This window comes from Massilia haematophila (genome assembly GCF_042647645.1).
In the GTDB taxonomy this organism is placed as follows: Bacteria; Pseudomonadota; Gammaproteobacteria; order Burkholderiales; family Burkholderiaceae_D; genus Telluria; species Telluria haematophila.
On the sequence record NZ_JBHRVV010000001.1, the window covers coordinates 1,759,681 to 1,814,508 of the forward strand.

At 66.8% G+C, this 54,828-nt stretch carries 54 protein-coding genes (1 of these 54 only partly in view); 14 read left to right on the forward strand and 40 right to left on the reverse strand.

Translation table 11 applies throughout. The annotated features are described in order from the left end of the window. From ACFOPH_RS07850 to ACFOPH_RS07910, 13 genes are all read right to left on the reverse strand, one after another. Positions 1–1,837: the 5' portion of an OsmC domain/YcaO domain-containing protein gene (locus ACFOPH_RS07850; protein ID WP_379734595.1), read on the reverse strand. It extends 365 nt beyond the left edge of the window; the window shows 1,837 of its 2,202 coding nt (coding positions 1–1,837); the start codon lies at positions 1,835–1,837; its stop codon lies beyond the left edge, outside the window. A gap of 148 nt (positions 1,838–1,985) precedes the next feature. After that, positions 1,986–2,636: a CoA transferase subunit B gene (locus tag ACFOPH_RS07855; RefSeq protein WP_379734597.1), complete on the reverse strand. Its 651-nt coding sequence runs from the start codon at positions 2,634–2,636 to the stop codon at positions 1,986–1,988. Further along, positions 2,633–3,298: a 3-oxoacid CoA-transferase subunit A gene (locus ACFOPH_RS07860; RefSeq protein WP_379734599.1), complete on the reverse strand. Its 666-nt coding sequence runs from the start codon at positions 3,296–3,298 to the stop codon at positions 2,633–2,635. The genes ACFOPH_RS07855 and ACFOPH_RS07860 overlap by 4 nt, the downstream gene beginning before the upstream one ends. A 65-nt stretch (positions 3,299–3,363) precedes the next feature. After that, the gene (locus ACFOPH_RS07865) at positions 3,364–4,719 is read right to left on the reverse strand and encodes an MFS transporter (RefSeq protein ID WP_379734601.1); all 1,356 of its coding nucleotides are present in this window, start codon (positions 4,717–4,719) and stop codon (positions 3,364–3,366) included. A 57-nt stretch (positions 4,720–4,776) separates the two neighbouring features. Then, complete coding sequence (locus tag ACFOPH_RS07870) at positions 4,777–6,030, reverse strand: benzoate/H(+) symporter BenE family transporter (RefSeq protein WP_379734603.1); 1,254 nt, start codon at positions 6,028–6,030, stop codon at positions 4,777–4,779. Positions 6,031–6,064: 34 nt separating this feature from the next. Next, positions 6,065–6,844, reverse strand: coding sequence for a 3-oxoadipate enol-lactonase (pcaD, locus tag ACFOPH_RS07875; RefSeq protein WP_379734605.1), 780 nt, complete (start codon positions 6,842–6,844; stop codon positions 6,065–6,067). Between the two features lie 2 nt (positions 6,845–6,846). Further along, positions 6,847–7,644: a 1,6-dihydroxycyclohexa-2,4-diene-1-carboxylate dehydrogenase gene (locus ACFOPH_RS07880; RefSeq protein ID WP_379734607.1), complete on the reverse strand. Its 798-nt coding sequence runs from the start codon at positions 7,642–7,644 to the stop codon at positions 6,847–6,849. Between the two features lies 1 nt (position 7,645). After that, a complete protein-coding gene (gene benC / locus ACFOPH_RS07885) occupies positions 7,646–8,665 on the reverse strand; it encodes a benzoate 1,2-dioxygenase electron transfer component BenC (protein ID WP_379734609.1) in 1,020 nt (339 codons plus the stop codon). A 129-nt stretch (positions 8,666–8,794) separates the two neighbouring features. After that, a complete protein-coding gene (benB, locus tag ACFOPH_RS07890; protein WP_312553016.1) occupies positions 8,795–9,298 on the reverse strand; it encodes a benzoate 1,2-dioxygenase small subunit in 504 nt (167 codons plus the stop codon). Then, positions 9,295–10,686 carry a benzoate 1,2-dioxygenase large subunit gene (gene benA / locus ACFOPH_RS07895; protein WP_379734611.1) on the reverse strand — a complete coding sequence of 464 codons (1,392 nt, stop codon included), beginning with the start codon at positions 10,684–10,686 and terminating at the stop codon, positions 9,295–9,297. The genes benB and benA overlap by 4 nt, the downstream gene beginning before the upstream one ends. 22 nt (positions 10,687–10,708) lie before the next feature. After that, a complete protein-coding gene (catA, locus tag ACFOPH_RS07900) occupies positions 10,709–11,629 on the reverse strand; it encodes a catechol 1,2-dioxygenase (RefSeq protein WP_312553010.1) in 921 nt (306 codons plus the stop codon). Positions 11,630–11,670: 41 nt separating this feature from the next. Then, a complete protein-coding gene (gene catC, locus ACFOPH_RS07905) occupies positions 11,671–11,961 on the reverse strand; it encodes a muconolactone Delta-isomerase (protein WP_312553007.1) in 291 nt (96 codons plus the stop codon). 19 nt (positions 11,962–11,980) lie between these two features. Then, the gene (locus tag ACFOPH_RS07910; RefSeq protein ID WP_379734614.1) at positions 11,981–13,090 is read right to left on the reverse strand and encodes a muconate/chloromuconate family cycloisomerase; all 1,110 of its coding nucleotides are present in this window, start codon (positions 13,088–13,090) and stop codon (positions 11,981–11,983) included. 101 nt (positions 13,091–13,191) lie between these two features. Between ACFOPH_RS07910 and ACFOPH_RS07915 the strand changes: the two genes are divergently transcribed. Next, the gene (locus ACFOPH_RS07915) at positions 13,192–14,106 is read left to right on the forward strand and encodes a LysR family transcriptional regulator (RefSeq protein WP_379734616.1); all 915 of its coding nucleotides are present in this window, start codon (positions 13,192–13,194) and stop codon (positions 14,104–14,106) included. Positions 14,107–14,123: 17 nt separating this feature from the next. On the opposite strand, the gene ACFOPH_RS07920 is transcribed toward ACFOPH_RS07915, so the two are convergent. Both ACFOPH_RS07920 and ACFOPH_RS07925 read right to left on the reverse strand, forming a co-directional pair. After that, positions 14,124–15,176: a helix-turn-helix transcriptional regulator gene (locus ACFOPH_RS07920; protein WP_379734618.1), complete on the reverse strand. Its 1,053-nt coding sequence runs from the start codon at positions 15,174–15,176 to the stop codon at positions 14,124–14,126. Positions 15,177–15,271: 95 nt separating this feature from the next. Then, a complete protein-coding gene (locus tag ACFOPH_RS07925) occupies positions 15,272–15,760 on the reverse strand; it encodes a putative molybdenum carrier protein (protein ID WP_379734620.1) in 489 nt (162 codons plus the stop codon). A 222-nt stretch (positions 15,761–15,982) separates the two neighbouring features. Here ACFOPH_RS07925 and ACFOPH_RS07930 point away from each other — a divergent pair, with 222 nt between their 5' ends. The 5 genes from ACFOPH_RS07930 (at position 15,983) to ACFOPH_RS07950 (ending at position 21,572) form a co-directional block, all read left to right on the forward strand. Then, entirely contained in the window at positions 15,983–18,076 is a 2,094-nt protein-coding gene (locus ACFOPH_RS07930) for an AAA family ATPase (RefSeq protein WP_379734622.1), read from the forward strand. 87 nt (positions 18,077–18,163) lie between these two features. Further along, on the forward strand, positions 18,164–19,672 hold the full coding sequence (locus tag ACFOPH_RS07935; RefSeq protein WP_379734624.1) for a DUF2779 domain-containing protein: 1,509 nt from the start codon (positions 18,164–18,166) through the stop codon (positions 19,670–19,672). Positions 19,673–19,762: 90 nt separating this feature from the next. Further along, positions 19,763–20,023, forward strand: coding sequence for a hypothetical protein (locus tag ACFOPH_RS07940; protein ID WP_312554265.1), 261 nt, complete (start codon positions 19,763–19,765; stop codon positions 20,021–20,023). Then, positions 20,020–20,898, forward strand: coding sequence for an SIR2 family NAD-dependent protein deacylase (locus tag ACFOPH_RS07945; RefSeq protein ID WP_379734626.1), 879 nt, complete (start codon positions 20,020–20,022; stop codon positions 20,896–20,898). Before ACFOPH_RS07940 ends, ACFOPH_RS07945 begins: the two co-directional genes overlap by 4 nt. A gap of 77 nt (positions 20,899–20,975) precedes the next feature. Then, entirely contained in the window at positions 20,976–21,572 is a 597-nt protein-coding gene (locus ACFOPH_RS07950; RefSeq protein WP_379734628.1) for a hypothetical protein, read from the forward strand. Between the two features lie 16 nt (positions 21,573–21,588). Here the strand turns inward: ACFOPH_RS07950 and ACFOPH_RS07955 are convergent, their stop codons facing one another. From ACFOPH_RS07955 to proV, 6 genes are all read right to left on the reverse strand, one after another. After that, positions 21,589–22,917 (reverse strand): 5-methylcytosine restriction system specificity protein McrC, encoded by a 1,329-nt coding sequence (locus ACFOPH_RS07955; protein WP_312553877.1) that lies wholly within the window; start codon positions 22,915–22,917, stop codon positions 21,589–21,591. Between the two features lie 15 nt (positions 22,918–22,932). Beyond that, positions 22,933–24,762 carry an McrB family protein gene (locus tag ACFOPH_RS07960; protein ID WP_379734630.1) on the reverse strand — a complete coding sequence of 610 codons (1,830 nt, stop codon included), beginning with the start codon at positions 24,760–24,762 and terminating at the stop codon, positions 22,933–22,935. Between the two features lie 79 nt (positions 24,763–24,841). Then, complete coding sequence (locus ACFOPH_RS07965; RefSeq protein ID WP_379734632.1) at positions 24,842–25,816, reverse strand: IS1595 family transposase; 975 nt, start codon at positions 25,814–25,816, stop codon at positions 24,842–24,844. Between the two features lie 124 nt (positions 25,817–25,940). Further along, positions 25,941–27,026, reverse strand: a complete 1,086-nt coding sequence (gene proX, locus ACFOPH_RS07970; RefSeq protein WP_379734634.1) for a glycine betaine/L-proline ABC transporter substrate-binding protein ProX — start codon at positions 27,024–27,026, stop codon at positions 25,941–25,943. A 29-nt stretch (positions 27,027–27,055) separates the two neighbouring features. Continuing rightward, the gene (gene proW, locus ACFOPH_RS07975) at positions 27,056–28,213 is read right to left on the reverse strand and encodes a glycine betaine/L-proline ABC transporter permease ProW (RefSeq protein ID WP_379734636.1); all 1,158 of its coding nucleotides are present in this window, start codon (positions 28,211–28,213) and stop codon (positions 27,056–27,058) included. Then, positions 28,210–29,445: a glycine betaine/L-proline ABC transporter ATP-binding protein ProV gene (gene proV / locus ACFOPH_RS07980; RefSeq protein WP_312550332.1), complete on the reverse strand. Its 1,236-nt coding sequence runs from the start codon at positions 29,443–29,445 to the stop codon at positions 28,210–28,212. Before proV ends, proW begins: the two co-directional genes overlap by 4 nt. An 822-nt stretch (positions 29,446–30,267) precedes the next feature. On the opposite strand from proV, the gene ftsZ reads away from it, so the two are divergent. Next, positions 30,268–31,395, forward strand: a complete 1,128-nt coding sequence (ftsZ, locus tag ACFOPH_RS07985; RefSeq protein ID WP_312550331.1) for a cell division protein FtsZ — start codon at positions 30,268–30,270, stop codon at positions 31,393–31,395. A 44-nt stretch (positions 31,396–31,439) separates the two neighbouring features. Here ftsZ and ACFOPH_RS07990 read toward each other — a convergent pair whose 3' ends face one another. Then, positions 31,440–31,973 (reverse strand): 2,4'-dihydroxyacetophenone dioxygenase family protein, encoded by a 534-nt coding sequence (locus ACFOPH_RS07990; protein WP_312550330.1) that lies wholly within the window; start codon positions 31,971–31,973, stop codon positions 31,440–31,442. Between the two features lie 197 nt (positions 31,974–32,170). On the opposite strand from ACFOPH_RS07990, the gene ACFOPH_RS07995 reads away from it, so the two are divergent. Together ACFOPH_RS07995 and ACFOPH_RS08000 are read left to right on the forward strand one after the other, a co-directional pair. Next, entirely contained in the window at positions 32,171–33,160 is a 990-nt protein-coding gene (locus tag ACFOPH_RS07995) for a helix-turn-helix domain-containing protein (RefSeq protein WP_379734639.1), read from the forward strand. 28 nt (positions 33,161–33,188) lie between these two features. Further along, positions 33,189–33,947, forward strand: coding sequence for a class II aldolase/adducin family protein (locus ACFOPH_RS08000; RefSeq protein ID WP_379734641.1), 759 nt, complete (start codon positions 33,189–33,191; stop codon positions 33,945–33,947). A gap of 66 nt (positions 33,948–34,013) precedes the next feature. Here the strand turns inward: ACFOPH_RS08000 and ACFOPH_RS08005 are convergent, their stop codons facing one another. The 3 genes from ACFOPH_RS08005 to ACFOPH_RS08015 all read right to left on the reverse strand — a co-directional run bounded on the left by ACFOPH_RS08005 (position 34,014) and on the right by ACFOPH_RS08015 (position 35,791). Continuing rightward, positions 34,014–34,649 (reverse strand): flavin reductase family protein, encoded by a 636-nt coding sequence (locus ACFOPH_RS08005; RefSeq protein ID WP_312550327.1) that lies wholly within the window; start codon positions 34,647–34,649, stop codon positions 34,014–34,016. Positions 34,650–34,781: 132 nt separating this feature from the next. Further along, positions 34,782–34,910, reverse strand: coding sequence for a hypothetical protein (locus tag ACFOPH_RS08010; RefSeq protein WP_312550326.1), 129 nt, complete (start codon positions 34,908–34,910; stop codon positions 34,782–34,784). Then, positions 34,907–35,791: a LysR family transcriptional regulator gene (locus ACFOPH_RS08015; protein WP_379734643.1), complete on the reverse strand. Its 885-nt coding sequence runs from the start codon at positions 35,789–35,791 to the stop codon at positions 34,907–34,909. The genes ACFOPH_RS08010 and ACFOPH_RS08015 overlap by 4 nt, the downstream gene beginning before the upstream one ends. A 97-nt stretch (positions 35,792–35,888) precedes the next feature. Between ACFOPH_RS08015 and ACFOPH_RS08020 the strand changes: the two genes are divergently transcribed. Next, positions 35,889–36,743, forward strand: coding sequence for an alpha/beta fold hydrolase (locus ACFOPH_RS08020; protein ID WP_379734645.1), 855 nt, complete (start codon positions 35,889–35,891; stop codon positions 36,741–36,743). Between the two features lie 94 nt (positions 36,744–36,837). On the opposite strand, the gene ACFOPH_RS08025 is transcribed toward ACFOPH_RS08020, so the two are convergent. The 3 genes from ACFOPH_RS08025 to ACFOPH_RS08035 form a co-directional block, all read right to left on the reverse strand. Beyond that, entirely contained in the window at positions 36,838–37,005 is a 168-nt protein-coding gene (locus tag ACFOPH_RS08025) for a hypothetical protein (RefSeq protein WP_379734647.1), read from the reverse strand. 132 nt (positions 37,006–37,137) lie between these two features. Continuing rightward, entirely contained in the window at positions 37,138–37,551 is a 414-nt protein-coding gene (locus ACFOPH_RS08030) for a hypothetical protein (RefSeq protein WP_312550322.1), read from the reverse strand. Positions 37,552–37,620: 69 nt separating this feature from the next. Then, positions 37,621–38,295 (reverse strand): SGNH/GDSL hydrolase family protein, encoded by a 675-nt coding sequence (locus tag ACFOPH_RS08035; protein WP_379734649.1) that lies wholly within the window; start codon positions 38,293–38,295, stop codon positions 37,621–37,623. 210 nt (positions 38,296–38,505) lie between these two features. Between ACFOPH_RS08035 and ACFOPH_RS08040 the strand changes: the two genes are divergently transcribed. Together ACFOPH_RS08040 and ACFOPH_RS08045 are read left to right on the forward strand one after the other, a co-directional pair. Further along, positions 38,506–38,706 carry a hypothetical protein gene (locus ACFOPH_RS08040; protein ID WP_312550320.1) on the forward strand — a complete coding sequence of 67 codons (201 nt, stop codon included), beginning with the start codon at positions 38,506–38,508 and terminating at the stop codon, positions 38,704–38,706. 13 nt (positions 38,707–38,719) lie between these two features. Then, on the forward strand, positions 38,720–39,232 hold the full coding sequence (locus tag ACFOPH_RS08045; protein ID WP_312550319.1) for an alpha/beta hydrolase: 513 nt from the start codon (positions 38,720–38,722) through the stop codon (positions 39,230–39,232). Between the two features lie 205 nt (positions 39,233–39,437). Here ACFOPH_RS08045 and guaA read toward each other — a convergent pair whose 3' ends face one another. Together guaA and guaB are read right to left on the reverse strand one after the other, a co-directional pair. Further along, complete coding sequence (guaA, locus tag ACFOPH_RS08050; protein ID WP_379734652.1) at positions 39,438–41,048, reverse strand: glutamine-hydrolyzing GMP synthase; 1,611 nt, start codon at positions 41,046–41,048, stop codon at positions 39,438–39,440. A gap of 160 nt (positions 41,049–41,208) precedes the next feature. Further along, positions 41,209–42,669, reverse strand: a complete 1,461-nt coding sequence (gene guaB / locus ACFOPH_RS08055; RefSeq protein WP_379734654.1) for an IMP dehydrogenase — start codon at positions 42,667–42,669, stop codon at positions 41,209–41,211. Between the two features lie 152 nt (positions 42,670–42,821). Between guaB and ACFOPH_RS08060 the strand changes: the two genes are divergently transcribed. Then, complete coding sequence (locus ACFOPH_RS08060; protein WP_379734656.1) at positions 42,822–43,388, forward strand: DUF4124 domain-containing protein; 567 nt, start codon at positions 42,822–42,824, stop codon at positions 43,386–43,388. A gap of 21 nt (positions 43,389–43,409) precedes the next feature. Here ACFOPH_RS08060 and ACFOPH_RS08065 read toward each other — a convergent pair whose 3' ends face one another. The 4 genes from ACFOPH_RS08065 to ACFOPH_RS08080 form a co-directional block, all read right to left on the reverse strand. Then, entirely contained in the window at positions 43,410–44,588 is a 1,179-nt protein-coding gene (locus ACFOPH_RS08065; protein WP_379734658.1) for a GGDEF domain-containing protein, read from the reverse strand. A 429-nt stretch (positions 44,589–45,017) separates the two neighbouring features. Further along, entirely contained in the window at positions 45,018–46,217 is a 1,200-nt protein-coding gene (locus tag ACFOPH_RS08070) for a GGDEF domain-containing protein (RefSeq protein WP_379734660.1), read from the reverse strand. A gap of 258 nt (positions 46,218–46,475) precedes the next feature. Further along, positions 46,476–46,793 carry an RnfH family protein gene (locus tag ACFOPH_RS08075; protein WP_312552752.1) on the reverse strand — a complete coding sequence of 106 codons (318 nt, stop codon included), beginning with the start codon at positions 46,791–46,793 and terminating at the stop codon, positions 46,476–46,478. Then, positions 46,786–47,217, reverse strand: coding sequence for a type II toxin-antitoxin system RatA family toxin (locus ACFOPH_RS08080; RefSeq protein ID WP_312552750.1), 432 nt, complete (start codon positions 47,215–47,217; stop codon positions 46,786–46,788). Before ACFOPH_RS08080 ends, ACFOPH_RS08075 begins: the two co-directional genes overlap by 8 nt. Positions 47,218–47,324: 107 nt before the next feature. Here ACFOPH_RS08080 and smpB point away from each other — a divergent pair, with 107 nt between their 5' ends. Then, on the forward strand, positions 47,325–47,774 hold the full coding sequence (smpB, locus tag ACFOPH_RS08085; protein WP_312552748.1) for an SsrA-binding protein SmpB: 450 nt from the start codon (positions 47,325–47,327) through the stop codon (positions 47,772–47,774). A gap of 185 nt (positions 47,775–47,959) precedes the next feature. Here the strand turns inward: smpB and ACFOPH_RS08090 are convergent, their stop codons facing one another. The 6 genes from ACFOPH_RS08090 to ACFOPH_RS08115 all read right to left on the reverse strand — a co-directional run bounded on the left by ACFOPH_RS08090 (position 47,960) and on the right by ACFOPH_RS08115 (position 54,619). Further along, a complete protein-coding gene (locus ACFOPH_RS08090; protein ID WP_379734663.1) occupies positions 47,960–49,126 on the reverse strand; it encodes a multidrug effflux MFS transporter in 1,167 nt (388 codons plus the stop codon). A gap of 94 nt (positions 49,127–49,220) precedes the next feature. After that, positions 49,221–50,429, reverse strand: coding sequence for a GGDEF domain-containing protein (locus tag ACFOPH_RS08095; protein ID WP_379734665.1), 1,209 nt, complete (start codon positions 50,427–50,429; stop codon positions 49,221–49,223). A gap of 257 nt (positions 50,430–50,686) precedes the next feature. Beyond that, a complete protein-coding gene (gene lepB, locus ACFOPH_RS08100) occupies positions 50,687–51,358 on the reverse strand; it encodes a signal peptidase I (RefSeq protein ID WP_312552742.1) in 672 nt (223 codons plus the stop codon). Between the two features lie 124 nt (positions 51,359–51,482). Continuing rightward, positions 51,483–52,745 carry an FAD-dependent oxidoreductase gene (locus ACFOPH_RS08105; protein WP_379734667.1) on the reverse strand — a complete coding sequence of 421 codons (1,263 nt, stop codon included), beginning with the start codon at positions 52,743–52,745 and terminating at the stop codon, positions 51,483–51,485. Positions 52,746–52,774: 29 nt separating this feature from the next. Continuing rightward, a complete protein-coding gene (locus tag ACFOPH_RS08110) occupies positions 52,775–53,728 on the reverse strand; it encodes a quinoprotein relay system zinc metallohydrolase 2 (RefSeq protein ID WP_379734669.1) in 954 nt (317 codons plus the stop codon). Between the two features lie 15 nt (positions 53,729–53,743). Next, positions 53,744–54,619 carry a quinoprotein dehydrogenase-associated SoxYZ-like carrier gene (locus ACFOPH_RS08115; protein ID WP_312549625.1) on the reverse strand — a complete coding sequence of 292 codons (876 nt, stop codon included), beginning with the start codon at positions 54,617–54,619 and terminating at the stop codon, positions 53,744–53,746. Between the last annotated feature and the right edge of the window lie 209 nt (positions 54,620–54,828).

Sequence of the window (54,828 nt, forward strand, 5' to 3'; positions counted from 1 at the left end):
GCACGGTGAGCTGGCCCCAGTCGGTGTTCGCGTCGAATTCGATGCCGATCAGGCTGGCGATGTCGGAATATTCGTCCAGCTCGTTGTTCTCCAGGCGATCGAGCAGGTCCGCCAGGCTGTCGTCATCCAGGCGATGCAGGTTCAGGATGTCTTCGCGGAACAGCAGCGCCTTGTTGGTGTTGTCCCAGACCAGGTCCTCGACCGGGTAGATTTCCGAGTAGCCGGGCACGATGATGCGGCAGGCGGTCGCGCCGAGCTGGTCGTAGACCGCCGTGTAGACTTCCTTGCCCATCTCTTCCAGGATGCCGAACAGGGTCGCGGCTTCCTGGACGTTCGAATCCTCGCCCTGGCCCGAGAAATCCCACTCGACGAAATCGTAGTCGGATTTCGCGCTGAAGAAGCGCCAGGACACCACGCCGCTGGAATCGATGAAGTGCTCGACGAAGTTATAAGGCTCGGTCACGGCTTCGCTGGCGAAGGTCGGCTGCGGCAGGTCGTTCAGGCCCTCGAAGCTGCGCCCCTGCAGCAATTCGGTCAGGCTGCGCTCCAGCGCCACCTCGAAGCTCGGGTGGGCGCCGAAGGAAGCGAACACGCCGCCGGTCTTCGGGTTCATCAGGGTCACGCAGGCTACCGGATACTGGCCGCCCAGCGAGGCATCCTTGACCAGCACCGGGAAGCCCTGCTCTTCCAGCCCCTTGATGCCGGCGAGGATGCCCGGGTATTTGTCCAGCACGTGTTGCGGCACGTCGGGCAGCGCCAGCTCGCCTTCCAGGATCTCGCGCTTGACGGCGCGTTCGAAGATCTCGGACAGGCACTGCACCTGGGCTTCGGCCAGGGTGTTCCCGGCGCTCATGCCGTTGCTGGCGTACAGGTTCTCGATCAGGTTGGACGGGAAGTACACGGTCTCGCCGTCCGAATGGCGCACATAGGGGAAGGACACGATGCCGCGCTCGACGTTGCCCGAGTTGGTGTCGACCAGGTGCGAGCCGCGCAGCTCGCCGTCGGGGTCGTAGACCTCGAGGCAGTAGGCGTCGAGGATCTCGCTCGGGAGTGCATCGTCGGGGCCGGGCTGGAACCATCGCTCGTTCGGGTAGTGCACGAAGTCGGCGTTGGCGATCTCTTCGCCCCAGTAGGAGCCGGCATAGAAATGGTTGTTGCTCAGGCGCTCGATGTACTCGCCCAGGGCCGAGGCCAGGGCGCTTTCCTTGGTCGCGCCCTTGCCGTTGGTGAAGCACATCGGCGAATGCGCGTCGCGGATGTGCAGCGACCACACGTTCGGCACGATATTGCGCCAGGAAGCGATCTCGATCTTGATGCCCCAGGACGCCAGCTTGCCCGCCATGTTGGCGATGGTTTCCTCGAGCGGCAGGTCCTTGCCCGGGATATAGGTGCGCGCTGCGGCGTCCGGCTGCAGGGTCAGCAGGGCCTGGGCGTCGGCGTCCAGGCTTTCGACTTCCTCGATCACGAATTCCGGCCCCTGCTGCACCACCTTCTTGACGGTGCAGCGGTCGATCGAACGCAGGATGCCCTGGCGGTCCTTGTCGGAGATGTCTGCCGGGAGCTCGACCTGGATCTTGAAGATCTGGGCGTAGCGGTTTTCCGGGTCGACGATGTTGTTCTGCGAGAGGCGGATGTTCTCGGTCGGGATGTTGCGGGTGTCGCAGTACAGCTTCACGAAGTATGCCGCGCACAGGGCCGACGAGGCCAGGAAGTAGTCGAAAGGACCGGGGGCCGAGCCGTCGCCCTTGTAGCGGATCGGCTGGTCGGCGATGACGGTGAAGTCGTCGAACTTGGCTTCCAGGCGCAGCTTGTCGAGGAAGTTGACTTTGATTTCCATGGGAATTCCAGATGAATGCACAAACGAGATCGGGCATTATCCCCGGTTTCGCCGCGCCAGCATAGGCAAAAATGAAAAAGCCCTGTAAAAACAGGGCTTTATGCTTCGAATAACTGCGCTTATGGCTTGGTATCCGCTGCCTGGCTGCTCATCCGCCAGCGCTAGGTGCCAGCAGCGGCGCGTTTGTTACCGCCTGCAATTCGTCGAACGTGAGCCCCGGCGCCATCTCGCGCACGCGCAGGCCGTCAAGCGTGACGTCGATCACCGCCAGGTCGGTATAGATGCGGTTCACGCAGGCCACGCCGGTCAGCGGATAGCTGCACGCGCGCACGATCTTGCTCTCGCCCGTCTTGGTCTGGTGGTCCATCATCACGAACACCTGCTTGGCGCCGATGGCGAGATCCATGGCGCCGCCGACGGCCGGAATCGCGTCCGGGGCGCCGGTGTGCCAGTTCGCCAGGTCCCCTTTTTCGGAGACCTGGAACGCGCCCAGCACGCAGATGTCGAGGTGGCCGCCGCGCATCATGGCAAACGAGTCGCCGTGATGGAAATAGCTGCCGCCGGTCAGCAGGGTCACAGGCTGCTTGCCGGCGTTGATCAGGTCCTCGTCTTCCTCGCCGGGCGCGGGGGCCGGACCCATGCCGAGCAGGCCGTTCTCGCTGTGCAGGAAGACTTCGCGGTCGCTCGGCAGGTAGTTGGCGACCTTGGTCGGCAGGCCGATGCCGAGATTCACGTAGGCGCCCTCGTGGATATCCTGGGCCACGCGCGCGGCGATCTGGTCTCTGGTAAAGCGGTTCATGTTGCCTCCTTCACGACGCGCTGGACGAAGATGCCCGGGGTGACGATCACCTCGGGGTCGAGTTCGCCCAGCGGGACAATTTCGGATACCTGGGCGATCGTCACCTTGGCGGCCATCGCCATGATCGGGCCGAAGTTGCGCGCGGTCTTGCGGTACACCAGGTTGCCCCAGCGGTCGCCCTTGTTTGCCTTGATGAGGGCGAAGTCGGCGTGGATCGGGGACTCGAGAACGTAATGGCGGCCGTCGATCAGGCGGGTTTCCTTGCCTTCGGCCAGCAGGGTGCCGTAGCCGGTCGGGGTGAAGAAGCCGCCGATGCCGGCGCCGGCGGCGCGGATGCGTTCGGCCAGGTTGCCCTGCGGGGTCAGTTCGAGTTCGATCTCGCCGGCGCGATACAGCGCGTCGAAGTGGTGCGAGTCGGCCTGGCGCGGAAACGAGCAGACGATCTTGCGTACGCGCTTGGCCGCGAGCAGCGCGGCCAGGCCGGTGTCGCCGTTGCCGGCGTTGTTGTTGACGATCGTGAGCTCGCGCGCGCCTTGCGCGATGAGGGCATCGATCAGTCTTGATGACATGCCCGCGTTGCCGAAGCCTCCGATCATGACGGTCGCGCCGTCGTGCACGTCGGCGACGGCACGCTCCAGCGATGCATAGGTTTTGTCGATCATGGTTGTGTATGAAAATGCGCGGCGGGCCGGTTTGCCGCACCGCGCGGATTGAACGAAAAAGCCGCTCAGGCAGCCTTGCTGGTCTGACTGGCCGGACTGGCCAGCGGCGCCGATGCGGCGGCGGAGCGTTCGTGGCGGATCAGCGATACCGCGACCGTGGCCACGACGGCGGGGATCGCGATCGCCAGGAAGTTCTGCTGCAGCGGCAGCGCCATGCCCACCAGGGTGCCGATCACGATCGGCGCCAGGATCGCGCCGCTGCGGCCGACGCCGGATGCCCAGCCGATGCCGGTCGAGCGGATCGCGCTCGGGTAGAACTGGCCGGCATAGGCATAGGTCACGATCTGGGTGCCGATGGTCGACGCCCCCGCCAGGCCCACCAGCAGGAACAGGACCGGGGTCGGCACCGGGTAGCCGAGCAAGGTGATCGACACCGCCGCCAGCGCATACATGGCGACCAGCACGTACTTGATATGGAAGCGGTCCGCCAGCCAGCCGCCGCCGACCGCGCCGATCACGGCGCCGAAGTTCAGCACCAGGACGAAGGTCAGCGCCGAACCGAGGCTGTAGCCGGCGCCGGCCATCAGCTTGGTCAGCCAGGAGCTCAGCGCATACACCATGAACAGGCACATGAAGAAGGCGACCCAGAACATCAGGGTGCTGAAGGCGCGGCCGTCCTGGAACAGCTTGCCGACCGGCGCGCCCGAGGCGCGATCGACGACCGGAAGCGCGAAGCTGTCGCCGGGCTGGGCGCGGAAGTCCGGGGCGAGGCGCAGCAGGACCGCCTTCAGTTCCTCGAAGCGCCCCTGCTTGACCAGGAAAGGCATCGATTCCGGCATCGATTTCAGGACGAAGGGGATCAGGAGGACCGGCAAGCCGGCCGCCAGGAACACCGACTGCCAGCCGTACTGCTCGATCAGTCCCTTGCCGAGGACGGCGGCCAGCATGCCGCCGACGGCATAGCCGCTGAACATCAGGGTCACCATCGTCGCCCGGATCTTGCGCGGCGAGTATTCGGTCATCTGCGCGACCACGTTCGGCATCACGCCGCCGATGCCCAGGCCGGCGAGGAAGCGCATCACGCTGAACACGTAGGGGTCCTTGGTCAGGCCGGCGGCGGCCGTGAACACGCTGAACAGCGCCAGGCAGATCACGATGGCCCAGCGCCGGCCGATGCGGTCGGCCAGCGTGCCGAGGAAGATGGCGCCGAACATCATGCCGAACAGCGCCGAACTGACCATGAAGCCGGCGTCCTGCGCCGTCACGCCCATGTCCTGCATGATCGACGGCAGCGCGATGCCGGCCACCGCCAGGTCGTAGCCGTCGCAAATGATGATGATGGCGCACCACAGCAGCAGCCTGGCGTGGAAGCCGTTGAATGCCGCCGCGTCGGCGATCTTGTGTATGTCGATGTGTCGCATGAACCTGTCTCCGTTATCGTTGATGTCGTTTGAACTGCGAACCTGCCTGCTGCTTTTTTATTTGCTCTCCTTGTGCGAACGCCTTGCGTGAAGAATCCAGTACGCGAGCATGCCGATCACGATGCCCCAGAAGGCCGAGCCGAGGCCGAGGAAGCGCATGTCCGAGGCGGTCGCCAGGAAGGTGACGACCGCGGCTTCGCGGTGATCCTCGGCGGCGACGATGCCGCCCAGGTTGGCGGCGATCGGCGCCAGCAGGGCCAGGCCGGCCAGCGTGATCACGAGCTCCTTCGGCAGGGCGGCGAACAGCATCACGATCGAGCCGCCGCACAGGCCCGCCAGCAGGTAGAACACGCCGTTGGCGATGCCGGCGACGTAGCGCCGGCGCGGGTCCTGGTGGGCGTCCGTCCCGGTGCACATGGCGGCGGTAATGGCGGCGATCGCGATCGTGATCCCGCCGGTCACCGCCACCGCCAGCGACACCAGGCTGTTGATGCCCATGATCGGGCGCACCGGGGTGTCGTAGCCCGAGGTCTTGAGGACGGCCATGCCGGGCAGGTACTGGCCGGCGAGCGTGACCAGCACTAGCGGCAAGGCCAGGCTGAAGGTACTGGCCCAGGACCAGGCCGGCCGGATGAACTGCGGCGCCACCAGCTGCAGCGCGACGCCCGAGAAATGCGTGGCGCCCTGGGCCAGCGCCAGCAGCACGCCGGCCACCAGCAGCAGCAAGACGCTGTAGCGCGCGGCCCAGCGCCGGAACACCAGATAGGCCAGGATCATGCCGCAGGCCAGCAGCGGCAGCGTGGCGGTCGCGCGAAAGGCGTTCAGGCCGAAGGGCAGCAGAATCCCCGCCATCATGCCGCTGGCCACGCCCTTCGGCACCAGCGCCATCAGGCGGTCGAAACTGCCGGACAGGCCGATGACGAGCAGGATCGCGGCGGCCGTCAGGTAGGCGCCGACCGCCTCGTTCAGCGACAGGCCGGGAAACAGCGCGATCAGCAAGGCGGTGCCGGGCGCCGACCAGGCGGTGATGATGGGCGCGCGCAGCATCCAGCTCAGGACGATGCCCGAGACGGCGGCGCCGATCAAGATGCCCCAGACCCAGGAGGCGAAGGTGGCGCTGTCGGCGTTCGCGGCCTGGGCCGCCTGGTAGAAGATCGCGAGCGGTCCAGTGAACGAGACCAGCACGGCGAGGAAGCCCGCCGTCACGCTCGACACCGACCAGTCGGACCAGCTGCGGCCAGCATGGACCGTCTCTGGCCGCCCGGTTTCCGGCACGGCCTGCGCCGCACTGCGTTGATCCGTCTGCAGCATGCGTGTCTCCTCTGGAGGTATGCCGCTGGCCGCTTCAGGCCAGCAGGAAGGATGCGACGGCGTCGCTGAAGCGGTCCGGCGCCTCCACGTTCGACAGGTGCGATGCCGGCAGGCTCACCAGCGCCGCGCCCTTGACCGCGCCGGCCAGCGCCTGGGCGTCGGCCACCGTCGTCACGGGATCGTCGGCGCCGGCGATGACCAGCGTGGGCGCCGCGATCCGCTGCAGGTCCGGCGTCAGGTCGGCCGTGGCCAGGGCCTCGCAACAGGCCGCGTAGCCTTCCGGGTCGAGGCCGCGCACGGTTTTCTGCATCGCCCCCACGATCACGGGCTGGCGCGCGAGGAAGGCCGGGGTGAACCAGCGCGCGGGCGAGCCGGCGGCGATCTCGTTCATGCCGTTCGCCCGCACCGCCGCCGCCCGCGCCTGCCAGGCTTCGGCGCTGCCGATCTTCGAGGCCGTATTCGCCAGCACCAGCTTGCCGATGCGCCCGGGTGCGTGCACGCCCAGCCATTGGGCGGTGACGCCACCCATCGACAGGCCGACGACGTGCGCGCGTTCGATGTCGAAATGGTCCAGCAACGCAATCACGTCGGCGCCCAGCTGCGCGATCGTGTAGGGGCCGCGCGGGGCGCTGGAGGCGCCATGGCCGCGCGTGTCGTAGCGCAGGACGTGGAAGCGCGTCGCCAGCACGGCGGCCTGCGCGTCCCACATCGAGAAATCGGTGCCGAGCGAATTCGACAGCACGACGGCCGGACGCTTGCGGTCGCCGTCGCAGCGGACGTGGAGCGTCACGCCATTCACGGATATGCTGGTCATGTTCACCCCTGGTCGCCGCCGGCCACCGGCAGCACGCTGCCGGTGATGTAGGACGCCTCGCTCGAGGCCAGGAACAGGATCGCGGCGACCTGCTCGTCTATGCTGCCGTAGCGGCCCATCAGGCTCGACGAGACGGTCTGGTCGACGATGCCCTGGTACCAGACCTGCTCCTGCGCGCTCAGCGGCTTGGGGTTGCGCGGCACCACGCGCGGCGGCGCCTCGGTGCCGCCGGTGGCCACGGCATTCACGCGGATGCCGTCGCCGGCATGCTCGAAAGCCAGGCTGGCGGTCAAGGCGTTCACGCCGCCCTTGGCGGCCGAGTACGGAATCCGGTGGATGCCGCGGGTCGCCACCGACGAGACGTTGACGATGGCGCCGCCGCGCTGGGCGATCATGCTTGGGAGCACGGCCCGGCAGCACCACAGGGTCGGGAACAGCGAGCGCCGGATCTCGGCCTCGATCTCTTCCTCCGCGTATTCCTGGTAGGGCTTGGCCCAGATCGTGCCGCCGACGTTATTCACCAGCACGTCGATGCGACCGAACTCGCGCAGCGCGGTTTCCACCAGCGCGGTGGCGCCGGCATAGGTCTCGAGGTCGACCTGCGCCAGGGTGACCAGAGCGCCCAGGGCCTGGGCTTCGGCGCCGACTTCTTCCAGGATGGGGGCGCGGTCGGCCAGCACCAGCTGGGCGCCCTCGCGCGCCGCCGCCAGCGCCACGCCGCGGCCGATGCCCTGGGCCGCGCCGGTGACCACCACCACCTTGTCCTTGAAGCGCGCGCGCGCGTTTGCGTGATCGTTCATGTCATGCTCCTGCGTTCGGCGAGAACTTCTCGTAATGGAAACTGGCCGGCTCGACCCCGATATCGCCCAGCCAGCCGCGCACCGCGTCCACCATCGGCGGCGGGCCGCACAGGTAGACGTCGACCTCGCCGTCGTTCATCCATGCCGGCTCGACGTGGGCGGTGGCGTAGCCCTTGCGCGGATGCGCGCTCTCGGGCGCCGCGACGCAGGTCACGTAGCGGAAGTTCGGGTGCGCTTGCGCGATGCGGTCGAGCTCGTCGATGCCGATCAGGTCGCAGTCGTTGGTGACGGCGTAGACCAGGCGCACCGGATGCGCGAAGCCGCCCTGCTCCAGGCTGCGCAGCATCGACAGGAAAGGCGCGATGCCGGTGCCGCCGGCCAGGAACAGCACCGGGCGCGTCACCGGGCGCAGATAGAAGCTGCCGAAGGGGCCGACGAAAGTGATGGCGTCGCCTTCGCCCGCCTGGCCTGCCAGGTAGCCACTCATGCGCCCGTCCGGCACGTTACGCACCACGAATTCGACGTGGCCGGCGCCGGGCGCCGAACTGAAGGAATACGAGCGCGTCAGCGCGGTGCCGGGCACCTGGACGTTCACGTACTGGCCGGGCAGGAAGCCGGGCGCCGATCCTTCCTCGACGTCGACCGCGAAGCGGATGGTCGAGGGCGAGAACTGTTCGACGCTGGCGATCTTGCCCTGGTAGCTGTGGGCGCCGGACTTGCAGGCCTGCGAGGTGGCCAGGATCTTGACCACGCAATCGGAGGTCGGACGCATCTGGCAGGCCAGCACGAAGCCCTTGGCGGCATCGGCGGCTTCCAGCGCATCCTCGATATAGCTGGACTCGGGCATGTCGTAGCTGCCCGACTCGCAGTGGGCGCGGCAGGTGCCGCAGGCGCCGTCGCGGCAGTCGAGCGGAATGTTGACGCGCTGGCGGTAGGCGGCGTCGGACAGGGTTTCCTTGTCGTTGCACGCAATGAAGCGGGTGATTCCGTCTTCGAACTGCAGGGCGATGTGATGGCTCATCGTCGGTCTCCTAGGCCGCAGGCCGCCCTGCCGGGCTGCGTTGCGGCGATGTTGTGAAGCTGAACTGAAGCTGAACTGAAGCTGAACTGAAGCTGAACTGAAGCTGGCTTGAAGCTGATCTGAAGCTGTCTAGATGTGATAGACGTCGATCACCTGGTGGATGTAGTCGTTCTTCAGCACGACGTACTTGTCCAGGATGCGCGGCTGGCCGCCGCCGGATTCGTGGCCGAAATCGATGACATAGCGCGACATGCCGAAGTACGAGAAGTCGGTCTTGTAGCGGTGGCTCAGCGTGTGCCAGTTGAAGCGCACCGTGACCACGCCGCCGTCCTGCTTCTCGATCTCGATGTTGGCGATGTTGTGGCTGGTGCGGGTATCGGGCACCGTGGCGCTGGAGCGCTCGGTCTTGATCCGGAACACGCGGTCCTCCAGGCCCTGGCGGGTCGGGTAGTAGATCAGCGAGATCTCGCGCTGCGGGTCGCTCACCAGCTGGCCGTCGTCGTCCCAGGACGGCATCCAGAAGCGCGCGTCCGGGTGGTAGCATTCGAGCCAGTCGTCCCAGGCTTCGTCGTCGAGCAGGCGCGCCTCGCGGTACAGGAAGGCGGCCACGTCGTGGATGGCGATGGTGCTCATGCCTGTTCTCCCTTGTCGGATGCCATTTGCCCGGCCTGGGCCTTGCGCATGACCTCGAGCCAGTAGCGGTGCTGCACCGTGTACAGGCCTTCGTCCTCGGTGCGTACGCCGCTCATCACGGGCGCCAGGCCGATTTCCTTGGCCGCCTCGTCCGGACCCTGGATCCAGTGCGAGGCGCCGCGGCACATGTCGTTCCAGGGCATGGCGCTGCCGGCGTAGCCGGCCTGGCAGGCGCGGAATTCCTCCAGGTCGTCGGGCGTGGCCATGCCGCTGACGTTGAAGAAGTCCTCGTACTGGCGGATGCGGCGGGCGCGCGCCTCGTCGGACTCGCCCTTCGGCGCGATGCAGTAGATCGTCACTTCGGTCTTGTCGACCGAGATCGGGCGCAGCAGGCGGATCTGCGACCCGAACTGGTCCATCAGGTAGACGTTCGGGTACAGGCAGAGGTTGCGCGAGCGCTCGACCATCCAGTCGGCGGTCGGCTTGCCGTACTGCGCCGCGTACTCGGCATGGCGCGGGTAGTTCGGCCGGTCCTCGGGATTGGCCCATTGGGTCCAGAGCAGCATGTGGCCGTGGTCGAAGGCGTAGAAGCCGCCGCCCTGGCGTCCCCACTTGCCGGCGTCCATGGCGCGGATCTTGTCCTCGCGCTCGGCCGCTTCCTTGCGCCGGTTGGTGGTCGCCGCATAGTTCCAGTGCACCGCCGAGACGTGGTAACCGTCGGCGCCGTTCTCGGCCTGCAGCTTCCAGTTGCCCTCGAAGGTATAGGTCGAGGCGCCGCGCAGCACTTCCAGGCCATCGGGCGACTGGTTGACGATCATGTCGATGATCTTGGCCGCCTCGCCCAGGAATTCCTCGAGCGGCGGCACGTCCGGGTTCAGGCTGCCGAACAGGAAGCCCTTGTAGTTGGCGAAGCGCGCCAGCTTCTTCAGGTCGTGCGAGCCTTCCTTGTTGAAGCAGTCGGGATAGCCCGCGTCTTCCGGGGCCTTCACCTTCAGGAGCTTGCCGCTGTTGTTGAAGGTCCAGCCGTGGAAGGGACAGGTGTAGGTCGCCTTGTTGCCGCGCTTCAGGCGGCACAGCTGGGCGCCGCGGTGGCTGCAGGCGTTGATGAAGGCATTCAGCTCGCCCTGGCGGTTGCGGGCGATGAACACCGGCTGGCGGCCCATGTGCAGCGTGTAGTAGTCGTTGTTGTTCGGGATCTGGCTCTCGTGGGCCATGTAGATCCAGTTGCCCTCGAAGATGTGCTTCATCTCGAGTTCGAACAGCGCCGGATCGGTGAACGCGCTGCGGTGCAGGCGGTGGTCGCCGGTGTCGTGGTTTTCCACCAGCAGCGCATCGAGGTCGACCTCGCTGCCCACGGGACGCACGGGTACGGGATGGATGGGGATCATGGCATGCTCCTGTCAGGCTGGCTCACGCTGCGGCGCGCTGGCGTTCGACTTGCGCGCTGGGCGCGGCGTCGACCTCGCGGTGCAGGTGGAAATCGAAATCGATCGACGAGAACGGCTTGTCCTGGCCGCGCGCGGCGATCGCGGCCGGGTCCTCGACACGGGTCACCGGCGGCACCAGGCCTTCGCGGCTGGCAAAGGCGAAGTCGTCCCACAGGTATTCGTCGCCGTCGATGTTGATCTGGGTGGTCAGCTTGCGCTGGCCCGGGGCGCTGACGAAAAAGTGGATGTGGGCCGGGCGCTGGCCGTGGCGTCCCAGCAGGCCGAGCAGCGTGGCGGTGCTGCCGCCCGGCGGGCAGCCGTAACCTTTCGGCATGATCGACTGGAAGCCGTAGCGGCCCTGGGCGTCGGTGACGATGGTGCGGCGCAGGTTGAAGTGCGACTGGGTCGCATCGAAGAAGGAGTAGTTGCCCAGCAGGTTGGCGTGCCAGACTTCGACCTTGGCGCCCGGCAGCGGCTTGCCGTCGGCGTCGAATACGGTGCCCTGCATGAAGAGCGTCTCGGCCTGCTCGCTCTCGCTGCCGTCGTCGAGGCGGGCGAAGCCCTGGGCTTCCGGCGCGCCGGCCACGTACAGCGGGCCTTCGATGGTGCGCGGGGTGCCGCCCTCGATGCCGGCGCGGGCCTCGGCTTCGTCGGCGCGGATGTCCATGAAGCGCTCCAGGCCCAGGCCCGGGGTCAGCAGACCCAGCTCGTTGTTCTTGCCGGCGTTGGTGAGGAATTCGACGCCCTTCCAGAATTCGCTCGGCTGGATGTCGAGGTCTTCCATCGCCTTGCACAGGTCGGCGACCAGGCGCAGCACGATGGCCTGCACGCGCGGGTTGGCCGGGCCGTCGGCGGCGTCGACGATCCATTGCTTGGCGAGTAAGTCGATTTGTTGGTGGTTCATGCTTGTCTCCTGATAGATCTGGTAGGTGTAGGGTTCGACGCTTACAGGTCGCCGGTGCGGACCGAGGACGGATGCCGGCACAGCGGGGTGACCTCGATGCGCATGTAGGGGAACAGCGGCAGCGACATCAGCAAGGCGTGCAGTTCCTCGTTGCCCGGCACGTCGAAGATGCTGACGTTGGCGTACTGGCCGGCCACGCGCCACAGGTGGCGCCAGCTGCCCTCTTCCTGCAGGCGCGCGGCGAGCGCCTTTTCTTCCGCCTTCAGCGCGTCGGCCTGGTCCTTGGGCATGGACGGCGGCAGTTGGACTTCCATCGTTACGTGAAATAGCATGGGGTTCTCCGTTTGAATATCACTGGCGCCGCATGCGGCGCAGCTTGTCGGCGTCGACGCGTACGCCCAAGCCCGGCGTGGACGGCACCTGCAGCGCGAAGTCGGCGTACACCAGCGGCTCCTCGAGCACTTCCTCGGTCAGCAGCAGCGGTCCGAACAGCTCGGTGTCCCAGGACAGGTCGGTGAAGGTGGCGCACAGGTGCGCGGTGGCGGCCGTGCCGATGCCGCCTTCCAGCATCGTGCCGCCATACAGGCCGATGCCGGCCAGCTGGGCAACGGTGGCGACCTGCTGCGCCGGCACCAGCCCGCCGGACTGGGCGATCTTCACGGCGAACACGTCGGCGCCCTCGATGCGGGCGATCTCGAAGGCGTCGAGCGGGCCATGCAGGGCCTCGTCGGCCATCAGCGCGACATCGAAGCGCGCCGCCAGGCGCCGCATCGCGGCGCGATTGGAGGCAGCCACCGGCTGCTCGACCAGGTCGATGCCGCCGGCTTCGAGCCGGGCAATGCCGCGCACCGCATCGAGTTCGCTCCACGCCTGGTTGACGTCGACGCGGACGCTGGCGCGGTCGCCCAGCGCGCGCTTGATCGCGAGGACGTGCTCGACGTCCTCCCGCAGGCTGCGCGCGCCGATCTTCAGCTTGAAGATGCGGTGGCGGCGCGCCTCGAGCATGCGCTCGGCTTCGGCGATGTCCTTCGCGGTATCGCCGCTGGCCAGGGTCCAGGCCACCGGCACGCTGTCGCGCACCCGGCCGCCGAGCAGCTCGGAGAGCGGCACGCCGAGCCGCTGCGCCTGGGCGTCGAGCAGCGCGGTCTCGATCGCGCACTTGGCGAAGCGGTTGCCCTGGATCGTCTTGCGCAGCTTCTTCATGACCGGCGCCACGCCGCTCGCGTCCATGCCCAGCACCAGCGGGGCGATGTGGGCGTCGATGTTGGCCTTGATGCTCTCCGGGCTTTCCTCGCCGTAGTTCAGGCCGCCGATGGTGGTGGCCTCGCCCCAGCCTTCGATGCCGTCCTCGCACAGGATGCGCACCAGCACCAGGGTCTGGGTGTTCATGGTCGCCACCGACAGCTTGTGCGGGCGGATCGTCGGGACGTCGACCAGCGTGGTTTCGATTTCGCGAATCATATTCGGTTCGTATAATATGTAAGGTGAATACACGATATTCCCGAAACTGATGGCCGTCCAACACTGATTTAGTATGGTTTCAATACCCTGGAGGTATGGAGATGGAATTGCGTCACTTGCGTTACTTCGTCGCCGTGGCGGACGAGAAGAACTTCACGCGCGCCGCCGAGCGCCTGAACATCGCGCAGCCGCCGCTGAGCCGGCAGATCCAGCAGCTCGAGGAAGAGCTGGGCGTGGTCCTGATCGAAAAGGGTTCGCGGCCGCTGCGCCTGACCGACGCCGGCAAGTTCTTCCACGCCCACGCGGCCGAGCTGCTGGCCAAGGCCGCGGACCTGAAGGCGATGACCCAGCGCGTGGGCAAGATCGACCGCAAGTTCGCGATCGGCTTCGTCGCGTCCACCCTGTACGGCCTGCTGCCGGAGATCGTGCGGCGCTTCCGCAACCGCTACCAGTCGCTCGAGATCAGCTTCCATGAACTGACCACGATGGAGCAGCTGCAGGCGCTCAAGGAGGGCAGGATCGATGTCGGGTTTGGACGGCTCAAGAGCGAGGATCCGGCCATCCGGCGCATCGTGCTGCGCGAGGAGGCCTTGATGGTGGCCCTGCCCGCGGGCCATCGCCTGAGCATGGCCGAGGGGCCGGTGAAGCTATCCCAGGTGGTGCAGGAACCCTTGCTGGTCTATCCGAAGAGTCCGCGCCCGAGCTTTGCCGACCAGGTGCTGGCGACCTTCAAGGAGCGCAACCTGGTGCCGCAGACGGTGCTCGAGGTGCGCGAGCTGCAGATCGCCGTCGGCCTGGTGGGCGCCGGCCAGGGCGTGGCGGTCGTCCCCCAGAGCCTGCAGGGCATGATCCGCACCGACGTGGTGTACCGCCCGCTCGACGACTTGAGCGCGGTGTCGCCGATCATCTTCAGCGCGCGCCACATGGACCGCTCGCCCGAGCTGGCGAACATGCTGGAGGTGATCTACGAGATCTACGACGAACTGGGCATCCCGCACACCAGGCACACGCTGTAGGCAGGCGCGCCGCGCTGTCAGGCGGCGGCTGCCGGCGCGGCCGGGGCGCCCGGGGTGCCCGGGGCACCATATGCCGCAGCCATCCGCCGCGCGATGCCGGCCAGTTCCTCGCGCAGGCTGGCCGGCTCCTGGATCACGACGCCGTCGCCGAATCCGAGCAGCCACCACACGAGCGCGCGCGTGTTCGGCACCGTGGCGGCCAGGTGCAGCCGGCCGTCGGCGCCGGCGCTGAGAACCTGGTCGGCGCTAAGCGGGGTCTCGTGCAGGTGCTCGCCGGCCGCCCGCGTGAACACGGCGCGCAGCGTGACCGGGGCGCCGGCGATCACGCCGAACTCGCCCGAGGCGATATAGGCGTCGATGTCGAACCCGTCCTTGCGGCGCGCCGGCTCGTACAGCGCCTCGGCATGCTGGACCCGGTGCAGCGCCAGCGTGCGCACGTCGTCGTAGCCGGCGAACATGCAGACCAGGTAGACCAGGCCGCCGCGCTGCACCACGGCGAGCGGATGGACCGAGGCGTACACGGTCGGCGCGCCGGCATCGCGCTTGCGGTAGTGGAGCCTGAGCTGGCGGTCCTGCATCAGCGCCAGGTAGACGATGCGCTGGCAGTCCTCGTCCATGCGGGGCGCCAGCAGCGGCTGCTGGGGCGGCACGCTGCGCACCTTGTCCAGCCAGGTGCGCGACGGCGCCGTGTCCTCGACCGTCGACAGGGTGCGCGCCGCGGAGCGGAAATGCGGCCGCAAGGCGTCGACCGTGACTGGCGGCAGGTGGTGCTGCAGGTGCTGCTCGACCAGGGTCAGCGTCAGGGCTTCCGGCACGGTCAGGCCAGGCAGGTCGAAGCTCGACGCCTCGCGCAGCCAGCTCCAGCCATAGGGTTTATCGCGGTTGTCGACCGCGACCGGAAACACGTTCGAGAGTTCCTTGAGGTCGCGCTGGACCGTCCGTTCGGTCACCTGGAAGTCGGCCGCGGCCAGGCGCTCGCACAATTCCTGCGCCGTTATTCTGGCCGGTGCGCGCGGCACCATGCGCAACATGTGCCACTGCCGCAGCAGCGATTGCTGGTTGGTTGCCATCAGACATTCTCCACTGCGCCGCGCTGCGCCGGTCGGCCGGCCAGCTCCTGGTTCAAAATTCAATGTTACCAAAAATATTGCAAGTAGGAAATATCCTACTTGGGGAGACCGCTGCGCCCGATCGCCTGGGACAGCACCTGCCGCACCAGTTCGCCGATGCCGGGCGCCGACGATTCCCGCTTGCCGGCCACGTTCAGGACCTGCACGGCGTGCCGCGCCAGGAAGCGCGCCACGTACTTCGGATGGACGCCGGGGCGCACGTGCAGCCAGGGCTTGCCCAGGCTGTCGGCGAACGCGGCGGTGCGTTTCGAGCCGCCGTCGAGCCTGTCGTCGAGCGTGAAGACCAGGGTCGCGTCGCTGTCGCGCACATTCCATTCGGTACGCTGCAGATAGGCCGCGGCCGGGGTCTCCTGCAACCGGTAGCGTTCCGGCAGCACCCCGTCCTCGGTCTTGCGCCCCTTCGGGCACCAGCCGCCATGGCGCACGCCATGTTCGATCGCCCAGTCGAGCGCGGCGCGGTCGGCGCCGGTCTGGCCGCCGGACACCAGCATGAAGCCGTCGCCGGCCAGGAATACGTCTTCCATTCGTTCTCCATATTCGCTTGTACAAGGCGCCAGCTTAGCCGGGGCCTGCGACAGCGGGCGTCGGGTCGCTCGTGGCGACACTGTCGCGCCCGCGATGGACGACGGAAAACGCCCGGCCCGGCCGCGCAGCCATGCGAACGCCGTGGCGCATTCCCTGCGACACAGGCTGTCGGATACTCTCCGAGAATGGCGGCATTCCAAGAGCAACCGGAGAAACACGCCATGACTTCCTACCGCCGCCGCACCGTCAACGCCACCCACCGCGGCATCGCGCCCCTCACCCGCACCTGGATCCTGCGCATCCTGGTCCCGCTCGCCGGGCACCGCGAGCTGGTCGGCTCGCGCGCCGTCATGTGCGACGCCCTGGCGCAGGTGCTGGGCCTGGACGAGTGGGTCGACCCGCAGGACCGCGCCTTCGACCCGGCGGCGGTGCGCGCCCGGCTGCGCGAACTGCACCGCGAGGCCGAGCGCAACACGGAGCGGGCGCTGCCCGCGGTCCTCGAGGCCAACATTGCCCGGCTGGCCGAGCTGGTCGGCCTCGACGCCACCGAGTGCGCCATCCTGGCCTTCGCCACCATGCTGCACCACGAACCCAGTCTCGACAGGGCGGCCGACATGCTCAACAGCCTGTCTCCGCTGGCGGTGGTCGACGTGCTGGCGCTGGTGCTCGACCTGCCGCTCGACGAGGTGCGCCGCGCGCTGTCGAGCCAGGGCGTGCTGGCGCGCTCCGGCCTGCTCAGCCTCGACCGCAACGGCAGCGGCACGCTGACCTCCAGGCTCGACCTGCTGTCGAAGCAGTTCGCCGCATCGGTGGTCGGCTCCGAGACCGATCCCCTGGCGCTGCTGCGCGATACGGTGGCGCCGAGCGCGCCGGCACGGCTGGCGCTGGCGGACTTTCCCCACCTGGGCGAGGCGCTGGCCATCCTGCGGCCCTACCTGGCGCAGGCCGTGGCCGGCAACCGCGAGGGCGTCAACATCTTCGTGCACGGCATGCCCGGCACGGGAAAAAGCGAACTGGCGCGCGCGCTCGCCGCCGAGCTCGGGTGCGAGCTGTTCGAGGTCGCCAGCGAAGACGAGGACGGCGACCCGGTCAACGGCGAACGCCGCCTGCGCGCCTACCGCGCCGCGCAAAGCTTCTTCGACCGCCGCCGCGCGATGCTGGTATTCGACGAGGTCGAGGACGTCTTCCGCGACGGCGACGCCCCCTTCGGCAGCCGCGGCACCGCGCAGCGGCGCAAGGCCTGGCTGAACCGCGCGCTGGAACAGAACCGCGTGCCCACGCTCTGGCTGTCGAACGGAATCGGCGGCATCGATCCGGCCTTCATGCGCCGCTTCGACATGCTGGTCGAGGTGCCGGTGCCGCCGCGCGCGCAGCGCGAACGGATCCTGCACGCCGCCTGCGGCGACCTGGTCGACGCGCCGACCCTGGCGCGCCTGGCCCGCATCGAGACGCTGGCCCCGGCCGTGGTCGACCGCGCGGCCTCGGTGGTGCGTGCGATCCGCGGCGAACTCGATGCCGCCGGCAGCGGACGCGCCCTTGCATGGCTGGCGAGCCGCACCCTGGAAGCCCAGGGCCATCCGGGACTGGAGGCCGGAGCCGCCGCGGCGCTGCCGCCCCACTACGACCCGGCGATCCTGCATGCCGACACCGACCTGGCCGCGCTGGCGGAGGGCATCGCGGCCAGCGGCAGCGCGCGCCTGTGCCTGTACGGCCCGCCCGGCACCGGCAAGAGCGCGTTCGGGCGCTGGCTGGCCGAGCGCCTGGACATGCCGCTGCTGCTCAAGGGCGCCTCCGAACTGATGTCGAAATGGGTGGGCGACAGCGAAAAGGCGATCGCCGCGGCATTCCGGCAGGCGCATCGCGAGGGCGCCCTCCTGATGATCGACGAGGTCGACAGCTTCCTGCGCGACCGCGACGGCGCGCGCCAATCGTGGGAAGTCACGCGGGTCAACGAAATGCTGACGCGCATGGAAAGCTTCGGCGGGGTCTTCGTCGCCTCGACCAACCTGATGGGCGACATCGACCCGGCCGCGCTGCGGCGCTTCGACATCAAGATCCGCTTCGACTACCTCGGCCCGGACCAGGGCGCGCTGATGCTGGCGCGGCAGTGCGCGGCGCTGGGCCTGGCGAGCCCGCAAGCGGCCGAGCAGGCCCGCGTGCGGCGCCTCGAGCGGCTGACGCCCGGCGACTTCGCCGCCCTCGCGCGGCGCCACCGCTTCGCGCCGTTCGCGCACGCCGCCGCGCTGGTGACAGCCCTCGAACAGGAGTGCGCGCTGAAAGGGTGCACGCCAGGCGCGATCGGCTTCCTGGCCTGAACGGAGCCAGGAACCGGGCCATGAAATATTATTTCATTTTGACAACAAAAATGACATAATCGTTCATCCCTTTTCCCCTGCCCGACCATGCCGAAACGCCTGTCCAAGTCCAAGCTGCTGGCCTTCCGCCAGTGCGAACGCCGCCTCTGGCTCGAACTGCACCGCCCCGAACTGCGCCAGGACGACGGCGCCAGCCTGGCCGCATTCGCGGCCGGCCACCAGGTCGGCGACCTGGCGCGCAGCCTGTACGATCCCGAGCGGCGCGGCGTGCTGCTCGATCCCGAGTCGGACGGCATCGACGCCGCGCTGGCGCGCACCCAGGCCCTGCTCGGCAGCGCCCAGCCGGTCTTCGAAGCCGGCTTCGACGCCGGCGGCGCCCTCGCCTTCGCCGACATCCTGCTGCCGCTCGACCCCGAGGCGCGGCGCTGGCGCATGGTCGAGGTGAAGTCGTCGACCTCGGTCAAGGACTACCAGCGCGAGGATGCGGCGATCCAGGCCTTCGTGGCGCGCGCCGCCGGCGTGCGGCTCGAGCGCATCGCGCTGGCCCGCATCGACAGCAGCTGGGTCTATCCGGGCCGGGGCGACTACCGCGGCCTGCTGGTCGAGGAAGACCTGAGCGCCGACGCCTTTGCCCGCAACGACGAAGTGGCGGACTGGGTCGCGCGCGCCCATGCTGTCGCGGCGCAGGCCGGGGAACCCGCGATCGGCCCCGGCGCGCATTGCGACAGCCCCTACGCCTGCGGCTTTGCCGGCCATTGCGGCGGCGACGGCCCGCAGGTGCGGTATCCGGTGCAGTGGCTGCCCAGGATCGCCAGCCGCGCCCTGAAACAGCACATCGCGGACGGCGCGGCCGACATGCGCGAGGTGCCGGATGCGCTCCTGAACGACAAGCAGCTGCGGGTCAAGACCCACACGCTGTCGAACGCGGTGTACTTCGACGCCGCGGGCGCCGCCGCCGACCTCGCGCCGCATCGCTTGCCGGCCTGCTTCATTGACTTCGAGACCATCGCCTTCGCCGTGCCGATCTGGGCAGGCACCCGGCCCTTCCAGATGATTCCCTTCCAGTTCAGCGTGCACCGGCTCGACGCGAACGGCGCCCTGGAACACAGCGCATTCCTCGACCTGTCCGGCGCCGATCCTTCGCGTGACTTCGCCGAAGCGCTGCTCGCTGCCTGCGGCGCAACAGGCCCGGTGTTCGTCTACAACGCCGGCTTCGAGACCGCCCGCATCGCCGAACTGGCCGCGCGCTTCCCCGACCTGGGCCCGGCGCTGCTGGCGATCAATGCACGCGTGGTCGACCTGCTGCCGATCGCGCGCGAGCGCTACTACCACCCCAGCCAGCAGGGCAGCTGGAGCATCAAGCAGGTGCTGCCGGCGGTGGCGCCCGACCTGCGCTACGACCAGCTCGACGGCGTGCGGGATGGCGGCGCCGCGATGCAGGCCTTCCTCGAAGCGATCGCGCCCGACGCCGATCCGGCGCGCAAGCGGCAGGTCGAAAGGCAGCTGCTCGACTACTGCCGCCTCGATACCCTGGCCATGGTGCGCCTGTGGGCATTCTTCGCGGGGCGCCAGGAGGCGGACGCACCGCTCGCCTGAGCCGGCGCTGCGACACCGGCTGTCGCCGCATCGCTTACCATGGTCGCATCCGCGCAAGGCCGCGCGGAGACTTGCCGTGAAAGGAATACCATGCATACCGAATCGTTCCGCGCCGCCCATGGCGCGGCGGACCCGCTGCTGCCGCAGGCCTGCGCCTGGATCGGGGCACTGCGCGAATCCGGCGACACCGTCCTCCCCTACCCCATCTCGCGCCTGCAGCGCCAGTTCAGGATCGGCTACGGCCGCAGCTGCGCGCTGGTGCACGCACTGGCGCAACGCGGCGAATGGCGCATCGTCTTCGACGAGGATGGGACCCGGTTTGCGCACCTGAACCCGGAGCTGCCGGCATGAGCGGGCCGTCGCAGCACATGAAAGGGGCGCCGCTGCCGCAGCGCGCCGCCATCGAGCACGCCGCCGCGCTGATCGCGCAGGCCGACGCCCTGGTCGTCGCCGCCGGCGCCGGCATGGGCGTCGATTCGGGCCTGCCGGATTTCCGCGGCAATGCCGGCTTCTGGCGCGCCTACCCGGCGCTCGCAAGGGCCGGCACCGCCTTCATCGACATCGCCACGCCGGCAGCGTTCCTGCGCGACCCGCGCCGGGCCTGGGGCTTCTACGGCCACCGGCTCGACCTGTACCGCCGCACCACGCCGCACGACGGCTATCGCCTGCTGCGCACCTGGGGCGAAGCACGCAGCCGCGGCTATTTCGTCTTCACCAGCAACGTCGACGGCCATTTCCAGAAAGCGGGCTTCGATCCGCTGCGGATCGACGAATGCCACGGCTCGATCCACCACCTGCAATGCCTGGCGCCGTGTTCGCCCGCGCTGTGGCCCGCGGCCGGCTTCGAACCGGCGGTCGACGGCGGCCGCTGCGAGCTGCTCGGCGCCCTGCCCGCCTGCCCGCGCTGCGGCGGCCTGGCCCGCCCGAACATTGCCATGTTCGACGACCACGGCTGGCTCGCCGAGCGGCGCGACGCCCAGGCGCTGCGCTGCCAGGGCTGGCTCGAGCAGGTGCGCCGCCCGGTGGTGATCGAGATCGGCGCCGGCCTGAGCATCCCGACGGTGCGCCACTTCGCCCACCGGGTGGTGCTGCGCCACGGCGGATCGCTCATCCGGATCAACCCGCGCGAAGCGCAGATCGGCAAGCTGCCGGGCGTGGCGCTCGCGGGCGGCGCGCTGGCGACGCTGGCGGCGATCGACGCCGTGCTCGGCGCGAGGGAGGCCTGAAGCGGCTTTGGTCACAAAAGCCCGGTACTTTCAGGTATTATTTCTTTATAACAACAATCTCCATCCGCACACCAGCCATGCCAGCAACCAACATTACCGTCATCAGCGTCGCGCTTGCCCGACTTTACTTCGCCGTGCTTCTCTCCCACCTGAAAGCGGAGCTGGAAAAACCGGCCGACGAACGCGACATCACGCTCCAGTACAAGCACATCGTCGCGCGCACCCGGGCGACCTATCCGGACGCGGCGTATATCGAGGCGGCGATTCCGACGAATATCGGTACCCGCCTGCTGGTCGTGCAGCTGATCTGTGAAAAGCTGGGCTTGCCCAACCTCGCCTGCCTCGGCGTCAATGCCGGCGGCGAGCCGGGCATCGGTTACACCGAGAGCAGGGATTGGGAGATGGACAAGGCGGCGGTGCTGGCCTACGATTGGGGCCAGGTCAGCGCCGGGATCGTCAATGCATTCGACCTCGAGGCAAAAGAGGCCGCCCAGCGCGCCGAAAAGAAGCCGGCCAGGAAGGTGTCCGATCCCGCAGCACGCGACATGCTGTACCGGGCGGACAAGGCGAATCCGGGCACCTACCAGGTCGACAATTACCAGAAAGAGGCCATGATCAAGCTGATCATGAAAGGCCTGTCGATCGACGATGCCTTTGCCGCGGTGAGCGAATAGGCGCGCTGTCCGGGCCTCAGGCGCCGACCATCTGCGCCACCAGCTGCGCGCAGCGTGCCTGGGCCGCGCCGCGTTCCAGGGGCAGCGCGACGAACCAGAAGCGCTTGCCGGCGTCGACGCGCCATGGACTGCGTCGCTCGACATCGGCGCGCTCCGGGCGTTCCGGGTCCTCGGGGTAGACCAGCGCCCCGACCGCATTCCCATCCCGGCCGGCAAAGCGTGCCAGGTAGGCCGCCAGCTGGTACAGGTCGTCGCGCTGCGGCTTGCCATGGATGCGCTTGTATTTCGCATCGACGATCGCCCGCACTTCCTCGCCCTCGCACAGCAAGGCGTCGGGCATGAGCGTGCCCATCCGGGTCCCATCGATCTCGCTCGTCAGCAGCCTGGCATGGCCGCTTTCGTCCCGCGTTCCATGGCGCACCACCAGCGGCCGGCAGGCCGTGCGCAGCACGTGGAGAACGTGCAGCTCCCACAATTCCGCGACATCGAGCAGCACGCCGTGCGTTTCGCCGCTGTCCGTGGCCGACGTCGTCATGCCGCGCCGCGTCGCGATCTGGCGCGACAACTCGGCAAAGCGGGCGAATCCGGCGGTGATCGGCGTGTACCGGATCCTGGCCAGCTCGGCCTTGCTGGGCACCGGCGGGTGGGCGCCGGCGGCGGCCACGAGATGCGGCAGCAGCTCGGCGGCGCGCTCGGGCAGCCACTGCAGCGGCGCGCCCTTCAGCTCGCGCCGCAGCGTGGCGTAGGCCGCGACGATCACGTTGCTCACCGCATGGTCGAGCGTCCGCTCGCGACGCACCGACACCACCTTCGGGCTGCCGGCGGCGCGCAGGCGGATCGACTCGCGCACGCTGAGCGCTCCGCGCAGCATCGTGCCGGCGGTCCTGGTTTCATGGCGCAGCGCCGGCAGGCCATGGCGCGCCGCTTCGACGAAGGCCCGGCCCCAGATCACGGCGAGCAGCGCCGCGATGAAGTTCTCGTGCCGCTCCAGCACGCCCGGCATTTTCGCCAGGACGATGGACTGGATCTCGGACAGCCACTCGAGAATCCTGGGCCGCCCGAAACGCGGCTCGATGACCAGGGTATGCCCTTCGAACACCACGGTGCCGATGTAGCGGCCGGCACGCCAGGTGCCGTCGCGCTCGCAATACACGATTTCCTCGTCCTCGACCTGGCCGTCATCCGACAGCGCGACCACGAAATCGCCGGCCCTGACGCCGCGCGCCAGCCGGCGCAGCCATTTGTCGGCTTCATCCGACGGCGCTTCGAACGACGACGAATCCGTCACGCAGAGCCTGATTGCCTGGGCCTTGACGGCCTCGGCCGCCCCCTTTTTCCTGGCCATGCCGCCCCCCGCCGCTTACTTGACCGGGGCGCGCGGCCGCAGGAACGCAGCGCGCAACGCCGCAAGCTCGAGCTCGCGCGCCTGGCTGTCGAGCCCACCCAGGTACTGTTCGAGCAGGGGCGAAATCGACAGGCGCCACAGCCGGTGGATCGGATCCGTGGGCTCGTTCTTGCTGTTCCAGAGTTTCGGCGCACCCTTCGACGGCAGCGACGCGTGCAGGAATTCGACGATATCGAGGAAGTAGGTATGCCCGATCTCGTACTGCGCACCGAGGACGGCGCTGTCGCGGATGCGCGCGTTCAGGTCGGCGGCGGCGGCGGCGAGGTCGGCGAAATCCTGGCTCACGTCGTTCCAGGAAACGCCCCTCCCGCCTGCCTGCACGCTGCGCTGTTGCACCTCGTTCCAGCGCGCCTCGGCCGCCACCAGCAGCGCGGCGGTGCTGAACGGGCACAGGAACCAGAAGAAGCGCCTGCGCAAGGCAAAGTCGAGCTGCTCGACCGACTGGTCGATCAGGTTCATCGTGCCCACGATGTAGAGGTCGTCGGGAATCCTGAGCGTCATCGGCTTGCCGTCGACGCCATGCCCGGGCAGGTCGACCGTTTCGTTACGGTTCTCGAGCAGCGAAAAACACTCGCCCAGCATCCGGCTCAGATCGGTCCGGTTCATCTCGTCGAGGATCAGCACATGCGGCAGGTGCGGGCCCGCGCCCTTGCGCTGCTCCTCGATCTCGGCGATCAGCGTCAACAGGCGGCCGGGCTTGTACTCGGTGGCGCCACCGGGAACGATGTGCAGGCCGCGCACGAAGTCCTCGTAGCTGTATGCCGGATGGAGCTGCAGCCGGTGCACGTTGTCCACGCAGCGCTGTTCGATCGCGGCCTGGGACTCGAAATACCCGGTCGGTCCCAGTTGCGCGAGCGCGCACGCGTGGATCAGCTTGCGCGCCAGCTGCTTGGCCTGGAAGGTCTTGCCGGTGCCCGGCGGGCCGTAGAGCACCACCTGGCGCTTGTGCTGGACCAGCTCGACCGACGGACCGGCGTCGTCCTCGTCCTCGTCGGAGCCGTCGTACCAGGCCGATACCAAGGGCTTTTCGTAGAAGTCGAGCGTTTCCGGCGGCCGGCCCAGGAGCGTTCCCAGCTGCTGCCGGATCGACAGCAGTTGCTGGTCCTCGTTGTCGGCCGGGGAGCGGGCAAGCGGCTTGAAGACCGCCAGCACCTGGGCCTTCTGGCGGGCGCTGCCGATCCGTTCGAATTCTTCGGGGAACAGGAGATGCAGCAGGATATGGCGCAACTGCTTCGACTTGCCGTCCTCGACGTCGACGGCAAATTCGCGGAACGTCCAGGGATCGGCCAGCAGGTCGGCGCGGCGCTCGGCGCCCAGCATCTTGAGCTTGAGCGCCAGTTCGATCAGGTAGCCGAGTTCGTAGGGCCGGCGCGTGTTGTAGCCCAGCCCCGCGCCGCCCAGGCCGCCCTGGAAAGCACGCACGATCTCGCTATCGTCCGCGATCTGCTCGCCTACCCACTCGAGCACCTCGTTGACCGCCGCACGCTTGCGCGCCGGGCCTATCTTCGACGGAAACAGGAGATAGACGCACAATGCTTCCGCACCGAGGCGCTTGACGTCGGGCGAGGCGTCCTGGAGCTGGTCGCGAAATTTTTCGATGAACGAACGTTTGCCCTCTTCCGGATTGTCGTTGAAGCGTCGCTTCAAGTCCTGCAGGTTCGCCAGGGTCCATACCGCTGCGCCTTGCGACAGCAGTGAACCGTCCGCGGCGAGGCAGCGGTCCCGGAACGTCTCCGCCGCCTGGTAGACCTGCTTGCTGTTGTGCGCGCCCGAAAACCTTGCCATTCCGTTCCCCACTGATAGTTGCATTATAGAAATTGCATCCATCATAGGGGATAGCGGCAGGTCTTACAAGGCGGCGCTGTCACCGTTCGCTGTGGATGAGCCCGATCGCAAGGCGAAACAACTGATCGGCAGAAGTGATCTTCCCGCCATCGAGCATCCGGCGCCATCCCAGGTAGTTCGGCAGGTAGCGCGATGCGACCCCATGGAAAGGCGCCAGCCATGCGCGCAAGCGCTGGTGATAGGCGTTCACGTTCTGTACGTGGATGGCGCCGTTCGGGCCCGGCCGGATCCGCTGGCCGGCGCTGACATTGACGGCCTGGTGCGCAATACCGTGGGCACGGGCGAAAACACGATAGGCCGCGTTCGCGTCCGTCACAAGCAAGACGTCCCTGTCCAGGAAGGGCAGCAGGTGGCGCTCGAGCTGGATCTTGCTGACCGGGCCGCGGCCGGTGACGGCATCGATAGTCTGCTTGTTGCGGTCACGCGCCACGAGAATGCAGTCGAGTTCGCGTGAAATGCCGCGCCTGCTGGCCGCGCCACCCCGCTTGCGCGCCGGCCGATCGAGCGTGCGCGAACCTTTCTGGGATTCCAGGATGAACATTTCGTCGGCCTCGGCGATACCGTTTAGTCGGGCTGGCCGGTCCGCCTTCACCCGATCCAGGAAGCGATGACGCCAGCGGAAAGCGGTGTTACGGTGTACCTCGACGCCGTCGGCCGCCGCCCGCACCGGGCGCGATGCCCGCAGCGCATCGAGATAAGCCAGCCATTTTCCACGCAGCCGCAGGCCCGCCAACGGGGTACCGGTCAAGTCGTTGAAGGTGCGCCGGCACGCGCGGCAACGGTAGCGCTGCAGGTCGTTGGCATGGCCATGCCGGTGCCAGCGTTCACACCGGCAATGGGGGCAGCAGCGTCTGGCCGACCTGACTTGTGCGATCAGCGCGAGCACCTGGTGCAGCCCGGCAGCCGGTTGCAAGGCGTCGAGGACGCGCAGCCGCTGGGGCCCGTTCAGTGCGGGCAAGGCCGCAAACCACTTCGTGAAGCGAGGCGCTTTCATGACGGACCCGTATCGATGGCGATGCGGGTTGGACCGTGAATGAGCTCGACAGTTCACTGCTCATCCATAGTGAACGGTGACAGCGCCTACAAGGCGGCGCGGGCACGCGCCACTGCCGGCGACATCAAGGCTTCGCCGCCGCCCGCGCCTGCGCGATCCAGCCATCGAACACCTGCTGGTGATACTTGATCCAGCCTTCCGTATGGCGCGCGATATCCTCCTGCCCGTTTTCCCCGGTGCGCATGCGCTCGTTCTGGGCATTGATGTCGGCAATCGGCAGGCGCATGACTTCGAACAGCTTGGCCGCCGCCGGGTTCTTCTCGGCCCAGGCGCGGTTCACGACGATGCGCGTGGTATTCACGGAGAAGCCGTAGTCGCTGCCGTCGTTCAGCTTGGTGTTGGCGTTGCGCGGATTGGCCGAGAACGGCACCTGCAGCCAGACCACGTCCTTGCCCGGCACCAGCACCCCGCTCACCCAGTACGGCGTCCAGGTGTAGTACAGGATCGGTTCGCCGCGCTGGTAGCGGCCGATGGTGTCGGCGATCAGCGCGGCATAGCTGCCCTGCACGTGCTGCACCGTGTCGCGCAGCTTGTAGGCGTCCATGTGGTGCTCGACCATCGCTTCGCAGCCCCAGCCGGGAGTGCAGCCGGTCAGGTCGGCCTTGCCGTCGCCGTCGTGGTCGAACAGCTTGGCCAGGTTCGGGTCGCGCAGCTGGTCGATGTTGGTGATCTTGTACTTCTCGGCCGTCGCCTTGTCGATCAGGTAGCCTTGCGCCGCCGGACCGGCATACTGGCCAGTGCGCAGCAGCTTGGCGTCGCCGCCGGCATTGTCGTAATAGTCCTGGTGCAGCGGGTCCCAGTGCACGGCGAGGAAGGTGGCGTCGCCGTTCGCGATCGCGATGTGGGCGGCCGGATAGTCGACTTCCTTGATCGGCTGCGTCTCGTAGCCCAGCTTTTGCAGGGCGCGGTCGACCAGCATGGTCTGGAAGGTTTCTTCCGCGACCGAGCTTTGCAGCGCCTGCACCTTGATGCCCTTGCCGGGCAGTTCGTTATTCGGCGCGGTAGCCGGCGCGGTAGCCGGCGCGCCAGCCGGCGTTTGCGCCATGGCCAGCCCGGTGCTCAGGGCGAGCGCGGCCAGCCCCAGGGCCGAGAACCAGCGGAACTTGCGCTGCGTGTTGTAGGTTACCTTGAAATGTTCAGTCTGATGCATCTGGATCCTTTCGTATTCTTTAACTTCGCTTATCGCGCCGTGGCCGGGGCGCCCGGCGCCGCGGCATCGGCGCGCTGCGGGCGGCCGCGCAGCAGGCGCAGGACGAAGCCGGCCGGGCCGGTCTCGTACCAGTGACGCACGCCACGGCGCGGCTGGCCCATCGCCTGCGTCAGGCGGTCCAGCATGATGGCCAGCACCACGATGCCGAGGCCGCCGACGGTTGCCAGGCCCATGTCCAGGCGGCCGATACCGCGCAACACCATCTGGCCCAGGCCGCCGACCGCGATCATCGAGGCGATCACCACCATCGACAGCGACAGCATCAGCGACTGGTTGATGCCGGCCATGATCGAGGGCATCGCCAGCGGGAACTGCACCCGGGTCAGCAACTGCCAGGGCGAAGCACCGTACGCGCGCGCCGCTTCGATCAGGTCGGGCCGCACCTGGCGGATGCCGAGATTGGTCAGGCGCACCAGCGGCGGCAGCGCGAACACGATGGTCACGATCACGCCGGGCGCATTACCGATACCAAACAGCATGACCACCGGCACCAGGTAGACGAAGGCGGGCGTGGTCTGCATCGCATCGAGCAGCGGGCGCAGGATGTTCTGTGCACGGTCGTTGCTGGCCAGCAGGATCCCCAGGGGCAGGCCGATCACCAGGCAAAAGGCGAGCGAGGTCAGCACCAGCGACAGGGTGATCATCGCTTCCGGCCAGACGCCCAGCACGGAGAGCCCCAGCAGCGCCAGCACGGTGCCGACGGCCAGGGTGCGGGTGGTGAACTGCCAGGCCAGCAGGCCAATGATGGCGATCACGACCAGTGCCGGTGCGGCCAGCAGCACCTGGCTGGCGCCGTTCAGGGTCGCGTCGATCGGCGCGCGCACGGCCTGGAACAGCGGACGGAAATGCTCGACTACCCAGCCCAGGCCATCGTTGATCCAGGATTGCAGCGGCAGCGAGCCGTCGACAAGTTGGGACAGGTGGAAGCCGCCGGCATGCTCGGGCGCGACGGCCGGCTTGGCGGCATCGAGCCAGGCGGTGTCGCTCGGGGGTGCCGGCAGCCAGGGATTGACCTCGCCGGCCTGCTGGGTGGCCTGCTGGGCGGCCTGCTCCACTGCCGGCGTGTTTGTCATGTCCGCGGCCATCTCTGCCGCCGCTTCGACGCCATGGGTGCTATTCGGATTCATGGGTGTCCTTTCTGTGTCTGTTGCTCGGCAATGGGGGGCGTGTCGCGGTCGAGGAATTTCAGCAAGGTCGTCTTGCTGATGGCGCCGCGGAAGCTGCCGTCGCTGCCGACCACCGGCACCGCGTACGGCAGTTGCGCCACCTGGCCGAACAGGCCGGCAACCGGCTCGTCCGCATGAATGGTCTGCACGTCCGGCAGGTAGGCATGCGCCAGGCCCAGCGGTCCGACGTGGCCGTCGAGGGCGCTGCGCAGCGAATCGGCCGACACCACGCCGAGGAATTCGCGCTTGGGGCTGACGACGTAGGCATAGGCCCGGTCCTGCTCCTCCAGCATCGACAGCGCGGCGCGCGAGCCGCGGGTCGGCGATTCGGAGACCACGATCTGGCTCTTGCGGGCGATATCGCCGGCCTTGAACACGGCCGCGGCATCGACGCCATGCACGAAGTTGCGCACGTAGTCGTTGGCCGGCTTGCGCAGGATCTCTTCCGGCGTGCCCACCTGCACCACGTGGCCATCCTTCATGATCGCGATGCGGTCGCCGATGCGCATGGCTTCGTCGAGGTCGTGCGAAATGAAGACGATGGTGCGGCGTTTGACCTGCTGCAGGCGCAGCAGTTCGGACTGCATCTCCGTGCGCATGATCGGGTCGAGCGCGGAAAATGCCTCGTCCATCAGCAGGATCGACGGGTCGGACGCCAGCGCGCGCGCCAGGCCCACACGCTGCTGCATGCCGCCCGACAGTTCGTCCGGATAGCTGGCGCCATAGCTGGCCAGGCCGACCTGCTCCAGCGCCTGCCGGGCCAGTTCGTGGCGCTCGGCCTTGGGAATGCCGGCCAGCTCCATGCCGAAGGCGGTGTTGTCGAGCACGGTCAGGTGCGGCAGCAGCGCGAACGACTGGAACACCATGCTGATGTCCTTGCGGCGCAGCGCACGCAACTGCGCGTCCGGCAGCGTGTTGATGTCGTTGCCCTCGACCAGGATGCGGCCGGCGGTGGGCTCGATCAGGCGGTTGAGCATGCGCACCAGGGTCGACTTGCCCGAACCGGACAGGCCCATGATGACGAAGATCTCGCCCGCTTCGATCGTGAAGCTGGCGTCAAACACGCCGATCGTGCACCCGGTCTGCGCCAGGATGTCCTGCTTGCTGGCGCCCTGGCGGACGAGCTCGAGCACCGCGTCCGGCTGGTCGCCGTACACTTTGAAGACATGGTCGATGACGATTTGTTTTGCCACGTTGTGGTTCTCCTTCGATTGTGCGAATGGATGACACCTGCAGCAGGGTCTGCGGGCTTCCGGCGGGAATCGACGCACCCCGGGCCGTCGGCGATCCCGCGGCACGGGGCGCGCGCAGGCGACGGACAGGGAGGGACCCGCTGGTCCGGCGCAGCGCTGCCGGTGCTGGGTGTCATGTGCGTGTCTGAAAGAGGCTGGGTTACAGGACTTTCAGGCACGCTGGCGCCATGCAAGGCAGGGCACCGGAATGGTCGACGAACGATGCGTCGAACGATCTTGATGTGGGCGCAAGGCCCAAGGGTTATTTTCCATGCCAGGCATGGAAAACAGGGAATACCGCTTACTACTAGGTATTTTTGTTTTAAAGAGAGGCAGAACTATAGCAAAAAGATATATCGATGTCAACTAGCATTTCACTTGGGAACGTGCTAGCAATATTTACGCACCTCCTCCACCAGCACTCGCCGCAGCCTCGCTGGTGTTACTTTAACATGCAATTAAGATAACTTCCTCTTGCCGGCGATTCAATTGTGCGCTGCCTGCAATGCAACAAGCTGCGCCCCCTCCCGGCACGGAACGCTCCGCCCCTCGCCGGGAAGCCGGGCCACAGGCTGCTGCTGTCTTGGCGCTCTAGCCCGGATCGGCCTGGTCAAATGGTGGGGTGCGGTCCGTTGCCAGCAATTCGCCAGGATTGCACGGCCTCTTACAAATGGTTTCGACTGAAACGTTTACGCGCTATCGTGCGCGCCCCTCCAGCAAGTAGGCTAATGGGCTCGGCAGGCCCACTGCCGCCGATCGCCATTTCTTCAAACGGAGTTTTCCTTGTCCGAAACTAAAGTTTCCCATCCGGAGACGGTCATCAAAATCATCGGTGTCGGCGGTGCCGGCGGCAACGCCGTCAACCACATGGCATCGAGCGGACTGTCCACTTTCGAATTCATTTGCGCGAATACCGACGCGCAGGCCCTGTCGAAGACCCAGACCGAAAAGCGCATCCAGCTCGGCGAAAGCGGCCTGGGCGCCGGCAGCGACCCCATGGTCGGGCGCGAAAGCGCCACGCGCGAACGCGCCCTCCTCGCCGAGGCGCTCAAGGGCGCCGACATGGTCTTCATCACCGCCGGCATGGGCGGCGGCACCGGCACCGGCGCCGCCCCCGTGATCGCCGAAGTGGCGCGCGAACTGGGCATCCTGACCCTGGGCGTGGTGTCGAAACCCTTCGACTTCGAAGGTCCGCGCCGCATGCGCGTGGCCGAGGAAGGCATCGCGACCCTGGCGCGTTGCGTCGACTCGCTCATCATTGTCCTGAACAGCCGCCTCGAGGAAGTCCTGGGCGAGGATGTCACGCAAAAACAGGCGTTTGCCGCCGCCGACGAGGTGCTCAGCAAGGCGGTGACCGGGATCGCGGAAATCATCAGCGTGCCCGGCATGGTCAACGTCGATTTCGAGGACGTGCGCACCGTGATGCGCCAGACCGGCATGGCGATGATGGGCTCGGCCGAACACGCCGGCGACGACCGTGCCGTGAAGGCGGCCGCCGAGGCGATCGCGTGTCCCCTGCTCGATGGCGCCAACCTGCGCGCCGCGCGCGGCGTGCTGGTCAACATCGCCGCGTCCGAGGAAACCTTGAAACTGCGCGAAACCAAGCTCGTGATGAACGCGATCTGCGCCCAGACCAACGACGACGCCATCATCAAGTTCGGCGCGGTCTTCGACGACACGCTGGGCGACGCCATGCGCGTGACGGTGGTCGCCACCGGCCTGAACCGCCCCAGCGACTTCCCGCCCGGCGCCAGGCGCGCATCGATACCGCGCCCCGGCGCCCAGCCACAGTCGGTCCTGCGCCAGAATGCGATGCATGTGCCGACGCGGCCAACGTCCGGGCAGCACGAGATGCGCTCGGCGTCCCTGTCGCGCCAGTCCGCCTCGCCCCCCGGCGAGGATGGGCAGTAGCGCCAGCGGCGCGTTGCCGACCGGCCCGGCCCAGCCCCGGCCGGTCAGCGCATCAGGCCCTTGATCACATCGGCGCCGAAACCCATTTTCTCGTAGTGCGCCTCGCACATCGCGATGTAGTCGTGGACATCGAAATGGCCCGCCGAATTGCCTTGCTCGTCGAGCCAGATCAGCGGTCCGCTCACGATGAAGAACACGCGCATCGGCTCTTCGTGCTCGAAGGCGACCAGGGTATGGCCCTCGCCCGGCGTTTCGTAGACGAAGTCGCCCTTCGTCGCGGTCCAGTCGTGCTCCAGGTAGCCCCATTTTCCCGAGATGGTGTAGGCGAACACTTCGTGCGGATGGTAGTGGCGGTTGACCAGCCCGGCCTTCTTCGCCATCAGGATGTCGCACCACTTGTTCGCCGACGGCGAGATCCAGAGCGGGCGCGACGACACGGTGTCGGTGAACGGAACGTAGAGCCGTTCGTCCTCGGACGCGGCATTCGCAATGAATGCCTCGGGAAGCGCGTGCGGCTTGAACGGGTTGGCGATCGGATTCAGGTCGCGCCAGAATTCGTTGGTGGCCTTGTCTACCATCGGAGTCTCCTGCTTGGTGAGGTTGGATGAAGGAACATCCAATATAGCGCCTGTCGCGGCCCGATGATTGACTGAGCGGGACATGAATCGGGCGACTGACGCACCGTCGGCCCCGCAAATCCGGCCGGGCGTGCTATGTTTGCGGGAGTACGCTGCGAACCGCCATGGAAGCGGCAGCGACCGATGGAGACGACCCGATGCGCGCGCGTTCACCCTGTGATTCCCCCTGCACCACCCATGCCTCGACGGCGCCGGTGGCGCCTGGCGACCGGCTGTCCTACTGGGACAGGTATAACGCCGCTGCGCTGGTCGGCCTGCGCACTACGTCGCCGTCCCCGGGCGGCCTGCTCGCGCGCCAGACCAACGTCGCGCTTGCGGCCATGCGCCTCGCCGACATTGCAGGCAATGCGCACGCAATCGAGCGCAGCGCGCGCCTGGCCGGCATGTATCCGAAGGACGCGGTATTCGCCTGCCATCTGGTGCAGGGCACCGCAGTCTTTATCCAGGGCGGCGAGCAGTTCGCGCTGGCCGCCGGCGACACCATCGTCTACGACACGCGCCGCCCCTACACCCTGGCCTTCCTCTCCGACATGCGGCAATTCCTGGTCGACATCCCGGCCGCCGAGCTGGACGCATACTGGGGCCTGCGCGTGGACGACCTGCCCTTGACGATCGCTCCGCATGGCGGCGTCGGCGCCGCGCTCGGCGCCGAGTTGCGGCGCACCTTGCGCGGCTATCTGCGGGCGCCCACGCCGGAAAGCAGCATCACCCTGCCGGCCTGCACCCACACCGTGCTGCGGACCATGGCGCAGTCGCGCCTGCGCGGTCCCGATGCCCTGCCCCAGTCGCTGCTGCACGTCCTCGCCGCCAGGATGCACGTCGCCCGGCGCCTGCGCGACCCCGATCTGAGCCCGCACGACGTGGCCAGGGCCACCGGGGTCTCGGTACGCCACCTGAACCGCCTGTTCGCACGGGAAGGCAGCTCGCTGGCCGAGCATATCTGGGCGCAGCGGGCGGCGATGGCGTATCGCGACCTGGTACACCCCGGCGCACAGCCCGCGGCCATCGGCGAGATCGCGTTGCGCTGGGGGTTTTCCAGCCCGGCGCACTTCTCCCGGACCATCGCGGCGGCCTACGGGGCGGCGCCGTCGGCGCTGCGCAGGAAGGCGCAGGGTGAGGCGGCGTGAACGCATCACATCAACCAAGGAGACCGACATGCACATCCCCTCCATGCAAGACCGGGTCAGCGCCGACGAGTGGCAACTGCGCTGCGACCTGGCCGCCTGTTACCGGCTGGTTGCGCTGTACGGCTGGACCGACCTGATCTTCACCCACATCAGCGCCCGGGTTCCCGGACCCGAACACCACTTCCTGATCAACCCCTACGGCATGATGTTCGACGAGATCACGGCCTCGTCGCTGATCAAGGTCGATCAGGACGGCAACAAGCTGTCCGAGTCGACCTTGCCGGTCAACCGCGCCGGGTTCGTCATCCACAGCGCCATCCACGCCGCGCGCGACGATGCGCAGTGCGTGATCCACACCCACACCCGCGCCGGCGTGGCAGTCAGCGCCCAGCGCGACGGGGTGCTGCCGATCTCCCAGCAATCGACCTTCGTGCTCGCCTCGCTGGCGTATCACGATTACGAGGGCGTGGCGCTGCACGACGCCGAGAAGCCGCGGCTGCAGGACGACCTGGGGACCGCCAATTTCCTCATGCTGCGCAACCATGGCCTGCTGACGGTCGGCGCCAGCATCGCCGACGCCTTCCTGTCGATGTACATTTTCGAGAGCGCCTGCCAGATCCAGCTGGCCGCCCAGGCGGGAGGCGGCGAACTGCGCATGATCGCACCGGACATCCTGGCCGGCACCGCCGAATCGATGCGGGTCCAGACCGCGGGGCTGGGCGGCGCCTTCGCCTGGCCCGCGCTGCTCCGCAAGCTCGAGCGGGTGGACGACAGCTACCGCTCGTAAGCGATCCTGACAATACGATCAGGGGACAGGCGTGAACGGTTCGTCACGCTGGCGAAAGGTCTTGCCTCAGCGCGCGAACGGATACCCCGGGCGGTGCATGCGGAACAACTGTGCGGGAGTGATCTCGAAATAGTCGGCAGGCCCGCCGCCGCGCAGGATGTGCCCGGCGCCGGCGGTATCGTAGATGCCGTCCTTCAGCAGCTGGCGGGCGATATGCACGCCCACCACTTCGCCCAGCACCAGCCGGTTGCCGGTATCGGCGCCCGTGGTCGTTTGCAGCGCAATCACCTGGGTGACGCGGCATTCGAAGGCCACTGGCGACTCCGCCACGCGCGGCGTCTGCACGACGCGCGCGGGTGCCGGCGTCAAGCCAGCCAGCGCGAATTCGTCGACCTCCGGCGGCGCCGGCGCGCAGCTGAGGTTCATGGCCTCGGCCAGCGGACGGGTGGCGAGGTTCCATACGAACTCGCCGGTCGCCTCGATATTGTTGAGCGTGTCCTTGCGCCCCTGGCTGGAGAAGCCGATGATGGGCGGGACGTAGTTGAAGGCGTTGAAGAAGCTGTAGGGGGCCAGGTTCAGGACGCCGTCGGCGCTGCGGCTCGATATCCAGCCGATCGGCCGCGGCCCGACGATGGCATTGAAGGGGTCGTGCGGCAGCCCATGGCCGTGCGCGGGTTCGTAGAAGTGGTAGTCCTGACTCACGTGAGCAATCCAATGTAAATGGCAGACGGGCCATTGTGCCAAAGGATGCGATTCGTTGTCGGGCGCGGCCGCCGGGTCTTGCGTCGGGGCGCCGCATGCGGGCGGACAGCACATGTATTTTTGGATGCGTACCTAGAAATCGAAGCTGGCTTCGATGGCGGCACCGGGCGAATAAACGCCGCCGCCGTTACGCGCAATCAGTGCTTCCTTCAGGACGACGAGAATCTCGCCGCGCTCCGGCGTCAGGTGCGCAGGGTTCACTGCCTCCCGCGAGACTGCCCGGATCTCTCGTCGATCCCAAGTTCGTCCACGATGCTGGCACGAAGAGCGGCGACACTACTGGAGCGACACTGACCACCACTTCGAACGACAGTCGCTACTGTCGGTGGAGAAGGAAATGGCTCGTTAATCACCTCGAATTCAGGACGCACGTGTCGTTTGCTGATCAAGGCAACACCCAAGCCAGATGACACGCCCGACAAGATCCCCGATGTGCTGCTACAGGTCAGAATGGTTTCCAGATTGACTTCTCGATGGTGTTTTGCGTCCATCGCCCATTCGCGATAAAAGCATTCGTCATCGAATGCCAAAAATGGTACAGGCTTCTTATAGTCCAACTGCAGATCGGGACTCTTTATCCAGAATAGCGGCTCCTTGAACAGCATCGTGTCCGAGGTTTGCACCCTGTTTTCAAAGAGTTGAAAAACGCCGATATCCAGCATTCCTTCTTCAAGCTGATCTTCGATACGCAGACTCTGGCCAGTAATGGTATGGACGCGCACCTCCGGGTACAAGCGCATGAATCGGCCCAGTATGCGAGCCAGCCCTGCGTTTGTCACATCCTCGGTCATGCCGAGACGAATCTTTCCGTGCAATGCTTGTTTCGTCAGGCTGAGCAGCGCTTCGTCATGCAGGGCCAGGATTCTCCGGCCATAGATGAGGAGCTTTTCCCCCTCGCGCGTGAACACGGAGGTGCTGGACGTGCGATCCAGCAGCGCACACCCCAAGCTTGCCTCGAGCCGCTTGATCTTGTGGGAAACCGCCGATTGCGAGAGCGCGAGCCGCGCTGCCGCCCGGGTAACGCCTCCATGATCCGCGATCGCGCACAAGGCCTCCAGGCTTCCAATGTCGAGCTTACTCATACCCTCGAAATGACAGAATCCGATTGAACGATCTTAACTATTCATTGGCGTCATGTCCAGGCGGACGCTAGGATGAGTACTCAGATGAAGGAACGCTATGGAATCTATTGCAAATCGTCATGTGTTAATCGAAAACAACCGTATTGCTTATGGAGTGTACGGAGAGGGGGACCCGGTTGTCTTGCTGCATGGAACACCATCATCGTCCTTGATTTGGCGGAATATCGTTCCTCACCTGGTCGAGGAAGGATACAAGGTGCATGTATTCGATCTCCTTGGATATGGACATTCCGAGCGTCCATGGGATCCGGCAGTCGACACATCAATTTCGGCCCAAGTGCCGATCCTGGAAAAGCTCCTGGATTATTGGGGGCTCGCCGACACACACCTTGTTGCCCACGATATCGGTGGCGGTATTGCACAGCGCTTGGGGATTTTTGCGCCCCACCGATTACGCACGCTGACAATGATCGACGTAGTGAGTTACGACAGCTACCCATCGAAGCGAACGAAAGCACAAATCGAAGCAGGCCTGGAAGCCTTGGTCAAGGTACCGAACGACATCCATCGTGAGCATTTTCGGGAATGGCTGGAGTCAGCAGTAGTCGATAAGGAATCATTCCATACAGACGCGCTCGAGACCTATCTTTCCTTTATCTCGGGCGACATCGGGCAAGGCAGTCTCATCCAGCACCAGATTCGACACTACGACCCTAAGCACACGATGGCGATCGCCGATCGGATGCACGAACTTGGTCGCATCCCGGTAAAGCTGATCTGGGGTGAAAACGATGCCTGGCAGGTCAGCGATTGGGCGCATCGACTCAAGGATGCCATTCTTGGTTCCGATTTGACGCTTGTCGGTGAGGCAGGTCATTTCTCGCTGGAAGATAAGCCTGAAGAGATCGCCAAACTGATCGTCGAGTTTCTTTCGAAGTCCCGTAGCACGTAGTTTCCCGGCATCTTACTGATATCAGACGGACGGACCGGGCCGAGTATTGCGCCCTGCCCGCCCAGGCCGCGCGGGTAGTCACGGCTGCCGGGACTCATGCGGCCTCGGGGAAGGCGTCCCTCAGCAGCTCTTCCGTATGCGCAAACAGCGCCATCTCGACCGCATACACCGGCATCGGCGTGCCAGCAGGCCCGATGCGCTCGCCGACCGCCTTGCACAATCCCAGGTAGGCCGGTCCCGTTCGCACACTTCCGGCGGACATAGTCCGCAACGATGTCGGTCAACACCTGCATTCCGGTTTCCTTCGATTCAAGATTCAGATGAGGCCCACCCGCGCCGGCCAGCTCCTTGCGCAATGGCGCGGGGGCGCAGGGCGGCTGCCGGTCGATGGCCATCAGAAGTCTTCCGCCCAGCGTTCCCAGAAACCGGGTTCGTCATGCGCGGCATTCTCCATCGCGTAATCGAGCGGCATGACGTAGAAGCGTACGCCGGCATGCCGCATCGTCCCGTCCGGATGCTCCAGGTAGTCGCGCAACGCGCAGTACCCTGGCAAGGCCTCGTCGTAGGGAACGTCCAGGTAGACCTGGCCGAGATAGGGGACCATCCGCGACGGATCGGCGAACGGACCACAGCGGGTCCAGGGCACGCCGTGCGCGTCGAGCCAGGACAGCAGCTCGGCGCGCACCCGGTCGTCTTCGAAGCGGTATTCGCGCCACTCCCTGAAGGGCTGCGGATGGAACTCGAGGTAGAGGGCGTCGCGCCCCTTCTTGCGCGCGATCGCGTCGATGTGCTGGATCAGTACAGGCATGTGTGTCCGGGCCGCGGGCCGGCGGCCATAGGTGTTTGTTTAGAATGTCATGTTAGCAAATAATTGCCATCAAGAAATCGCCGCAGGTGGCGCCGACAGCCGTGCGCTGCCATAGACAAGCGTGCGCGGCGCCGCGGGCGATTGTGCATGCACCAGCTCGCCGATCGCGGCGGCGATCTTCTGGCCGCCCTGGGCGGACGGCTCGATTGGCGACGAAGAGGCGTAATCGCCCGGGTCGGCGCACACCACGCGCAGGTCGAGCACCGGCAAACGCCGCAGCACCGCCTCGCGCACGATCACGTCGTTGAATGGCGCCAGCGCGGTGCGCAGGCCGGGCGAAAGGCCGGGCACGGCATCGTAGATCGTCGCCACCGCCACCGGACTGGTCTGCGCGAACAGCAGGTCCAGCATGTGGAGGTAGGCGCGCCGGAAGTCGGCCTGCCACGCCGCCAGCAGTTCGGCCGCCTCGAGCACCGTGCCGACCTGCGAATGCATCGCGCCGACCAGGCCCAGCACGTCGTTGCCGCCACAGCTGACCACCAGCCAGTCGGCCGGAACGGGCAGCTCGCGCAGGCGCGCCACCTGCGCCGCCATGTCCTCGATCACGCTGCCGTCGCGCGCCAGCAGCGACACGCGGTGCGGCCGGCCCGGCAGCGACTCCAGGCAGGCCCGGACTTCCGTCCCGGCCGGAACATACGCGGCGTTATCGAAGATCGAATCCCCGAGCAATACGATGTGCGCCATCTGCGCCTCCTTCATTCAAGATTCAAGGATGGGGAACCGGCCGGCGGCAGGCCCGCCCGCAAGACCTGCGACAGCACCCGCCCTTCCAGTCGATTCGACGATGCGCCAGTCTAGCGGACGCCGCGACAAGGGCTGTCGCATGCCCGCTGCGACGCCGCCTGTCGCCTGCGCCCCGACACTGGCGGCCTCGACCATCACCCCGGAGCCCGCATGAAAAGACAGAGACTGACCGATGCACGCCACCATACGATCGGCTACATCGACACCGCCGCGGACGGCAGGCAGAGCGCCAGGGACGCCCGGCTGCACGTCGTCGGTTACTATGACCCGCATACCGACACCACGCGCGACGCGCGCCAGCACCTGGTCGGCAAGGGTAACCAGCTGGCGTCGCTGATCGCCTCGTCCTGAACGGAGCGCTGCAATGAGCAAGGGATTGGTGCATTTCATGCACGGGAAAGAAAGCGGCCCGAACGGCAGCAAGATCGTCGCGCTGGCCGAGGTGGCGCGGCAGCAAGGCTGGGACGTCGCCAGCCTCGACTACTCGCATACGGTCGATCCGGCGCTGCGGCTGGAACAGTTGAGGGATGCCTGCACCGGCCTGGACCAGCCCCTGGTACTGGCAGGCTCGAGCATGGGCGGCTGGGTCGCCGCCGAAGCATCGGCCTGGGTCGATGCGCACGGCGTGTTCCTGCTCGCCCCCGCCCTCTACATGCCGGGCTATCCGACCCAGGCCCCCGCCATACTGGCCACCCATGCCGAAATCGTGCACGGCTGGGACGACGAGGTCATCCCTTGCGAGAACGCGATCCGCTTTGCCCGACTGCGGCGCTGCACCCTGCACCTGGTGCCCGGCGAGCACCGCCTCGATACCTGCATCCCCCTGCTGTGCGAGCTGTTCGGGGCTTTCCTGGCGCGTTGCGCGGCAAGCGCTTGAGCGGCTGTTACAGTCAGACACGAAGAAATCATGCGTGCGCTTGTGCGCTGCTGATAATCGACGGGGTCGACAGCATTCAGCGCCCGGCACCAGTTGGACATGCGCGAATCGGCCCTGCAAACAATGAAAAAGCCGTCGATCAATCACTCGAATGATCAACGGCTTTTGGATTTCAATCAGGAATCGATTACCTTGGAGAACTCCGTTACTCCCACTCAATCGTCGCCGGCGGCTTCCCGGAGATATCGTAGACAACGCGATTGAGCCCACGCACCTCGTTGATGATGCGATTCGACACCTTGCCCAGCAGCGAGTGCGGCAAATGCGCCCATTGCGCCGTCATGAAGTCGAGCGTCTGCACCGCGCGCAGCGCAACGACGTACTCGTAGGTGCGGCCGTCGCCCATCACGCCCACCGATTTCACCGGCAGGAACACGGCGAAGGCCTGGCTGGTCGCTTCGTACCAGTTGACCGGCGCCTTGCCCGGATCGATGCCGGCCACCGCCGGCAGTTCGAACGGGGTGTTGCGCAGTTCTTCGATAAAGATGGCGTCCGCTTCGCGCAGCAGGTCGGCGTATTCCTTCTTCACTTCGCCGAGGATGCGCACACCCAGGCCCGGGCCCGGGAACGGGTGGCGATACACCATGTTGTGCGGCAGGCCGAGGGCCACGCCGAGTTTACGCACTTCGTCCTTGAACAGTTCGCGCAGCGGCTCGAGCAGTTTCAGGTTCAGGGTTTCCGGCAGGCCGCCCACGTTGTGGTGGCTCTTGATGGTCTGGCCCTTCTTGCCCTTGCCGGCCGATTCGATCACGTCCGGGTAGATCGTGCCCTGCGCCAGCCATTTCGCATTGGTCAGCTTGCCGGCTTCGACCTGGAAGACCTCGACGAATTCGCGGCCGATGATCTTGCGCTTCTGCTCGGGATCGGTGACGCCGGCCAGGTGACCGAGGAACTGGGCTTCGGCGTCGATGCGGATCACTTTCACGCCGAGGTTCTTCGAGAACATGTCCATGACCATCTTGCCCTCGTCCTTGCGCAGCAGGCCGTGGTCGACGAAGACGCAGGTCAGCTGGTCGCCGATGGCGCGGTGGATCAGGGCCGCGGCCACGCTGGAGTCGACGCCGCCGGACAGGCCGAGGATGACTTCGTCCGTGCCGACCTGCTGGCGGATCTTCTCGACGGCTTCGCCGATGTAGTCCGGCATGTTCCAGTCGCTCTTGCAGCCGCAAATCTCGTGCACGAAGCGGCCGATGATGGCTTCTCCCTGGGTGGTGTGGGTGACTTCCGGGTGGAACTGCAGGGCGTAGAAGCGGCGCTCCTCGTCGGCCATGGCGGCGACCGGGCAGCTGTCCGTCGAACCCATCAGCTTGAAGCCTTCCGGCATTTCCAGGACCTTGTCGCCGTGGCTCATCCAGACCTTCAGCATGCCGTGGCCTTCATCGGTGACGAAGTCGTTGATGCCGTTCAGCAGTCTGGTGTGGCCGCGGGCGCGCACTTCGGCGTAGCCGAATTCGCGGACTTTACCGTTCTCGACCTTGCCGCCGAGCTGGGCGGCCATGGTCTGCATGCCGTAGCAGATGCCCAGCACCGGCACGCCGAGTTCGAACACGGCTTGCGGGGCGCGCGGCGAGTCGCCTTCCAGGGTGGAATTGTGGCTGCCGGACAGGATGACGCCGGATGCGCCGTAGTTGCGCACGAACTCGTCGCCGATGTCGTAGGGGAAGACTTCGGAGAACACGCCGGCGTCGCGGACGCGGCGGGCGATCAGTTGGGTGACCTGGGAGCCGAAGTCGAGGATGAGGATTTTGCTGTGCATTGAGGCAGTCAAAAAAGTAGAAATCTTGTCGGTGGGTGGTCAGTCGGCGCGACGCGGATGTTCACATGGTGAGACCGCGTGGGCTCGAGAGCCCACCCTACAAAAGCGGTGCCGCGCTATGCGGCGGCCAATACCAAAAGCGGCCGTTTCCGGCCGCTTCTTATTCCGAACGGTAGTTCGGCGCTTCCTTGGTGATCTGGACGTCGTGGACGTGCGACTCGCGCATGCCCGCGGAGGTGATCTCGACGAATTCCGCCTTTTCGCGCAGTTCGTCGATCGTCGCGCAGCCGCAGTAGCCCATCGACTGGCGCACGCCGCCGACCAGTTGGTAGATGATCGCCAGCACGCTGCCCTTGTAGGCGACGCGGCCTTCGATACCTTCCGGCACGAACTTGTCGGCCTTGGCGGTCACGTCCTGGAAGTAGCGGTCGGCCGAGCCTTCGGCCATCGCGCCCAGCGAGCCCATGCCGCGGTAGGACTTGTAGCTGCGGCCCTGGTAGAGGATGACTTCGCCCGGCGCTTCCTCGGTGCCGGCAAACATCGAGCCCATCATGACGGTCGATGCGCCTGCCGCGAGGGCCTTGGAGATGTCGCCCGAGAAGCGGATGCCGCCGTCGGCGATGCAGGGCACGCCGGTGCCGGCCAGCGCTTCGGCCACGTTCGAGATCGCGGTGATCTGCGGCACGCCGACGCCGGCGACGATACGGGTGGTGCAGATGGAACCTGGGCCGATGCCGACCTTGACCGCGTCCGCGCCGGCTTCGACCAGCGCCTTGGCTGCCGCGGCGGTGGCGATGTTGCCGCCGATGACGTCGACCTGCGGGTAGGTGTCCTTGATCCATTTCACGCGGTCGAGGATGCCTTGCGAATGGCCGTGGGCGGTGTCGACCACCAGCACGTCCACGCCGGCCTTCACCAGCAGTTCCACGCGTTCCTTGTCCTTGTCGCCTACGCCGACGGCCGCGCCGACGATCAGCTTGCCCTGCGCGTCTTTCGATGCGAACGGGTGCTCGTGCGACTTCAGGATGTCCTTCACGGTGATCAGGCCGCGCAGTTCGAAGGCTTCGTTGACCACCAGCACGCGCTCGAGGCGGTGCTTGTTCATCAGGCGCTTGGCTTCCTCGGTGTCCGCTTCCTCGTTGACGTACACGAGTTTCTCGCGCGGGGTCATCTTGGTGCGGGTTTCCGCGTCCAAGTCCTGCTCGAAACGCAGGTCGCGGTTGGTGATGATGCCGACCACCTGCTTGCCCTCGACCACCGGGAAGCCCGAGAAACCGTGCTGGTGCTGCAGGGCGATCACGTCGCGGATCTTCATCGTCGGCGGGACGGTGATCGGGTCGCGCAGCACACCGGCTTCGAAACGCTTCACACGGGCGACTTCGCGCGCCTGGTCGGCCGGGCGGAGATTCTTGTGGACAATGCCGATGCCGCCTTCCTGGGCCATCGCAATCGCCAGCCGCGCTTCGGTGACGGTATCCATCGCGGCGGACAGCAGCGGGATATTCAGCGAGATATTCCGGGTCAGCTTGGTGCGAAGGGAAGTGTCGGCCGGAAGAACATTGGAGTAGGCCGGGACGAGCAGCACATCATCGAACGTGAGTGCTTTTTGGAGTAGACGCATAGCATTTTCCTATAGGCGCAAAAGCGAATTATACAGAAACCTGTGGTTTGCGTCGCACGATGCCGAAAAAATGCGCCGCCCGCCGCGGCCGCGATTGACACTGCCGGGGAATCGTGGCGAAATCCTGAATAGTTACGTAAGGAAATATTTTTATGCCGTCCACCCTGCCCTTCCCTGCCGCGCGCCGCGCTCTTGCTCCGGCGCTTGGCGTCCTCCTGCTCCTGGCCGCCGGCCTGGCCCAGGCGCAATTCGTCTGGGTCGCGCCGAACGGCACGCGTCATTATTCCGACCAGCCACCGCCGCCGGGCACGCCGCCGTCGCGCATCCTGAAGGCGCCGGGCCTGCCCGCCGTGTCGCTGCAACTGGCGGCCGCGCCCGCCGCCAAGGCGGCGCCGGGGATGCCTGCCCCAACGCCGGCAGGCACACCGGCGCTACCCGCGGAAAAGCCGAAGGGCGCGCCGACGCCGGCCGAACGCGAGGCCGACTTCCGCAAGCGCCAGAAGGAAGGCCAGGACGCGCAGGCCAAGCAGGAAGAGGAAGCGCGCGCGACGGCGGCCAAGGCCGAGCATTGCGTCGAGGTGCGCAAGGCCAAGCTGATGTACGACTCGGGCATCCGGGTGGCCGAGGTCGGCCTGGACGGCCAGAAGCGCTACCTCAGCGACGCCGAGCGCGCCCAGCGCAGCGCCCGCGCGAATGCGATGGCGGCCGAGTGCCGCTGATCCGCCTTACCGCCACGCCCTTCAGCCCTGGAGATCGCCGACCGCGCCCTGCGTGTGCAGGCCCGGTGTCGTTGGCGGCGCGCACATCACCCGGTTCCGTCCCGCCGTCTTGGCCGCGTACAGGGCGGTGTCGGCCCGCGTCATCAGGCTGGCGAAGGTCTCGCCCTCTTCCAGCAGCGCGGCGCCGATACTGACGGTATAGGAAACACGGATCGCCGGCGCCGCCAGCTGCAGCGAGCGGTCGAGCGCGGCGCGCAGGCGTTCGGCGACGGCCAGCGCCGTGTCGCGGTCGGCGTCCGGCAGCAGCACGGCGAATTCCTCGCCGCCGAGGCGGGCGCAATAATCGATCTTGCGGATCACGTCCTGGGCATGGCGCACCAGGTCGCGCAGCACCTGGTCGCCGACGCCGTGGCCGTGGGTGTCGTTGATGCGCTTGAAATGATCGACGTCGACCAGCAGCAGGGCCAGCCTGCTGCCGCGGCGCCCAGCGCGCGCGTGCTCGCGTTCGGCGAGCGCGAAGAAGGCGCGGCGCGAGGGCGCGCCGGTCAGGTGGTCGTGGTCGGCCGCGTAGGCCGTCTCGGCGATGACCCTGGCGTTCGCCATCATCACCGCGCCCAGCGTCAGGCCGGGCAGCGCCAGCGTGCCGAGGGCAAAGAACACCAGGTTCTGGGTCGACGGATCGAGAAAGCTCAGCGGCACTTCCGCCTGGAGCGCATAGGCGCTGCCGCGCACCAGGTGGCCGAACGCCAGGGCAAAGGCGACCGCCTTCGTGAACAGGTGGGAATAGCGCAGGCGGGCGTCCACGGCCAGGGGGATGCTCCAGCCGATCGTGAAGCAGACCGCGCCGTGGTAGATCGACATCGAGACGGTGCGCAGCGGGACCGAATCGACGCCGTAGTGAAAGGTGACCAGGGCCGCCAGCGCCAGGGCGCCGCCGATCGCCATCGCACGCACCGGCACCGCCAGGCCGAGATGGCGCCGGAAGCCGGCCAGCATCAGGCTGATCGCCACCAGGAACAGGCCGTTGCCGACCTCGATCGACAGGAAATCGGGCACGATGCCGCGCGCCGCGGCCAGCAGCAGCGCCAGCACCGCGAGCCCGTTGGCCTGCCCCCATTCGCGCACGCCGGCGATCCTGCTGCCAGCCAGCGAGGTCAGCACGAACAACATGACGACCGACAGGCCTGTGGTAACCAGCAATAAACTTAGGGCATTCAACATGAGGGAGCAACGGAAAAGCGAAAGCGTGCCTGCACCGCTTTCTTGACGGCCGGGGGACATGCCCGTGGCTAAGTACTCGACCGGAAATAAATGTGAATTTTGGCAAACAGAACCGGATGCGGTGCAAGGCGGCGAGTGCGCCGCAGTGCGAGCACTGCAAGCGCGAGCCAACGCAGCACCGCGCCGGTTATGGCAGCCAAAAACACATTTATTTTTGGGTGAGTACTTAGGTCTCCCGAGGGGCGCAGGTCACGAGGCGCGCACGGAGCGCCGGCCCTTGCCGCAGCGGATCGACAAACCAGCCATATTAACGTAAATCAACAGAGTTTCCAGCAAATACTTCTTGCCTGCCGGCAGTGCCGGCGCCGGTTGCGGTTTCCTTCCCTGCCCGCCGTGGCGACATCAAGATCATGAAGTGGTGGCGCCGGATTCCTGCGCCTGTTCGCCCCGCTCCGCCAGCCCGGCCGCGGCCGCGGCCGCCGAGGGCGCATGGCGCACCGTGTTGCGTCCGGCGGACTTGGCGGCATACAGGGCGGCGTCGGCGCGCGCCGTCAGGGCGTCGAGCGTCTCGCCCGGCTCCAGCTGGGCCACGCCGATGCTGGCGGTGTAGGGCACCGGCGCTGCCGGGGGCGGCCGCTGCAACGAACGGTCGAGCGCCGCGCGCAGGCGTTCGGCCACCGCGTGCGCTGTGACCGGGCCTGTCTCGGGCAGCAGCACGGCGAACTCCTCGCCGCCCAGGCGCGCGCAATAGTCGATCTTGCGGATCACTTCCTGCGTCTGCCGCACCAGCTCGCGCAAGACCTCGTCGCCGACGGCATGGCCGTGGGTGTCGTTGATGCGCTTGAAGTGGTCGACGTCGACCAGCAGCAGCGCCAGGGGTTCGCCGTGGCGCCGCGCGCGCGCATGCTCGCGCTCGGCAAAGGCATGGAAGGCGCGGCGCGAGTGCGCGCCGGTCAGGTGGTCGTGATCGGCGGCGTAGGCGGTTTCCGCGATCATGCGGGCATTCGCCATCATCACCGCGCCCAGCGTCAGGGCCGGCAGCGCCATGGTGCCGAAGGCGAAGAAGACCAGGTTGTAGAGCGCGGGGTCGAGAAAGCTCAGCGGCGCGTAGCTCTCGACGGCGTAGAACGCGGCGCGCGCGATGTGGATGATGCCGAGCACCAGGGCCGCGATGCGGGTGAACATGAACGGATAGCGCAGCCGGCGGTCGGCCGTGGACGGCACGCTCGCCGCAATCGCCAGGCAGACGCAGGCGTAGAAGCTGGAGACGGCCACTGCCCGCAGCGGCAGCGAATCCCGGCCGTAGTGGAAAACGCCGACCAGCAGCAGCGTCGCCGCCCCGCCCGCCAGCAGGCGCCGGCGCGGCACAGGCTTGCCGAAATAGCGGCGAAAGCCGGCGTACATCAGCGCGATCGTCGCCAGGTAGAGGGCGTTGGCGACTTCGATCGACAGCAGGTCGGGCAGCACGCCGCGCGAGGCGAACAGCAGCAGGCCGATGATCGCCAGCCCATTGGCCTGGCCCCACTCGCGCACGCCGTCGACCTTGCTGCCGGCGAGCGAGGACAGCACCAGCAACATGACCACCGAGAACGCGGTGGTAACCAACAAGAGACTTAGTGCACTCAGCATCGGGAACAGGAACGGGAACGGAATACGCGCGAAGGAAAGCCGCCCCTGGTGCGATGCCGCCCACGGTCGCGGGCAAGGCGGCGCAACGATGCCGACGCCAGAGGAAGCCCATCATGATAACAAGAAATAACCTACAGATTACTACTTGGTTGCGGCATTGCAACTACATGTTTGCCCGATGCGATAACGAACATTTCCCGACATCCGCAGGCGAAGCGACCGCCGCCGCCCGCCAAGTCAGGCCTGGCGTTGTGCCGCGCCTTCCTTCTTCGCGGCACGCTTGCGGCGCGATTCCTTGGGATCGGCGATCAGGGGCCGGTAGATCTCGATGCGGTCGCGGTCGCGCAGCACGGTCTCGAGGGTTTTCTTCTTCGCGTAGATGCCGACCGGCTGGGTCACCAGGTTAATGTCCGGGAACTCGACCAGCACCCCGCTCTGCTCGATCGCCCCGCCAATGGTCGTGCCCGGCTCGACGCGCATCGGACGCAGGAACTCGCGCTGCGGCGTCGCGTAGCAGACATAGACCTGGAGCAACTCGGCACCGACCTCAGCCATACACCGCCTCGGCGCGCTTGCAGAAGGAATCGACCATGCTGTTGGCGATCATGCCGAACACCGGGCCGACCAGCTGCGCCAGCAGGACGCTGGAGAACTCGTAATGCAGGTCGAAGTCGATCTTGCAGGCGTCGGCGCGCAGGGCCTTGAAGTTCCAGGTCCCCTCCAGCATCTTGAAGGGGCCGTCGACCAGGTGCATCTTCATCTGGGTCGGACGCAGGTTGTGGTTGGCGGTGGTGAAGCTCTGCTTCACGCCGTGGAAGTTGATGGCCAGGCTCGCGACCAGTTTGTCCTCGGTACGCTCGATGAGCTTGACGCCGCCGCACCACGGGAGGAACTTCGGATAATCTTCCACCTTCGCGACCAGATCGAACATCTGCTCGGCGCTATAGCCTAAGAAAACTGATTTGTGCACTACTGCCATTGGTCAACCGTTTGTTATGATGTTGGATAAGTTGCATTTCGCTCGCGTTTTACATTTTGCAAGCGCGACAGCAGTAGTTTAACCGACCCGCGAATTTTCGCTATTTCATGAGCATTGTTGACAATAAGAAAGCATTTTTCGATTACTTCATCGAGGACCGCTACGAGGCCGGCATCGTGCTGGAAGGTTGGGAAGTCAAGGCGATCCGCGAAGGCCGGGTCCAGATCAAGGAAGCCTATGTCGTCGTGCGCGGCAACGAGCTGTTCCTGTTCGGCGCCCACATCAGCGCCCTGAGCACCGCCTCCGCCTTCAGCCACCCGGAAGCCCTGCGCACCCGCAAGCTGATGCTGCACCGCGCCGAGATCGACAAGCTGGTCGGCAAGGTCGAGCGCTCGGGCTATACGCTCGTGCCGCTGAACCTGCACTTCAAGGGCGGCCGCGTGAAGTGCGAGATCGGCCTGGCCAAGGGCAAGAAGCAGCACGACAAGCGCGCCACCGAGAAGGACCGCGACGCCAAGCGCGAGGTGGATTCGGCGATGAAGCAGCATCGGCGGTAATCGATCACAGCCAACCGAAGACGGGTTCGCCCGTCGCGCCGGTTCGATTTCAAACTATCGACGCGTGGGGTAATTCAGGCCGGGGGCCTGAATTACGAGCCGTCCACCCTACGGGTCAATGCAGGATGTAGGATGGGCGGGTTTCCCGCCCACGCGTTCAACTGGCGGTGAACGAACCGCACAGCTTACGCCAGCTTGCTCCCCCGCCACGCCAGGAAACTGAGCACCAGCCCCACCCCCACCCCGCAGGCCAGCAGGAAGGCGCTCTCGAACAGCAGCGGCGCCACCAGTCCCGACACCAGCGCGAACGACATCATCTGGATGAAGCCGAGCATCGACGAGGCCAGGCCGCGGTTGTCCGGGAACAGCGCCAGCGCCGTCATCTGGATCGCCGGCATCGCCACGGCCAGGCCGAAGGTATAGATCCCGAGCGGAAGCACGGCCCAGGGCACGGCCGCCGGGAACAGCGCGTTGTAGCCGATGTTCAGCACGGCCGCCAGCGCCATGATGCCGAAGCCGATCCATTTCAGCTTCGCCGGCGCCATTCTAGCGGCGCGCTTGCCGCCCCAGCCCGAACCCAGCACCATGCCGCCGATCAGCGGAATGAACATCCAGGCAAAGGCCGTCTCCGGCAGGCCGAGGATCTCCATCACGAAGTTCGCGGCCGAGCCGATGTACAGCGACAGGCCGCCAAAGGCCAGGCCCACCGACAGCGACATCAGCAGGAATTGCGGATGGCGCAGCACCTTGCCGTAGTTGCGCGCGATGGTGCCGGGATGGAAGGGCTGGCGTTTCTCGGCCGGGAGGCTCTCGGGCAGCAGTTTCAGGCAGAGCAGGATCAGGGCGGCGCCGAACACGGCCAGGAACACGAAGGTCGCGCGCCAGCCGAAGTGCACGTGCAGCCAGCCGCCGAGGATGGGCGCGATGGCCGGCGCCAGGCCGAACACCATCATGATGTTCGACATCATCTTTTGCGCTTCGGCGCCCTTCAGGCGGTCCTGTACGATGGCCTGGCCGATCACCGAGCCGGCGCCGGCCGACAGGCCCTGCAGCGCGCGGCAGGCCAGCAGCACGCCGAAGCTGGGCGCCAGCGCGGCGCCGATCGAGCCGACGGTGTAGAGCGCGAGGGCGCCCAGGATCACGCGGCGCCGCCCGAAGGAATCGGAGAGCGTGCCGTAGAACAGCATCATGAAGGCGAAGGTAAACAGGAAGACGCTCAGCGTCTGCTGGACGGCGACCGGGCCGACGCCGAACTCGCGCCCGATGGCGGGCATGGACGGCAGGTAGGTGTCGATCGCGAGCGCCCCGACCATGCCGAGGCAGGCCAGGATGACGGTCAGTGTGCGGTACATCGGGTAGGCTTTCTGGAAACGTGGTGCGCCGCCGAGAGCGGCGCGGTCCGCGATTGTACAGATATTTCCGCCAACGCAAGTCCGAGCCCTGGTTTCAGGCGCTGGAACGCTGCAGCGCGGGCGGGTCCGCCACGATCCTGCCGCGCACGCCATTGCGCCCGCCGCGCTTGACGGCGTACAGCTCGGCATCGGCGGCGCCGATCAAGTCCTCGAAGCGCGCCGGCGGATGCGGATGCAGCGCGGGCGCGCAGGCCACGCCGAAGCTCGCCGTCGCGCGCACGCGGGCGCCGCCCGGGAGCGGACAGGATGCCCTGGCAAAGGCGTCGCGGATGCGCTCGGCCAGCGCCTGCGCCCCCGCCAGTTCGGTCTGCGGCAGGACCACCAGGAACTCCTCGCCGCCGTAGCGGATGACGCTGTCGACGGTCTCGCGCGTCATCGTGCGCAGCAAGGCGGCGAAGGCGCACAGCACCTGGTCGCCGGCCGCGTGGCCATGGGTATCGTTGATGCGCTTGAAATGGTCGATGTCGCACAGGATTACCGACAAGGCGCTGCCGTAGCGGCGGGCACGGGCCAGCTCCGCGTCCAGCATGCCTTCCTGGAGCACGCGCCGGTTCAGGCAACCGGTCAGGGGATCGCGGTCGGCCAGCTCCTGCAGCAGCAGGGTCGAGCGAAACTGCTCGCGCTGGGCGAGCTGCAGGCGCCGCGCGGCGATATAGCCGTGGCCATTGCCGAGAGCGAGCAGCAGGACCAGGGCCACCATGTCGTCCCCCGTGAGGCGGCCCTGCACCAGCAGCATCGCGGCAAATACCACGCTGGCGCCGACGCCGATCGCCACCGCATACAGGAAGCGGTTCGGAAACACGATATACACGGCCATGACGATCACGGACAGCGACATCAGGTTCCACGCCATCGAATCCGGTTGGAACCAGCACACCGCCGTGAACACCGCGAGCCCAGCGACCAGGACCCAGCAGGTGGCGCGCACCGACAGCGCCACCGAATCGGGGTGGGCGGCAATCCCGGCGCAGGCGCCCAGCGCGCCCAGCGCCACCGCCACGCGCAGGCCGACCAGCACCCAGGCGGTGAACGTCGGGCCGAGCGTCGCGATATCGGTCACCCCGAACACGACGAAGAAAGCCGCCGAGAACAGCATGCTGGCCTTCAGTTGCGCGTTACGCTCCGGCAGCATGTGCTGGAGGAAACGCTCTTCGAGTGCGGGGTCCGCGAATTCGGCGCGATGGCGGTCGATGGACGGGCCAGGTCTGGACAGGTGGGTGAGCGGCACGGCAACTCTCGGCATTGGACTTGATCGAACGGCTGCGCCGCGACCGCCGCAGAGCGGCACCCGAGCGTGGCCGGCAGTAAGGCAAGGCTTACCGGACCACGACCGATAAGCCGGCTGCGCATGGACCGCGGCCTTGCGGCCGGAACGGTTGCTGCGCCATTCGAATCCCCTACTCCTGGCAGGGTCATGCGGCATTGTAACCCAGCTTGCCGCTAAAAGTTATCTTCTCGAAATTATTTTCTGCCAATTGATGCCAATTCCGGCAGCGCGGCTCAGTCCCCCAGCGACATGCCGAAGCGTTCGAAACGCGGCATCCAGTTGCCGAGGGTATCGGCCGAGACCAGCACCCGTTCGGCACGGCCGATCAGGTGGTCGCGCGGCACGAAGCCGATGTAGCGCGAGTCGGCGCTGTTGTCGCGGTTATCGCCCAGCATCAGGTACTGGCCGGCGGGCACCGTCACCGGGCCGAAGTTGCGCACCGGCGTCTTGATCTGCGGGACGAACTGGACCTGGCGCGCGCGGCCATCGATCTGCTCGCGCACGCGCAGCGCCGGGATGGCGGCCGCGCCGAAGGATTCGACCACCTGCTCGACTGGGCCCCACTGCGCCTCGTGGCCGTTGATGACGAGGCGCTCGTTGCGCAGCTCGACCACGTCGCCGGGCAGCGCCACCAGGCGCTTGATCAGGCGCGTACCGTCCTGCGGCGAATCGAACGTGACGACGTCGCCGCGCCGCGGTTCGCCCGTATGGGTGACGATGTTGTTGGTCAGCGGGACCTTCAGGTCGTAGGCCAGGCGATTCACGAAGACCACGTCGCCTTCCAGCAGGTTCGGACGCATCGAGGAAGATGGAATCGGGTTCCAGTCCGCGACCGCCGTTCGGAACACGCCGAACAGGCAAAGGAACAGGATGAAACCCTTGTTGGCGCGGATGAGGTCCTTCATGCGAATCTCCAGGCAGGTGGTGGATCGATGTGGTCGATGTCGACTTTATACGGGGAGTTTCTTTAAAGATGCTTAAGCCTTCGACAACTTTCGCAGGCCCGGAACGCGCAGCGTGGCGTAACCGCTAGCCGAGCGCGTCGGTCCAGACCCGCCTTGCCCAGGCGTCGGCATCCCGGCCTTCCTGCAGCGACGGATGGTCCGACAGGATCCCCGCGGCCACCGCCTCCATGCTCGCCTTGGCCGGATCGTAGCGGTACAGGGTCGAGATGCGCATCGCCTGCCTGTCGTCGACGAAGCTGTAGCAGGTGTTGTCGAAGGCCGGGGCCGGGTCAAGCGCTTCGCCCCGCATCAGGGCCACCACGGCGCGCGCGCAGACCTTGGCCTGGGCGTTGGCCATGTGGGCCGACTTCGGCAGGCCGGAGTCGACCGCATCGCCGATGACGTGCACGCCAGGCAGGCGCTTCGATGCATAGCTGAGGAAATCGACCTCGCACCAGCGTCCCTCGGCATCGGCAAGGCCGCTGTCGAGGGCGATCCGCCCTGCCCGCTGCGGCGGAACCAGGTTCAGCACGTCCGACCGGACCGTGTCGAACACGGTCCTGACGGTCTTCGTCGCCGGCTCGACCTGCCGCACTTCGCTGCCCGGCACATACTCGACCATGCCCGGGTACAGGTCGCGCCAGGCCCGTTCGAACAGGATGCGTTTCGAGGTGATCACGGGGTTGGCGTCGAGCACGACCACCTTCGAGCGCGGCTTGTGCGTTTTCAGGTAGAACGCCACCTGGCAGGCACGCTCGTAGGGCGCGGGCGGACAACGATACGGCTGCGGCGGGATCACGATCGTGAACACCCCGCCGTTCGGCATGGCCAGCAGCTGCTGGCGGAGCAGGCGCGTTTGCGGCCCGGCTTTCCAGGCATGGGGAATCTGCCGCTGCGCGCGGGCCGGCATCGGGTAGGCGTCGTAGATGAAATCGATGCCGGGAGCGACAATCAGCCGATCGTACGGCAGCCGCTCGTCTGGACGCCCACTGCCGGCCACCACGATGCGGCGCCGCTCGGCATCGATCGCCGTCACGCGGCCCTGCACGAAGCGGATGCCATGGGCCTGCCGCAGCGCGTCGTAGCCGAACGTCAGCTGCTCCAGCGTCTTTTCGCCGGCCAGCACCCGATTGCTGACCGGGCAGGAGACCAGGGCGGCGTGCTGGTCGACCAGGGTGACATCGATGTCCCCGCCGCCCAGGATGCGCACGTATTTGGCGGCGGTCGCGCCGCCGAAGCCGGCGCCGACGACCACGACCCGCCCGCGCCCGGCAGGCCGCGCGGCCATGGCGGCAGCTGCCGGCAAGGCCAGTCCCAGCGGCAGGCCGAGAAAGTCACGCCTGCGCATGTTCGACTCTCATTCGCTACTCCCATTCCTTATTCCCATTCCAGGGCCGGGTAGATCGCGCTGACGTTGCGCGGGTTGACGGCATCGAAGAGCTGCCAGCGCGCCCGTTCGGAAGCCGCCGCCGTCGCCATCGCCGCCGCCATGTCGCTGCCGGCGCGGATGCTGGCCCTGACGTCGCGCAGCAGGACCGTTAAATAGTCCCGCTGCCGGGCCAGGGCCCGGTTCTTGTCGCGGACGACCGGGCCGTGCCCGGGAACCGTGCGGACGGCGGGCAGCCTGGCCAGGTCCCCGGTGGCCGCGAGCCAGCCCGCGACATCACCGTCGATGGACGGGGTGCGCTCGACGAAGAGCAGGTCGCCGGTCCACAGCGTGCCGCTGGCGACGTCGAACACGGTCAGGTCGTTGTCCGTATGGGCGCGCGGCCAGGCGGTCAATTCCAGCTTGCGCCCGCCCAGGTCCAGGGTCAGCCGGCGCGCCACCGTCTGGTCCGGCGGAACCAGCCTGCTTTGCCCTGCCTGCGCGCCGAACGCGCGCGCCAGGCTGCGCAGATAAGTCGCGCTGCGCACGTGCATCGCCTGCGGCAGCATGGCGTGCCCCACCAGGCGCGGGGGCGCGGCCGGCGCGGCGGGGTCCGGGTAGGGGTCAGGGTCAGGCTCGACAAAGGCGGCGTTGCCGAACACGTGATCGGGATGCACGTGGGTATTGATCACGTAGCGGATCGGCAGCCGGGTGATCTGCCGTATCGCTTCGCGCAAGGCCTTGCCGACGGCGTACGAGCCCCCGGTGTCGATGACCGCCACCGCTTCCTGCCCGACCACGAAGCCGATGTTGGCGATATCGCCGTCGTAGCCGTCCTCGATATCCTTGTGCTGCCCGATGTGCACGTAGACGCCGGGGGCGACCTGGCTCACCTGCAGCGGCGCCGCGCCGGCCTGGGCGCAGGCGCACGCCGCCAGCCAGGCCGCGAGGATCAGGCGCCGCATCCGGCCTCCCCGCCTCTACGTTCCGATATCCAGCGCATGGCGAAAGCGTCCGCCTTCGTTGTCGCGGATGAGGACCTGCAGGGCGCCGGGTTCGCGCGCCAGGAAGCTGAACTGGATCGACGGGTCCTCGCTGATGCCGATATAGGTGTCCGCCTTCAGCACCGGCTTGCCGTTGTAGCTGACTTCGATCCGGTCGATGAAGAAGGCGGGCCGGAATCCATGCGTCGCCAGGTCGCGCTGCAGGCCGGTGTACATCGGATGCTTGACCAGGAGCCTGGCCTTGTTGACGGCGCCTCGCTGGAATGGACCGTCGAGCGCCATTTTCATTTTCCCGGCCGCGGCCATGGCCGCCGCGTTGTCACCGGCCACCGGACCGCCGCAGCCGCCCGACGCCTTCACCAGCGCCGAATTCACGTAGAACCTGCCGTCGCTCGCTTCGGCCACGACGTGCACGGGGGAGTCGGACTCGAAACGGATCCTGGTCGCGATCTCGGCCTTGCCGCTGTCCGGGGTAAAGTGGAACACCGCCGTCAGCGGCACGGGATTGCCGTCGACGATCAGGGTCACCGACTTGATGTAGCGTTGTTCAGTCATCGGGTGATCGATGCTGAAGGCGAAAGGAACCTGTTCGCCGCTGGGCGCGCGCGCCGGCGCAGTCAGGCGCACGAAAGCGGCGGTCTCCAGCTGCCTGCCGGGAAAATAGGATTGCTGCAGCGCTGCCCAGCCCGCATCCGCCGCCTGGGTTTGGGGTTGGGTTTGGGTTTGCGCCGACGCTGGACACGTTGACGATGCCAGCAGCGCGAACGCGAACAGACGGCAGGCAACCCACGCCCGCGGTCGGCGCGTTCCCGTCAAGCCAGGCTGTCTCCAGGTGTGGATCGTCGATGTCATGCTCGAAACCAGTGCAGGCAAGAGAATGCGAACAGCAACGCGTCGTCGACCGCACCCTGCTGACGCGACGGACCTGCGCGGCGGGCATGGGGCGATACGTTGACACAGCGACTATAACGCAGGACACCGCCCGGATGAGCGGTATTTCATGCCCTCGTCACAAACTTCTCGACAAACTTCTCGAAATAGCAACAGTAAGCCGTAGCAGT

What these genes read in the sequence shown, in the direction of transcription:
- ACFOPH_RS07855 (WP_379734597.1), bottom strand. Translation starts at nt 2,636, where the DNA reads ATGAACCGCTTTACCAGAGACCAGATCGCCGCGCGCGTGGCCCAGGAT.
- ACFOPH_RS07860 (WP_379734599.1), bottom strand. Translation starts at nt 3,298, where the DNA reads ATGATCGACAAAACCTATGCATCGCTGGAGCGTGCCGTCGCCGACGTG.
- ACFOPH_RS07865 (WP_379734601.1), bottom strand. Translation starts at nt 4,719, where the DNA reads ATGCGACACATCGACATACACAAGATCGCCGACGCGGCGGCATTCAAC.
- ACFOPH_RS07870 (WP_379734603.1), bottom strand. Translation starts at nt 6,030, where the DNA reads ATGCTGCAGACGGATCAACGCAGTGCGGCGCAGGCCGTGCCGGAAACC.
- pcaD (WP_379734605.1), bottom strand. Translation starts at nt 6,844, where the DNA reads ATGACCAGCATATCCGTGAATGGCGTGACGCTCCACGTCCGCTGCGAC.
- ACFOPH_RS07880 (WP_379734607.1), bottom strand. Translation starts at nt 7,644, where the DNA reads ATGAACGATCACGCAAACGCGCGCGCGCGCTTCAAGGACAAGGTGGTG.
- benC (WP_379734609.1), bottom strand. Translation starts at nt 8,665, where the DNA reads ATGAGCCATCACATCGCCCTGCAGTTCGAAGACGGAATCACCCGCTTC.
- benB (WP_312553016.1), bottom strand. Translation starts at nt 9,298, where the DNA reads ATGAGCACCATCGCCATCCACGACGTGGCCGCCTTCCTGTACCGCGAG.
- benA (WP_379734611.1), bottom strand. Translation starts at nt 10,686, where the DNA reads ATGATCCCCATCCATCCCGTACCCGTGCGTCCCGTGGGCAGCGAGGTC.
- catA (WP_312553010.1), bottom strand. Translation starts at nt 11,629, where the DNA reads ATGAACCACCAACAAATCGACTTACTCGCCAAGCAATGGATCGTCGAC.
- catC (WP_312553007.1), bottom strand. Translation starts at nt 11,961, where the DNA reads ATGCTATTTCACGTAACGATGGAAGTCCAACTGCCGCCGTCCATGCCC.
- ACFOPH_RS07910 (WP_379734614.1), bottom strand. Translation starts at nt 13,090, where the DNA reads ATGATTCGCGAAATCGAAACCACGCTGGTCGACGTCCCGACGATCCGC.
- ACFOPH_RS07915 (WP_379734616.1), top strand. Translation starts at nt 13,192, where the DNA reads ATGGAATTGCGTCACTTGCGTTACTTCGTCGCCGTGGCGGACGAGAAG.
- ACFOPH_RS07920 (WP_379734618.1), bottom strand. Translation starts at nt 15,176, where the DNA reads ATGGCAACCAACCAGCAATCGCTGCTGCGGCAGTGGCACATGTTGCGC.
- ACFOPH_RS07925 (WP_379734620.1), bottom strand. Translation starts at nt 15,760, where the DNA reads ATGGAAGACGTATTCCTGGCCGGCGACGGCTTCATGCTGGTGTCCGGC.
- ACFOPH_RS07930 (WP_379734622.1), top strand. Translation starts at nt 15,983, where the DNA reads ATGACTTCCTACCGCCGCCGCACCGTCAACGCCACCCACCGCGGCATC.
- ACFOPH_RS07935 (WP_379734624.1), top strand. Translation starts at nt 18,164, where the DNA reads ATGCCGAAACGCCTGTCCAAGTCCAAGCTGCTGGCCTTCCGCCAGTGC.
- ACFOPH_RS07940 (WP_312554265.1), top strand. Translation starts at nt 19,763, where the DNA reads ATGCATACCGAATCGTTCCGCGCCGCCCATGGCGCGGCGGACCCGCTG.
- ACFOPH_RS07945 (WP_379734626.1), top strand. Translation starts at nt 20,020, where the DNA reads ATGAGCGGGCCGTCGCAGCACATGAAAGGGGCGCCGCTGCCGCAGCGC.
- ACFOPH_RS07950 (WP_379734628.1), top strand. Translation starts at nt 20,976, where the DNA reads ATGCCAGCAACCAACATTACCGTCATCAGCGTCGCGCTTGCCCGACTT.
- ACFOPH_RS07955 (WP_312553877.1), bottom strand. Translation starts at nt 22,917, where the DNA reads ATGGCCAGGAAAAAGGGGGCGGCCGAGGCCGTCAAGGCCCAGGCAATC.
- ACFOPH_RS07960 (WP_379734630.1), bottom strand. Translation starts at nt 24,762, where the DNA reads ATGGCAAGGTTTTCGGGCGCGCACAACAGCAAGCAGGTCTACCAGGCG.
- ACFOPH_RS07965 (WP_379734632.1), bottom strand. Translation starts at nt 25,816, where the DNA reads ATGAAAGCGCCTCGCTTCACGAAGTGGTTTGCGGCCTTGCCCGCACTG.
- proX (WP_379734634.1), bottom strand. Translation starts at nt 27,026, where the DNA reads ATGCATCAGACTGAACATTTCAAGGTAACCTACAACACGCAGCGCAAG.
- proW (WP_379734636.1), bottom strand. Translation starts at nt 28,213, where the DNA reads ATGAATCCGAATAGCACCCATGGCGTCGAAGCGGCGGCAGAGATGGCC.
- ACFOPH_RS07990 (WP_312550330.1), bottom strand. Translation starts at nt 31,973, where the DNA reads ATGGTAGACAAGGCCACCAACGAATTCTGGCGCGACCTGAATCCGATC.
- ACFOPH_RS07995 (WP_379734639.1), top strand. Translation starts at nt 32,171, where the DNA reads ATGCGCGCGCGTTCACCCTGTGATTCCCCCTGCACCACCCATGCCTCG.
- ACFOPH_RS08000 (WP_379734641.1), top strand. Translation starts at nt 33,189, where the DNA reads ATGCACATCCCCTCCATGCAAGACCGGGTCAGCGCCGACGAGTGGCAA.
- ACFOPH_RS08015 (WP_379734643.1), bottom strand. Translation starts at nt 35,791, where the DNA reads ATGAGTAAGCTCGACATTGGAAGCCTGGAGGCCTTGTGCGCGATCGCG.
- ACFOPH_RS08020 (WP_379734645.1), top strand. Translation starts at nt 35,889, where the DNA reads ATGGAATCTATTGCAAATCGTCATGTGTTAATCGAAAACAACCGTATT.
- ACFOPH_RS08025 (WP_379734647.1), bottom strand. Translation starts at nt 37,005, where the DNA reads ATGTCCGCCGGAAGTGTGCGAACGGGACCGGCCTACCTGGGATTGTGC.
- ACFOPH_RS08030 (WP_312550322.1), bottom strand. Translation starts at nt 37,551, where the DNA reads ATGCCTGTACTGATCCAGCACATCGACGCGATCGCGCGCAAGAAGGGG.
- ACFOPH_RS08035 (WP_379734649.1), bottom strand. Translation starts at nt 38,295, where the DNA reads ATGGCGCACATCGTATTGCTCGGGGATTCGATCTTCGATAACGCCGCG.
- ACFOPH_RS08040 (WP_312550320.1), top strand. Translation starts at nt 38,506, where the DNA reads ATGAAAAGACAGAGACTGACCGATGCACGCCACCATACGATCGGCTAC.
- ACFOPH_RS08045 (WP_312550319.1), top strand. Translation starts at nt 38,720, where the DNA reads ATGAGCAAGGGATTGGTGCATTTCATGCACGGGAAAGAAAGCGGCCCG.
- guaA (WP_379734652.1), bottom strand. Translation starts at nt 41,048, where the DNA reads ATGCACAGCAAAATCCTCATCCTCGACTTCGGCTCCCAGGTCACCCAA.
- guaB (WP_379734654.1), bottom strand. Translation starts at nt 42,669, where the DNA reads ATGCGTCTACTCCAAAAAGCACTCACGTTCGATGATGTGCTGCTCGTC.
- ACFOPH_RS08060 (WP_379734656.1), top strand. Translation starts at nt 42,822, where the DNA reads ATGCCGTCCACCCTGCCCTTCCCTGCCGCGCGCCGCGCTCTTGCTCCG.
- ACFOPH_RS08075 (WP_312552752.1), bottom strand. Translation starts at nt 46,793, where the DNA reads ATGGCTGAGGTCGGTGCCGAGTTGCTCCAGGTCTATGTCTGCTACGCG.
- ACFOPH_RS08080 (WP_312552750.1), bottom strand. Translation starts at nt 47,217, where the DNA reads ATGGCAGTAGTGCACAAATCAGTTTTCTTAGGCTATAGCGCCGAGCAG.
- smpB (WP_312552748.1), top strand. Translation starts at nt 47,325, where the DNA reads ATGAGCATTGTTGACAATAAGAAAGCATTTTTCGATTACTTCATCGAG.
- ACFOPH_RS08090 (WP_379734663.1), bottom strand. Translation starts at nt 49,126, where the DNA reads ATGTACCGCACACTGACCGTCATCCTGGCCTGCCTCGGCATGGTCGGG.
- ACFOPH_RS08095 (WP_379734665.1), bottom strand. Translation starts at nt 50,429, where the DNA reads ATGCCGAGAGTTGCCGTGCCGCTCACCCACCTGTCCAGACCTGGCCCG.
- lepB (WP_312552742.1), bottom strand. Translation starts at nt 51,358, where the DNA reads ATGAAGGACCTCATCCGCGCCAACAAGGGTTTCATCCTGTTCCTTTGC.
- ACFOPH_RS08105 (WP_379734667.1), bottom strand. Translation starts at nt 52,745, where the DNA reads ATGCGCAGGCGTGACTTTCTCGGCCTGCCGCTGGGACTGGCCTTGCCG.
- ACFOPH_RS08110 (WP_379734669.1), bottom strand. Translation starts at nt 53,728, where the DNA reads ATGCGGCGCCTGATCCTCGCGGCCTGGCTGGCGGCGTGCGCCTGCGCC.
- ACFOPH_RS08115 (WP_312549625.1), bottom strand. Translation starts at nt 54,619, where the DNA reads ATGACATCGACGATCCACACCTGGAGACAGCCTGGCTTGACGGGAACG.